Annotated in this window: 63 protein-coding genes, 1 pseudogene and 1 riboswitch (2 of these 65 running past the window's edge); of the genes and pseudogenes, 29 read left to right on the forward strand and 35 right to left on the reverse strand. The window is 68.6% G+C overall.

Going from position 1 to position 53893, the window contains the following annotated elements:
* Window positions 1-133: 133 nt before the first annotated feature.
* From AB0I34_RS35605 to AB0I34_RS35640, 8 genes are read right to left on the reverse strand one after another with little or no spacing between them, the layout of a single operon-like run.
* A complete protein-coding gene (locus tag AB0I34_RS35605) occupies window positions 134-2194 on the reverse strand; it encodes a hypothetical protein (RefSeq protein WP_360453942.1) in 2061 nt (686 codons plus the stop codon).
* On the reverse strand, window positions 2191-3405 hold the full coding sequence (locus AB0I34_RS35610; RefSeq protein ID WP_360453945.1) for an enolase C-terminal domain-like protein: 1215 nt from the start codon (window positions 3403-3405) through the stop codon (window positions 2191-2193). Before AB0I34_RS35610 ends, AB0I34_RS35605 begins: the two co-directional genes overlap by 4 nt.
* Window positions 3402-4226 (reverse strand): SDR family oxidoreductase, encoded by an 825-nt coding sequence (locus AB0I34_RS35615; protein WP_360453948.1) that lies wholly within the window; start codon window positions 4224-4226, stop codon window positions 3402-3404. The genes AB0I34_RS35610 and AB0I34_RS35615 overlap by 4 nt, the downstream gene beginning before the upstream one ends.
* Before the next feature lie 10 nt (window positions 4227-4236).
* Window positions 4237-5046, reverse strand: coding sequence for a carbohydrate ABC transporter permease (locus AB0I34_RS35620; protein WP_360453951.1), 810 nt, complete (start codon window positions 5044-5046; stop codon window positions 4237-4239).
* Window positions 5033-5962 carry a sugar ABC transporter permease gene (locus tag AB0I34_RS35625; protein WP_360453954.1) on the reverse strand — a complete coding sequence of 310 codons (930 nt, stop codon included), beginning with the start codon at window positions 5960-5962 and terminating at the stop codon, window positions 5033-5035. Before AB0I34_RS35625 ends, AB0I34_RS35620 begins: the two co-directional genes overlap by 14 nt.
* Entirely contained in the window at window positions 5959-7242 is a 1284-nt protein-coding gene (locus tag AB0I34_RS35630) for an extracellular solute-binding protein (RefSeq protein ID WP_360453957.1), read from the reverse strand. The genes AB0I34_RS35625 and AB0I34_RS35630 overlap by 4 nt, the downstream gene beginning before the upstream one ends.
* A gap of 21 nt (window positions 7243-7263) precedes the next feature.
* Window positions 7264-7989 (reverse strand): FCD domain-containing protein, encoded by a 726-nt coding sequence (locus AB0I34_RS35635; protein WP_360453960.1) that lies wholly within the window; start codon window positions 7987-7989, stop codon window positions 7264-7266.
* Window positions 7986-9026, reverse strand: a complete 1041-nt coding sequence (locus AB0I34_RS35640) for a DUF4185 domain-containing protein (RefSeq protein ID WP_360453963.1) — start codon at window positions 9024-9026, stop codon at window positions 7986-7988. The genes AB0I34_RS35635 and AB0I34_RS35640 overlap by 4 nt, the downstream gene beginning before the upstream one ends.
* 205 nt (window positions 9027-9231) lie before the next feature.
* Between AB0I34_RS35640 and AB0I34_RS35645 the strand changes: the two genes are divergently transcribed.
* Window positions 9232-9618 carry a phage holin family protein gene (locus AB0I34_RS35645; protein WP_360453966.1) on the forward strand — a complete coding sequence of 129 codons (387 nt, stop codon included), beginning with the start codon at window positions 9232-9234 and terminating at the stop codon, window positions 9616-9618.
* A 1-nt stretch (window position 9619) separates the two neighbouring features.
* Window positions 9620-10057: a low molecular weight protein-tyrosine-phosphatase gene (locus AB0I34_RS35650; protein WP_360453969.1), complete on the forward strand. Its 438-nt coding sequence runs from the start codon at window positions 9620-9622 to the stop codon at window positions 10055-10057.
* 1 nt (window position 10058) lies between these two features.
* On the opposite strand, the gene AB0I34_RS35655 is transcribed toward AB0I34_RS35650, so the two are convergent.
* Window positions 10059-11270, reverse strand: coding sequence for a pyrophosphate--fructose-6-phosphate 1-phosphotransferase (locus AB0I34_RS35655; protein WP_360453972.1), 1212 nt, complete (start codon window positions 11268-11270; stop codon window positions 10059-10061).
* Window positions 11271-11346: 76 nt separating this feature from the next.
* Window positions 11347-11811 (reverse strand): Lrp/AsnC family transcriptional regulator, encoded by a 465-nt coding sequence (locus AB0I34_RS35660; protein WP_360453975.1) that lies wholly within the window; start codon window positions 11809-11811, stop codon window positions 11347-11349.
* Window positions 11812-11900: 89 nt separating this feature from the next.
* Here AB0I34_RS35660 and AB0I34_RS35665 point away from each other — a divergent pair, with 89 nt between their 5' ends.
* Window positions 11901-12809, forward strand: coding sequence for an EamA family transporter (locus AB0I34_RS35665; RefSeq protein WP_360453978.1), 909 nt, complete (start codon window positions 11901-11903; stop codon window positions 12807-12809).
* The gene (locus tag AB0I34_RS35670) at window positions 12806-13783 is read left to right on the forward strand and encodes an LLM class F420-dependent oxidoreductase (RefSeq protein ID WP_360453981.1); all 978 of its coding nucleotides are present in this window, start codon (window positions 12806-12808) and stop codon (window positions 13781-13783) included. Before AB0I34_RS35665 ends, AB0I34_RS35670 begins: the two co-directional genes overlap by 4 nt.
* Here the strand turns inward: AB0I34_RS35670 and AB0I34_RS35675 are convergent.
* Complete coding sequence (locus AB0I34_RS35675; protein ID WP_360453984.1) at window positions 13776-14777, reverse strand: acetamidase/formamidase family protein; 1002 nt, start codon at window positions 14775-14777, stop codon at window positions 13776-13778. The two genes, AB0I34_RS35670 and AB0I34_RS35675, sit on opposite strands and share 8 nt — an antisense overlap.
* 138 nt (window positions 14778-14915) lie before the next feature.
* On the opposite strand from AB0I34_RS35675, the gene AB0I34_RS35680 reads away from it, so the two are divergent.
* The 5 genes from AB0I34_RS35680 to AB0I34_RS35700 all read left to right on the forward strand — a co-directional run bounded on the left by AB0I34_RS35680 (window position 14916) and on the right by AB0I34_RS35700 (window position 20080).
* The gene (locus AB0I34_RS35680) at window positions 14916-15608 is read left to right on the forward strand and encodes a response regulator transcription factor (RefSeq protein ID WP_360453987.1); all 693 of its coding nucleotides are present in this window, start codon (window positions 14916-14918) and stop codon (window positions 15606-15608) included.
* On the forward strand, window positions 15605-17260 hold the full coding sequence (locus tag AB0I34_RS35685) for a HAMP domain-containing sensor histidine kinase (RefSeq protein WP_360453990.1): 1656 nt from the start codon (window positions 15605-15607) through the stop codon (window positions 17258-17260). Before AB0I34_RS35680 ends, AB0I34_RS35685 begins: the two co-directional genes overlap by 4 nt.
* Before the next feature lie 101 nt (window positions 17261-17361).
* Window positions 17362-18750: a trypsin-like peptidase domain-containing protein gene (locus AB0I34_RS35690; protein WP_360453993.1), complete on the forward strand. Its 1389-nt coding sequence runs from the start codon at window positions 17362-17364 to the stop codon at window positions 18748-18750.
* 113 nt (window positions 18751-18863) lie between these two features.
* A complete protein-coding gene (locus AB0I34_RS35695) occupies window positions 18864-19370 on the forward strand; it encodes a DinB family protein (RefSeq protein WP_360453996.1) in 507 nt (168 codons plus the stop codon).
* Window positions 19371-19375: 5 nt separating this feature from the next.
* Window positions 19376-20080 carry a pirin family protein gene (locus AB0I34_RS35700; protein ID WP_360453999.1) on the forward strand — a complete coding sequence of 235 codons (705 nt, stop codon included), beginning with the start codon at window positions 19376-19378 and terminating at the stop codon, window positions 20078-20080.
* A 68-nt stretch (window positions 20081-20148) separates the two neighbouring features.
* On the opposite strand, the gene AB0I34_RS35705 is transcribed toward AB0I34_RS35700, so the two are convergent.
* Window positions 20149-20478, reverse strand: coding sequence for an L-rhamnose mutarotase (locus tag AB0I34_RS35705; RefSeq protein WP_360454002.1), 330 nt, complete (start codon window positions 20476-20478; stop codon window positions 20149-20151).
* Between the two features lie 274 nt (window positions 20479-20752).
* Between AB0I34_RS35705 and AB0I34_RS35710 the strand changes: the two genes are divergently transcribed.
* From AB0I34_RS35710 to AB0I34_RS35720, 3 genes are all read left to right on the forward strand, one after another.
* Window positions 20753-22660 carry a penicillin-binding transpeptidase domain-containing protein gene (locus tag AB0I34_RS35710; RefSeq protein ID WP_360454005.1) on the forward strand — a complete coding sequence of 636 codons (1908 nt, stop codon included), beginning with the start codon at window positions 20753-20755 and terminating at the stop codon, window positions 22658-22660.
* Window positions 22661-22965: 305 nt separating this feature from the next.
* Window positions 22966-23370, forward strand: a complete 405-nt coding sequence (locus AB0I34_RS35715; RefSeq protein WP_360454008.1) for a nuclear transport factor 2 family protein — start codon at window positions 22966-22968, stop codon at window positions 23368-23370.
* A gap of 75 nt (window positions 23371-23445) precedes the next feature.
* Window positions 23446-23787 (forward strand): zf-TFIIB domain-containing protein, encoded by a 342-nt coding sequence (locus AB0I34_RS35720; protein ID WP_360454011.1) that lies wholly within the window; start codon window positions 23446-23448, stop codon window positions 23785-23787.
* Between the two features lie 2 nt (window positions 23788-23789).
* Here AB0I34_RS35720 and AB0I34_RS35725 read toward each other — a convergent pair whose 3' ends face one another.
* Window positions 23790-24203, reverse strand: a complete 414-nt coding sequence (locus AB0I34_RS35725) for a PaaI family thioesterase (protein ID WP_360454014.1) — start codon at window positions 24201-24203, stop codon at window positions 23790-23792.
* 24 nt (window positions 24204-24227) lie between these two features.
* Window positions 24228-25139: an AraC family transcriptional regulator gene (locus tag AB0I34_RS35730; RefSeq protein ID WP_360454017.1), complete on the reverse strand. Its 912-nt coding sequence runs from the start codon at window positions 25137-25139 to the stop codon at window positions 24228-24230.
* 62 nt (window positions 25140-25201) lie between these two features.
* Here AB0I34_RS35730 and AB0I34_RS35735 point away from each other — a divergent pair, with 62 nt between their 5' ends.
* Window positions 25202-25978: a phytanoyl-CoA dioxygenase family protein gene (locus AB0I34_RS35735; protein WP_360454020.1), complete on the forward strand. Its 777-nt coding sequence runs from the start codon at window positions 25202-25204 to the stop codon at window positions 25976-25978.
* Between the two features lie 200 nt (window positions 25979-26178).
* Here the strand turns inward: AB0I34_RS35735 and AB0I34_RS35740 are convergent, their stop codons facing one another.
* Window positions 26179-26493, reverse strand: coding sequence for a WhiB family transcriptional regulator (locus tag AB0I34_RS35740; RefSeq protein ID WP_360454023.1), 315 nt, complete (start codon window positions 26491-26493; stop codon window positions 26179-26181).
* A 158-nt stretch (window positions 26494-26651) separates the two neighbouring features.
* Here AB0I34_RS35740 and AB0I34_RS35745 point away from each other — a divergent pair, with 158 nt between their 5' ends.
* Both AB0I34_RS35745 and AB0I34_RS35750 read left to right on the forward strand, forming a co-directional pair.
* On the forward strand, window positions 26652-27086 hold the full coding sequence (locus AB0I34_RS35745; protein ID WP_360454025.1) for a GNAT family N-acetyltransferase: 435 nt from the start codon (window positions 26652-26654) through the stop codon (window positions 27084-27086).
* Window positions 27087-27098: 12 nt separating this feature from the next.
* A complete protein-coding gene (locus AB0I34_RS35750) occupies window positions 27099-28208 on the forward strand; it encodes a DNA polymerase IV (RefSeq protein ID WP_360454028.1) in 1110 nt (369 codons plus the stop codon).
* Here the strand turns inward: AB0I34_RS35750 and AB0I34_RS35755 are convergent.
* Entirely contained in the window at window positions 28193-29035 is an 843-nt protein-coding gene (locus AB0I34_RS35755; RefSeq protein WP_360454030.1) for an amidohydrolase family protein, read from the reverse strand. The two genes, AB0I34_RS35750 and AB0I34_RS35755, sit on opposite strands and share 16 nt — an antisense overlap.
* A complete protein-coding gene (locus tag AB0I34_RS35760) occupies window positions 29032-30165 on the reverse strand; it encodes a mandelate racemase/muconate lactonizing enzyme family protein (protein ID WP_360454032.1) in 1134 nt (377 codons plus the stop codon). Before AB0I34_RS35760 ends, AB0I34_RS35755 begins: the two co-directional genes overlap by 4 nt.
* Before the next feature lie 145 nt (window positions 30166-30310).
* Between AB0I34_RS35760 and AB0I34_RS35765 the strand changes: the two genes are divergently transcribed.
* The 4 genes from AB0I34_RS35765 to AB0I34_RS35780 are packed head-to-tail and all read left to right on the forward strand — an operon-like array spanning window position 30311 to window position 32898.
* Window positions 30311-31006: a GntR family transcriptional regulator gene (locus AB0I34_RS35765; protein WP_360454034.1), complete on the forward strand. Its 696-nt coding sequence runs from the start codon at window positions 30311-30313 to the stop codon at window positions 31004-31006.
* 19 nt (window positions 31007-31025) lie between these two features.
* Window positions 31026-31877: a fumarylacetoacetate hydrolase family protein gene (locus AB0I34_RS35770; RefSeq protein ID WP_360454037.1), complete on the forward strand. Its 852-nt coding sequence runs from the start codon at window positions 31026-31028 to the stop codon at window positions 31875-31877.
* A gap of 37 nt (window positions 31878-31914) precedes the next feature.
* Window positions 31915-32511 (forward strand): class I SAM-dependent methyltransferase, encoded by a 597-nt coding sequence (locus AB0I34_RS35775; protein ID WP_360454040.1) that lies wholly within the window; start codon window positions 31915-31917, stop codon window positions 32509-32511.
* A 9-nt stretch (window positions 32512-32520) separates the two neighbouring features.
* Window positions 32521-32898 carry a VOC family protein gene (locus AB0I34_RS35780; RefSeq protein WP_360454043.1) on the forward strand — a complete coding sequence of 126 codons (378 nt, stop codon included), beginning with the start codon at window positions 32521-32523 and terminating at the stop codon, window positions 32896-32898.
* Window positions 32899-32901: 3 nt separating this feature from the next.
* Here the strand turns inward: AB0I34_RS35780 and AB0I34_RS35785 are convergent, their stop codons facing one another.
* Genes AB0I34_RS35785 through AB0I34_RS35800 form a run of 4 tightly spaced genes read right to left on the reverse strand, consistent with a single transcriptional unit; the run spans window position 32902 to window position 34664 of the window.
* On the reverse strand, window positions 32902-33105 hold the full coding sequence (locus AB0I34_RS35785) for a hypothetical protein (protein WP_360454046.1): 204 nt from the start codon (window positions 33103-33105) through the stop codon (window positions 32902-32904).
* 56 nt (window positions 33106-33161) lie between these two features.
* Window positions 33162-33710 carry a histidine phosphatase family protein gene (locus tag AB0I34_RS35790; RefSeq protein WP_360454238.1) on the reverse strand — a complete coding sequence of 183 codons (549 nt, stop codon included), beginning with the start codon at window positions 33708-33710 and terminating at the stop codon, window positions 33162-33164.
* A gap of 2 nt (window positions 33711-33712) precedes the next feature.
* Window positions 33713-34462 (reverse strand): CbtA family protein, encoded by a 750-nt coding sequence (locus AB0I34_RS35795; RefSeq protein WP_360454049.1) that lies wholly within the window; start codon window positions 34460-34462, stop codon window positions 33713-33715.
* 4 nt (window positions 34463-34466) lie between these two features.
* Entirely contained in the window at window positions 34467-34664 is a 198-nt protein-coding gene (locus AB0I34_RS35800) for a CbtB-domain containing protein (RefSeq protein WP_360454052.1), read from the reverse strand.
* Window positions 34665-34716: 52 nt separating this feature from the next.
* Window positions 34717-34782, reverse strand: a riboswitch (cobalamin riboswitch).
* Between the two features lie 108 nt (window positions 34783-34890).
* Here AB0I34_RS35800 and AB0I34_RS35805 point away from each other — a divergent pair.
* Entirely contained in the window at window positions 34891-35532 is a 642-nt protein-coding gene (locus AB0I34_RS35805; RefSeq protein WP_360454055.1) for a LysE family translocator, read from the forward strand.
* Here AB0I34_RS35805 and AB0I34_RS35810 read toward each other — a convergent pair.
* Genes AB0I34_RS35810 through AB0I34_RS35820 form a run of 3 tightly spaced genes read right to left on the reverse strand, consistent with a single transcriptional unit; the run spans window position 35522 to window position 38238 of the window.
* Window positions 35522-36901: an MFS transporter gene (locus AB0I34_RS35810; protein WP_360454058.1), complete on the reverse strand. Its 1380-nt coding sequence runs from the start codon at window positions 36899-36901 to the stop codon at window positions 35522-35524. The two genes, AB0I34_RS35805 and AB0I34_RS35810, sit on opposite strands and share 11 nt — an antisense overlap.
* A 45-nt stretch (window positions 36902-36946) precedes the next feature.
* Window positions 36947-37315, reverse strand: coding sequence for a DUF1304 domain-containing protein (locus AB0I34_RS35815; RefSeq protein WP_360454061.1), 369 nt, complete (start codon window positions 37313-37315; stop codon window positions 36947-36949).
* A 20-nt stretch (window positions 37316-37335) separates the two neighbouring features.
* Complete coding sequence (locus AB0I34_RS35820) at window positions 37336-38238, reverse strand: hypothetical protein (protein ID WP_360454064.1); 903 nt, start codon at window positions 38236-38238, stop codon at window positions 37336-37338.
* Between the two features lie 62 nt (window positions 38239-38300).
* On the opposite strand from AB0I34_RS35820, the gene AB0I34_RS35825 reads away from it, so the two are divergent.
* On the forward strand, window positions 38301-38864 hold the full coding sequence (locus tag AB0I34_RS35825) for a CGNR zinc finger domain-containing protein (protein WP_360454067.1): 564 nt from the start codon (window positions 38301-38303) through the stop codon (window positions 38862-38864).
* Between the two features lie 121 nt (window positions 38865-38985).
* Here the strand turns inward: AB0I34_RS35825 and AB0I34_RS35830 are convergent, their stop codons facing one another.
* Window positions 38986-40446 (reverse strand): DEAD/DEAH box helicase, encoded by a 1461-nt coding sequence (locus AB0I34_RS35830; protein ID WP_360454071.1) that lies wholly within the window; start codon window positions 40444-40446, stop codon window positions 38986-38988.
* A gap of 395 nt (window positions 40447-40841) precedes the next feature.
* Between AB0I34_RS35830 and AB0I34_RS35835 the strand changes: the two genes are divergently transcribed.
* Entirely contained in the window at window positions 40842-41348 is a 507-nt protein-coding gene (locus tag AB0I34_RS35835) for a DinB family protein (protein ID WP_360454074.1), read from the forward strand.
* Here the strand turns inward: AB0I34_RS35835 and AB0I34_RS35840 are convergent, their stop codons facing one another.
* From AB0I34_RS35840 to AB0I34_RS35850, 3 genes are read right to left on the reverse strand one after another with little or no spacing between them, the layout of a single operon-like run.
* Window positions 41349-42017, reverse strand: coding sequence for a TetR family transcriptional regulator (locus tag AB0I34_RS35840; RefSeq protein ID WP_360454076.1), 669 nt, complete (start codon window positions 42015-42017; stop codon window positions 41349-41351).
* Window positions 41989-42411, reverse strand: a complete 423-nt coding sequence (locus AB0I34_RS35845; RefSeq protein ID WP_360454078.1) for a DCC1-like thiol-disulfide oxidoreductase family protein — start codon at window positions 42409-42411, stop codon at window positions 41989-41991. Before AB0I34_RS35845 ends, AB0I34_RS35840 begins: the two co-directional genes overlap by 29 nt.
* A gap of 2 nt (window positions 42412-42413) precedes the next feature.
* Entirely contained in the window at window positions 42414-42839 is a 426-nt protein-coding gene (locus tag AB0I34_RS35850; protein ID WP_360454081.1) for a hypothetical protein, read from the reverse strand.
* A gap of 147 nt (window positions 42840-42986) precedes the next feature.
* Here AB0I34_RS35850 and AB0I34_RS35855 point away from each other — a divergent pair, with 147 nt between their 5' ends.
* Together AB0I34_RS35855 and AB0I34_RS35860 are read left to right on the forward strand one after the other, a co-directional pair.
* Complete coding sequence (locus AB0I34_RS35855; RefSeq protein WP_360454083.1) at window positions 42987-43343, forward strand: nuclear transport factor 2 family protein; 357 nt, start codon at window positions 42987-42989, stop codon at window positions 43341-43343.
* Window positions 43344-43487: 144 nt separating this feature from the next.
* Window positions 43488-44954 (forward strand): ankyrin repeat domain-containing protein, encoded by a 1467-nt coding sequence (locus AB0I34_RS35860; protein WP_360454086.1) that lies wholly within the window; start codon window positions 43488-43490, stop codon window positions 44952-44954.
* Here AB0I34_RS35860 and AB0I34_RS35865 read toward each other — a convergent pair.
* Window positions 44920-46032, reverse strand: coding sequence for an ionic transporter y4hA (locus tag AB0I34_RS35865; protein ID WP_360454089.1), 1113 nt, complete (start codon window positions 46030-46032; stop codon window positions 44920-44922). The two genes, AB0I34_RS35860 and AB0I34_RS35865, sit on opposite strands and share 35 nt — an antisense overlap.
* Window positions 46033-46104: 72 nt before the next feature.
* Here AB0I34_RS35865 and AB0I34_RS35870 point away from each other — a divergent pair, with 72 nt between their 5' ends.
* On the forward strand, window positions 46105-46608 hold the full coding sequence (locus AB0I34_RS35870) for a GNAT family N-acetyltransferase (protein WP_360454092.1): 504 nt from the start codon (window positions 46105-46107) through the stop codon (window positions 46606-46608).
* A gap of 47 nt (window positions 46609-46655) precedes the next feature.
* Here the strand turns inward: AB0I34_RS35870 and AB0I34_RS35875 are convergent, their stop codons facing one another.
* Window positions 46656-47543 (reverse strand): LysR family transcriptional regulator ArgP, encoded by an 888-nt coding sequence (locus AB0I34_RS35875; RefSeq protein ID WP_360454095.1) that lies wholly within the window; start codon window positions 47541-47543, stop codon window positions 46656-46658.
* A gap of 73 nt (window positions 47544-47616) precedes the next feature.
* Between AB0I34_RS35875 and AB0I34_RS35880 the strand changes: the two genes are divergently transcribed.
* Together AB0I34_RS35880 and AB0I34_RS35885 are read left to right on the forward strand one after the other, a co-directional pair.
* On the forward strand, window positions 47617-48213 hold the full coding sequence (locus AB0I34_RS35880; RefSeq protein WP_360454098.1) for a LysE/ArgO family amino acid transporter: 597 nt from the start codon (window positions 47617-47619) through the stop codon (window positions 48211-48213).
* A 116-nt stretch (window positions 48214-48329) separates the two neighbouring features.
* Window positions 48330-49130 carry an MBL fold metallo-hydrolase gene (locus AB0I34_RS35885; RefSeq protein WP_360454101.1) on the forward strand — a complete coding sequence of 267 codons (801 nt, stop codon included), beginning with the start codon at window positions 48330-48332 and terminating at the stop codon, window positions 49128-49130.
* On the opposite strand, the gene AB0I34_RS35890 is transcribed toward AB0I34_RS35885, so the two are convergent.
* Complete coding sequence (locus AB0I34_RS35890) at window positions 49127-50038, reverse strand: SDR family oxidoreductase (protein ID WP_360454104.1); 912 nt, start codon at window positions 50036-50038, stop codon at window positions 49127-49129. The two genes, AB0I34_RS35885 and AB0I34_RS35890, sit on opposite strands and share 4 nt — an antisense overlap.
* A 50-nt stretch (window positions 50039-50088) precedes the next feature.
* On the opposite strand from AB0I34_RS35890, the gene AB0I34_RS35895 reads away from it, so the two are divergent.
* Window positions 50089-50778 (forward strand): TetR/AcrR family transcriptional regulator C-terminal domain-containing protein, encoded by a 690-nt coding sequence (locus AB0I34_RS35895; protein WP_360454107.1) that lies wholly within the window; start codon window positions 50089-50091, stop codon window positions 50776-50778.
* Here AB0I34_RS35895 and AB0I34_RS35900 read toward each other — a convergent pair.
* The 3 genes and pseudogenes from AB0I34_RS35900 to AB0I34_RS35910 all read right to left on the reverse strand — a co-directional run.
* A complete protein-coding gene (locus AB0I34_RS35900) occupies window positions 50703-51629 on the reverse strand; it encodes a DMT family transporter (protein ID WP_360454110.1) in 927 nt (308 codons plus the stop codon). The genes AB0I34_RS35895 and AB0I34_RS35900 overlap by 76 nt on opposite strands.
* A gap of 10 nt (window positions 51630-51639) precedes the next feature.
* The gene (locus AB0I34_RS35905) at window positions 51640-52020 is read right to left on the reverse strand and encodes a hypothetical protein (RefSeq protein ID WP_360454244.1); all 381 of its coding nucleotides are present in this window, start codon (window positions 52018-52020) and stop codon (window positions 51640-51642) included.
* Between the two features lie 127 nt (window positions 52021-52147).
* Window positions 52148-52777: pseudogene (locus AB0I34_RS35910) on the reverse strand (MFS transporter); the annotation flags it as partial.
* 240 nt (window positions 52778-53017) lie between these two features.
* On the opposite strand from AB0I34_RS35910, the gene AB0I34_RS35915 reads away from it, so the two are divergent.
* Window positions 53018-53893 carry the 5' portion of a hypothetical protein gene (locus AB0I34_RS35915; protein ID WP_360454112.1) on the forward strand. 6 nt of this gene lie beyond the right edge of the window, so 876 of the gene's 882 nt are visible here — the first part of the coding sequence; it begins with the start codon at window positions 53018-53020; its stop codon lies beyond the right edge, outside the window.
* Window positions 53883-53893 carry the 3' end of a GNAT family N-acetyltransferase gene (locus tag AB0I34_RS35920; RefSeq protein WP_360454115.1) on the reverse strand. The gene runs 391 nt beyond the window's last position, so 11 of the gene's 402 nt are visible here — the last part of the coding sequence; its start codon lies beyond the right edge, outside the window; it ends in the stop codon at window positions 53883-53885. The genes AB0I34_RS35915 and AB0I34_RS35920 overlap by 17 nt on opposite strands.

Consider the following 53893-nt stretch of genomic DNA (forward strand, 5'->3'; position numbering starts at 1 on the left):
GGCCAGCCGCACGCGGTTGGCCAACCCACAGGCTCGTGGGTCAACCCACCAGCCAGGTTGGGGAGGGAGGGTGGCGGGGCAGACGGTGGGGCGGGGAAGGGGCGGGGAAGGGCAGGGTAGGGGTGAGGGTGGGTCAGGCTGGTGGGGTGGGGGTTGCGCCGGTGGCGGTGACTTCGTAGGTGGTGGAGCCGACGCGGAGGCCGGTGAGGCGGGCGTTGGGGTCCAGGGCGGCGACCTGTGGGTTCGCGGTGACCGTGCCGTCGAGGCCGACCTCGACACCGAAGACACCCTCCAGGACCAGGCTGACCCAGGCGCCGGACGACGAGCACGACCAGTCGATCAGGTACGGGAACTGTGGCGGCGACTTGCGCGCACCACCGGCCATGGCAGGGACCGCCTCCTCGACGAAGTGCGCCTGACCGGTCGGCCCCTGGTTGGCCGACTTCGCCAGGCCGGGCAGCCAGTCCAGTACGACGTCCGCCCGCCCCAGCTGGAACAACGCACGACCGGCATCAGCCGGCCAGGCGGGATAGGCACCGTTCCACTGGTGATCCGGCCGCACGCTGAAGGCCGCGTCGGCGTCGTACGGCGAGAGTGCGCGCATCCACGTCGGGGTCTGCAGCTCTCGCTGGAAGAAGTCGACCATCTCGGTCCGCTGGCTCTCCGAGAGGTCGGCGGCGATCGTCGTACCGATGATGTTGAAGTCGTAGCAGTGCCGCACCGGGATCATCGCGCCGTCGGGCTGCCGTGCGTGCCAGAAGCCGCTGCCCTCGATGTACAGCTCGTTGACATGACCGACCTGCTCGTCGGCCTCCTTGCGCAGCAACGCCGCCCGGTCCTCGTCACCGGAGCGCGAAGCCACCTCGGCCGCGACCCGCAGACACCACACGTTGGCGGCGTTGAAACTCGCGACCTCGTGCACGTAGCTGCTGACGCACTCCATCAGGTTGTCGATGCCGCCGTAGTCCGCCAGTGCGTGCTTGCCGCGCAACCCGCGCCAGGCGGTCGCCCAGTCGTGCAGATGCTCGCCGACCGGCTTGTGCGCCACTTCCCGGCCCACCTCGGTGTCCAGGAACCCGGTGTCCCCGGTGAAGCGGACGTAGTCCCGCACCAGCCGCGTCATGGCGAAGTCGTTGACCGAGTACCAGTACCCGACCGGCCCGCCGGTGAGCCACTCGGTGCCGAAGTGCGCGTGGGTGTCGAGATCGATCCAGTGCTCGATGTGCTTGCGCATCGGCGCCGGGTCGAGCAGCGCATGGGTCAGCGACGAGAGGCTGTAGTCCCAGATGAAGGTCGTGGTCTGCCAGTACCGCGGCATCAACGTGTCGTACGTCCGTCCGAGCACACTGGCCGGGTTGTCCCGCCGGAACCAGATCACCCCGAGCACGCCCCACCAGTACAGCTTCCGCAACGCCTCGTTCGACGTCTCCAGAATCGGCAGCGACCCACTGAAGCCATCACTCGTTGGGTCGAACGCATCCGCCAACGCCTTGTCCCACAGGCGTTCCGCGTCCTCGATCACCGCCGGCACGTCGGCCACACACGCGTCGAAATGCGCGGAAGCCTCGGCCAGGTCGCCCGCCAGCACATGGACGTACGCCAACCGGCCACTACCCGACGAGTCCAGCGTGATCGTTGCTTCGAGCATCGACCGGTCCACGGCACCCGGTACGTCGAGGCCCTGCACACTCACCGCGGACCCGGACTCCCCTGTTCCGACGACACGCTCGCCGTCGGCACGCAATGTGTTCGGCTCCGACGGCGGCTCCGGCTTCAGCCAGCCGCGCGGCGAACGAGTCGCCGTACTGTCCAGTGCGAGGCCCAGACGCACCGAGCGCCCTGGTGTCCCGGAAACCTCCAGCTGTACGACGACCGCCGGGCGACCGGGCGCACACGCGGTGGTCGACCGCAGGTGGAGCCCATCGACCGTCGTCGACCGCACCACGCAGTCCGGCCGCCACACCACCTCGACAGTGCCGCCGTACGACCGGGCCAGCCGGCCGTCGACGTACAGCTGACCGGTGATGCAGTCGCCGTGCGAGTACGGCGGGAAGTTCACGCTGCGGACCGCGAACACGTCCAGATCGACCTGTGCGGTGCCCAGGAAGTTCGTCAGCCCGGGCGGGTTGAACATGTCGTCGTACGTATGCGTCAGAACGTCGCTCGCCAGATCGGCGGAACGAGGAATGGTCATGAGGGGTCTGCCCAATCGGTGTTCGGGAGGAGCGGGTACCAGTCCGGGCGCGCCGGATCCCGGTCGTACGGATACGGGCCGAGCTCGCGGAACAGTTCGGCGTACTCGGCCAGCTTGTCGCGGTCCAGCTCCACGCCGAGCCCGGGAGCCTCCGGTACGGCGATCGTCCCGCCGTCGTACGGAAGCTTGCCTCCGACAATGATGTCGTCGCGCAGGTGGTGGTAGTGCGCGTCCGCGGCGAAGGCCAGGTTCGGGACCACGGCGCCCAGGTGCAGCATCGTCGCCAGCTGGATGCCGAGCTCGCCGGAGGAGTGCACGGCAACCCCGAGCTGGAAGGTCTCGCAGACGCCGGCCGCCTTGATGCACGGCCGGATGCCGCCCCAGAACGTGGTGTCCAGCAGGATGACGTCGACGGCCGGGTCGAGCACGTTCGCGGCGAGCTGCTCGAAGTTCACGACCACGGTGTTGGTGGCGAGCGGGATCGGAGTGTTCTCGCGGACCCGCCGCATGCCGTTCAGGCCCCAGGTCGGGTCCTCGAGGTAGTCGTTGTCGAGGTCCTCGATGCCGCGGGCGAACCGGATCGCCTCTTCGACGCTGAACGCACCGTTCGGGTCGAACCGGACCCGGTGCCCGGGGAACGCCTCGGCCAGCGCGCGGAAACACTCCCGCTCGTAGTCCGGCGGGAACACGCCGCCCTTCAGCTTGTGCACGCGGAAGCCGTGGTCGTCGACGAGCGACCGCGCGTGGGCCACCAGCTGCTCGGCGGTCCGGATCTCACCGGTGCCGTCGTCGGCCGGGTGCCGGAAGAACAGGTAACTGGCGAACTCCACCCGATCGCGGACCTTGCCGCCGAGCAGTTCGTGCACGGGTACGCCGAGCTCCCGGCCCTGCAGGTCGAGGCAGGCGAACTCGATCGCGGCGAGCAGCTGGGTCCGGTTGTTGTAGAGGCTCGCGGTCGGGTTGGCGAGCATCCAGCGCAACGCCTCGGTGCGGGCCGGGTCATGGCCGACCAGGTAGGGCTTGAGTCCGGTGACGGCGGCCTCGGCGCTCTGGCCGCCGCCGCCCATCTCACCCAGGCCGATCAGGCCGTTGTCGGCTTCGACCTCGACGACGGTCCGGACGAACCGCCCCCAGTGCGCGCCGTTGCTGTGCCGCAGCGGCGCCTCGAGCGGCATCGTGACGGTGGTGGCGCGGATGTCGACGATCTTCACTTGGCGTCCTCCGGCAGTACGACGGCCAGTCCGGCGGTCAGCCCGCCGTCCACCTTCACGTCCGCGCCGGTGACGAACGCGGCGCCCGGCGAGGCCAGGAAATGGATGACCTCGGCAACTTCTCCGGGTGTCGCCACCCGGCCGAGCGGATGCGAGCGACCCCACTCGGCGACCACCTCGTCGGTCGATCGCCCGCCACCGAACTGTGCCGCGGACGTCCGCAGCATCGGGGTGTCCACCGAGCCGGGGCAGACCGCGTTCACCCGGATCCCGTCCGCGGCGTGGTCGACCGCCATCGCCCGCACCAGGCTGAGCAACGCGCCCTTCCCCATCGAGTACGCCGCCACACTCGTCTGCGCGGCGTAGGCCTGCACCGAGGAAACCACCACAACACTCCCGCCGCGTGGAAGCTTCGGCACGAACGCCTGACAAGCAAAGAACACTCCGCCGACATTCACTGCCATCACCTCGTCGAAGACAGCGGGCGGCGTATCCACGACAGTCCCATACCGCTGGATCCCAGCGGCACACACCAACACTTCCACGCTGTCGAACTGCTCCGCGGCTGCTGCCAAGGCACCCCGGTCACCAACGTCGACCGCGATCCCCCGAACACCCAGTTCGTCCTGGAGGGAAGCGAGGGCATCCGCATCCCGATCCAGGGCAACCACCTGATCACCGGCGGCAACAAACCGCTCCACAGCACCACGTCCGATCCCGGCGGCCCCGCCGGTCACGACGACTGTGCGGCGACCCCCCACCCCGCCGGAGGCGGCGCTTTGCACTTCGCCACCGAGGGTGGCGCCAGGATCCTGCGACATATGTGTCCTTTCAGAACTGGCCGAGGGCGAGGCCCCGGGAGAAGAAGCGTTGGGCGGCGAGGAAGAGGATGACGGTGGGCAGGGAGACCAGGAGTCCGCCGGCCAGGACGGTGGGCAGGGCGGCGCCGCCGTACGTGCTCTGCAGGCCGGTGAGGGCGGGCATGATCGGACGGACCGATTCCGACTGACTCAAGGTCAGGCCGAGCAACAGGTCGTTCCAGACGAACGTCGCCTGCAGGATGAAGATCGCGGCCAGCGCCGAACCCGCCATCGGCAGGTAGATGCTGCGGAAGATGCGGAACAGTCCGCCGCCGTCGACCACCGCGGCCTCGAACACGCTCCGCGCGATCCCGGTGAAGAAGTTCCGCATCACGAACGCCGAGAACGGCACGGTGATCGCGGTGTAGACGATGATCATCCCGACCCGGGTGTCGTACAGGCCGGAGTCGGCGTACCCGGAGAACAGCGGCATCAGGATCATCTGCAGCGGGAAGATCGTGCCGCCGAAGATGAACACGAACCACAGGAATCCGCGCTTCAGCTTCAGTACGACGATCGCGTATCCGGCGGCCGCACCGATCAGGACCGCGAGCACCGGCGCGATCACGCTGTACATCGTCGTCGCCACCAGCGTGTCGCCCAGTGCCGCCTTGTTCCACGCGTCCGCGAAGTTCGTGAACAGCGAGAACCCGGCCGGCTTCCACACGGTCGCGGCGTCGTACCCGTCGACGGGCTTGGCCGCGTTCACGATCAGCAGGTACACCGGCGCGAGCCAGATCAGCCCGAGGACGACGAGGAACGGAGTCTTAACCCTGCTCACGCGAATCTCCCAACTGGTAGCGGAGATAGAGGATCGACGCGGCAAAGGTGACCAGGCTCAGGAACAACGCGATCGCGGCGCCCTGGCCGTAGTCGTTCAGCACGAACGTCTCCTTGTACATGGACAGCGCGAGCGTCTCCGACGACGTACCGGGACCGCCCTGCGTCATCACCCACACCACGTCGAACGTCTTCAGGCTGGCGACGATCGACAGGCCGATGACGACCGTGGTGATCGGCCGCAGCTGCGGCCACAACTGGTGCAGGAACAGCCGGAAGCCCTCCGCACCGTCCAGCCGGGCGGCCTCCAGCGGCTCGGCCGGGATCGACTGCAGCCCGACCACGAACAGCAGTGCGTTCACACCGGCCGCCTGCCAGGTGACGGCCACGATCATCATCAGCGTGTTGCCCGGACCGGCCTGCAGCCAGCCGGTGTGCGCACCGGGGAGGCCGAAGAACCCCAGCATCTGCCCGAGCGCACCGTCCGGCTGCAGTACGAAGCCCCAGATGACACCCACCGCCACACCGGAGATCGCGTACGGCAGCAGGAACGGCAACCGCAGCCACGTGCCCCACTTGTGCCCATAGGTCAGTACGGCGATCAGCAACCCGAGCACCACCGGCAGAGTCACCATGCCGACGACCCACAGCAGCGTGTTGACCAGCGCACCCACCAGGTCCGGGTCGCTGAACATCGCCTTGTAGTTCGCGAGCCCGGACCAGATCGGTGAGGCCAGGCCGTCGTAGTCGGTGAAGCTGACGTAGGTCGTCCAGAGGAACGGCAGGTACAGCAGCAGTGCGACCACGGCCACGGCCGGCAGGCCGAACAGTGGCGCGGCCCGGGCACCCGTCCGCGCCGACTGTTGTCCAGTCGCGCGGCGCTTGACGGGTGCCGGCCGCTCGATCGTCGAGGTCACTTCTGTTTGGCCCAGTACGCGTCCGCCTCGGCCTGGATCTTCTGCAGGCCCGGCATCGGATCGCCCGGCTTGGTCACGAACGCGCCGAACACCTCGAGCGCCTTGTTCGCCACCGGCACCGGTGTCGCCTCGAACCAGCGGTTGATCAGCCGGTAGCCGTCACCGCCGACGTCCTTGTTCAGCGCCGCCAGCCCCGGGTCCTTGACCTCGGCCTTCGGGTTGAAGGACAGGTCGCCGCGGGCGTTCGCCCAGGCGGTCTGCGCCTGCGGCGTGACCCACCAGTCGGTCCACTTCTTCACCGTCGAGGCATGGTCACTCGCGGCGGCCGAGCAGACCGGACCGGTCTCGAAGATCATCGAGGTCTTGGGCAGTGAGGGATTCACGTTCGGGATGAGGAAGAAGTCGTAGTCCGTGCCGGCCTTCATCTTCAGCGTGTTCAGGTTGCCGCTGAACCAGGTGCCGAAGTTGATCATTCCCACGGCGCCGCTCTTCAGCTGCGCCTGCGGCTCGGTCTTCGAGCCCGGGTCGCTGAAGTCGCCGGCCTCGATCATCTTCTTCCACTCGTTCATCACCTCGACCACACCCGGGTCGGTGTACTTCGCCTTGCCCGTGGCCAGGGCGTCGTACAGGTCCGGGTCCTTGCCGGCCAGCAGCGTCTCGAACCAGACGAAGCTGAACAGGATGTTGGTCTGGTAGAACGGCCTCACCCCGACGGCCTTGACCTTGTCGGCCACCGTCATCAGTTCCTGCCACGTCTTCGGGGTCTCGGTGATCCCGGCCTTCTTGAAGACGGCCTTGTTGTAGTACATCACCCAGTAGCCCGCCAGCAGCGGGAGACAGTACTGCTTGTTGTCGAAGGTGAAGTACTGCTTCAGCTGCTCCGGGATGTTGCCGTCAGCAACCGCCTTGGACCACTGGTCGGTGGTCTCGGCGACGAGCTTCTGGTCCACCAGATCCTGAAGCTCCTTGCCGGTGTGCCAGCTGAACAGGTCCGCCTTCTCCTTGGTCCGGAACGAGGACCGGATGAACGCGGTGTAGGTGTTGGAGTCGGAGTAGCCGACCGGCTCCATGCCCACGCCGACGTCCTTCTTGCTGGCCGCGCCGACCTGGACGAAGGCGTCCTTCCAGCCGCCTTTGTCGTTGTAGAACTTCAGCGAGTCGACCGGCTTGTCCTCGCCCTTGGCGGCGCTCGAGCCGCCATTGCCCCCGCAGGCGGACAGCACGAGCGCGCCGGCCACCGCCAGGGCGGTCAGTGCTTTCCGATTGGTGATGCGTCGCATTGTGGTGCGTCCTCTCAGCTCTCAGGGGGTGCTGGGGTCTTGGGGCGGGTTGACACGTTCGTTGATGACGGCAAGAACTCCGTCGAGGTGCTCGCGGGTCAGCCGCTCGGCCAGCTCGGAGTCGCCGGCCAGGACAGCCGCGTGGATGGCCCGGTGCTCGTCCAGATCGGTCTGCCGGTCGCCGTGGATGTGCAGGATCTCCAACTGCTCGCGGACGTTGACGACCGTCACGGACTCGACCACCTCGGCCAGCGTCGCGTTCCCGGTCGCTTGCGCGAGCGAGCGGTGGAAGTCCATGTTGACCTCGGCCAACTGGGCGTGGTCGCCGGTCTCGATCAGCTCGGCCGCAGCGGCCAGGTCCCCCTCCATCTGCTGCAGTGCGGCCTCAGTGCGGACCCGCGCGGCCACTGCGGCGACCGGTGGCTCGATCAGCGCCCGTGCCTGCAGCAACTCGACCAAGCGGTCTGCTGACGGCGTCGGGGCCAGCGGGTTGGCCAGAACCAGTCGGCCGACATGCGGACCGACGTACACGCCTGATCCGTGCCGGAGCTCGACGGCGCCGGTGGCCTCCAGCCTGCGGAGCGCCTCCCGCACTGTCGGTACGGCGACCTTGAAGCGGTCGGCCAGCGATCGCACCGACTCGAACTGGTCACCGGACGACAGCTTGCGGTCGGCGATCAGCGCCAGCATCGACGCGGCCAGGTCGTCGAGAAGGCTCCGGCGTACGACGCCACCCGATGAGCTCACTGTGCTCCCGCCGGGGTCAGCGTCACTCCGACGAACCGGGGCCGGTAGATGCTCACGTCGGCGTACAGGTCGGTGTTGGCGTCGAGACTGTTGACGTTGTAGCTGACCAGGAGCGTGTCGCCGCGGCGCAGGTCCGGGTGGTCGTGGGAGTTGTACGTGATGATGTTGGCGTTCCCGTAGCTCCCGGTGGTTCCGGTCTCCGGGGTCTGGTAGAGCTCGACCGGCTTCACGAACGGACCGGTCGGCGAGCAGGAGAAGTACCCGAGGACGCGCTTGCTGAACAGCTCGGTGGTGTCGTGAGTGACCAGCACGTAGCCGTCGTGCCAGCGCGTCACGCTGTGCTCGTTGGCAACGCCCTCCAGCACTCGGGCCGAGGCGGTCTCGTCCGCCGACCAGCCGGAGCCGGTCCAGTACTCCCATGGCTCCGCGGTCAGGTCATCGCCACGGACCCGCGCGACATGCTGGTACTTCGAGCTGCCCAGGTCCTCGACACCGTAGATGTAGGTGTAGCCGCGGTCGCTCAGCAGCCAGGCGGACCACTGCACGTTGGCGGCCGACGGGAGCGGGGTGAGCGAGCGTAGCTTGAGCGTCTTGCTGTCGAACCGCGCGAGGTAGTTGCTGGCCCAGTGCCAGTCCCACTGACCCGGACCGGTCTTCTCGAACCGCAGTGCGGTGACGTCGAGGTACCGGCCGGCGTGGCTGGTCGCTGCCGCGCCGACCCAGTACCAGCCGTTGGCGGGCGGTGGCAGGAGCGCCGTCGGGTTGGCCGGCGTACCGCCGGTGACGGTCTTCAGCGTCTTGCCTTGCTGGACCACGAACGAGTTGTTGATGAACGGCGTCGTGGTCGGACGGCTGCCATCCGGGTTGACAGGGCCGAGGAACGTGTCCGAGAAGACCCAGGCGGTGCGGCCTCCGGGCAGCTGGACCGAGTAGGTGCTGTCCGCACCGGTCCAGCCCGTGCCGGTGTTGCTGTAGGCGTTCAGCAGCGACTCGGGCGCGGCGTGCGGCTGCGCGGTCGCCGACCAGTTGGTTCGCACCGCGCTGCAATCCGGTGTCCCGGAGGCAACCGCGGGCGAAGTGATTGCTCCAGCGGTCAACGACACCACTCCGACCGCAGCTACCCACCGACGTCGAAACATGAAAATGATCAGATCACTTGGTCATTAGCCTGTCAAGACTCAGGGTTGGATCAGGGCGCGTACGGGGGCTTGACGCTACCGGTGGGGTGGGAGGATCGACCGCATGAAGAACTTGGTCATCAGGCTGCTCGCCAACGCGGTCGCGCTGGCGATCGCCAGCTGGATCGTCGCCGGGATCACTTTGCAGGGTGCGACCACGGGCCGGCGGATCCTCACGCTGCTCATTGTCGCCGCGATCTTCGGTGTGGTGAACGCGATCGTGAAGCCCGTGGTGAAGCTGCTGTCGCTCCCGTTCATCATTCTGACGCTGGGGCTGCTCACCTTCGTCATCAACGCGGTGATGCTGCTGCTCACCTCGTGGATCACCGGGAAGCTGGACGTGCAGTTCCACGTCGACGGTTTCTGGAACGCGCTGCTCGGCGCGTTCATCATCACCGTCGTCGGGGTGATCCTCAACGCCGTCCTCCCGGACAAGGCGGAGATCAAGTGACGTGAGGGTCGAGATCGTTTGTACCGGGAATATCTGCCGGTCGCCGATCGGGGAGGTTGTGCTGCGGGCGAAGCTCGCGGAGGCGGGGATCGACGACGTGCAGGTCACCAGCTCGGGCACGGGCGGGTGGCATGTCGGCGACCCGATGGACCCGCGGGCCGCGGCGGCCTTGCGCCGGCGCGGGTACGACGGCAGTGCGCATCGGGCCCGGGAGTTCCGGGCCGGGTGGTTCGCGGAGCGCGATCTCGTCCTCGCGATGGACTCGGGACACCTGTCCGCGCTGACCCGGCGAGGTCGTGCGACCGTCCCGATCCAGTTGTTCGCGGACGTCGACGTACCCGATCCGTACTACGGCGACGACGACGGGTTCGACGACGTCCTCGCGCAGATCGAGAAGGCGGCCGACGCCTGGGTCGACCGCCTCCGGTCCAGGGCCTGACCTACGGCTGGTCGATCTCCCGCTTGACGGCAACGAACCAGTCGACGCCCGGTTCGAACTTCTTGCCGCCGGCGATCCGCGGGAACTCGATCGCACGCAGTACGTCGCCGCGCTCCTCGTCGTGGCCGACCACACCGCTCTCGCCGCGCAGCGCCGCGTCGACGGCGTAGTCGGTGCACTCCTTGATCAGGGCCAGGTCGCGGTCGTTGGACGCGGCCGAACGGCTGAAGTAGCCGCTCTTCTGCACCATCGTCTTCTCGGCGCCGATCCGCTCGGCGAACTGCTTGGCGAACCAGGCACCCGGGTTGATCGTGTCCAGCTTGACGTGACCGAACGGGTCCCGGCCGACCTCCTCGCCGCGGGCCTCCAGCTCGGCCACGATCGACTCCACGCCGGCGCCCTCGGACAGGAAGATGTTGACGCAGTCGTGCTCGTCCATCACCTTGCCGAGCCGCTCCGCCTCGGCGTCCAGGTCGATCGTCTCCTCCGGCACGTACACCGCGTGCACGTCCCAGCCCGCCGCGTCCAGGCCGATGCCCGGGTTCCACTCCTGCTGCTTCCACCAGTCGCGGTACTCCCGGGCCGTTGCCGCGGTCAACCAGCCGCAGTTACGGCCCATCACCTCGTGGACGATCAGCATCCGGGGATTCGAGCTGTGCTCGCCGATGATGTTGCGGGCGAACAGCGCACCCTGCTCGGCCGCGGTCCACGCACCCAGGCTCTGCCGGATCGGGATCACGTCGTTGTCGATCGTCTTCGGCAGGCCGACCACGGTCAGGTCGTAGTCGTGCTCGTGCAGGTACGCCGCCAGGTCCGCCGCGGTGGTGTTGGTGTCGTCACCACCGATCGTGTGCAGTACGTCGACGCCGTCGGTGACGAGCCGCTCGGCCGCGACCTGGAGCGCGTTCTGGCCCTCGGCGATCAGGCTGCGCTTGACCAGGTCGGCGGTGTTGGTCAGCTTGACCCGGCTGTTCCCGATCGGGCTGCCGCCGAACTTGTGCAGCAGGGACGCCTTCTCGCGTACCTCCGGCGTCACCTCGACGTACCGGCCGCTGAGCAGGCCGTGGTACCCGTTCAGGTAGGCGATGATCTCGACGTCGGGCGCCACCTCGGTGTAGCGCTCGATCAGCCCGCCGACGGCGGACGACAGGCAGGGCGCGAGCCCGCCGGCGGTGAGCAGGGCAACTCTGCGGACAGACTTGTCGGCAGCCATGGTCCAGGTCCTTCCAGAGGTCGCTGAAGTCGCCAACAGCCTAGTGAGGCAGACCACTCTCAGCGGTGGTTGGGGTTCACTCCAGCGGCACCGAGCGGGGCGGCACCGGGGTGGAGACGACGAAGGAGCTGGTCGTCTGGCCGTGGACGAGGAACTTGTCGAGCACGTCCTCGAGACTGGCGATGGCGGCGACCTGGACGCGCATCAGGAAACAGTCCTCACCGGAGATCCGGTGGCACTCGACGACTTCCGGCGTTCGCGCGGCCAGCTCGATGACCCTCGGGATCTGACCGGGACCGGGACGCAGGCGCACCCAGGCCGCGACCGGCAGCCCGAGCGCGGCCGGGTCGACCTCGAGCCGGTAGCCGCGGATCACGCCGGATTCCTCCAGCCGGGTGACCCGCTCGCGCACGGTCGGCGCCGAGACTCCGAGCCGGCGCGCCAGTTCGGTGGTGCGCAGCCGCGGATCGGCTGTCAGCTCGGTCAGCAGCCGAACATTCAGGGCGTCGAGCAGCGGCTTGTCAGTGTGAAGGGATTGCACGCCTTCTACGTTCGTTCCGGCAACCATGAGTTGGCTCCTTGGCTCGTTTCGCCATGGGAAACAGCGGATGCGATTTCTAGGGTAATCACGTGGCAACCATCGTGGAAGCACCGCCCCAGAAGGGGCTGGCGACCGGGGCAGCGGCCGTGACAGTCGTGCTCTGGGCCTCGTCGTTCGTCGCCATCCGGCATGTCGGCACCGAGTTCTCCGCCGGTGCCTTGGCCCTGATCCGCCTGGGCCTCGGCAGCGTCCTCCTCGGTGCGTTCCTGTTCCTCCGTCCCCGGCGGGAAGTCCCCGAACGCCGTTGGCCGGGCAAGCGCGACTGGCCGCAGTTGCTGGCCTGCGGCCTGCTCTGGTTCGGCGTCTACAACCTCGCGCTGAACGAGGCCGAACGTCGCCTCGACGCCGGCACCGCGGCCATGCTCGTCCACATCGCGCCGCTGCTGATCGCCTTGCTCGCCGGTCTCACCCTCGGCGAAGGCTTCCCCCGCCAGGTCATCATCGGCAGCCTGGTCGCGTTCGGCGGCATCGTGCTGATCGGTGCGTCGACCTCCACCGGCCGAGCGGAAACCTGGGGCGTCGTCCTCTGCGTCACCGCCGCCGCGTCGTACGCCATCGGCGTGGTGACGCAGAAGCCGCTGCTGAGCCGGCTCCCCGCGGCAGAGGTGACCTGGCTCGCCTGCACGATCGGCGCGGTCGTCTGCCTCCCGTTTGCTCCCACCCTGATCGACGAGCTTGGTTCCGCGAGCGCCGGGACGATCTGGTGGGCGGTGTACCTGGCTGTCTTCCCAACCGCGCTCGGCTTCACCACCTGGGCGTTCGCTCTCCGGCGGACCAGCGCAGGCAAGATGGGCGCCACGGTGTACGCCGTACCGGTCGTCGCCATCGCCCTTGGCTGGCTGTTCCTCGGTGAGACTCCCGCTCTGCTCGCACTGGCCGGCGGTGCCTTGTGCCTCGCTGGAGTCGCGATCTCACGTCGTACCCGGAGGATCCGATGAAGTTCGGCGTCTTCGTACCGCAGGGCTGGCGGATGGACCTGGTCGAGATCAAGGACCCGGTCGAGCAGTGGGAGGCCATGACGGCTGTAGCCCGCGCCGCCGACGCAGGGCCCTGGGATTCGATCTGGTTGTTCGACCACTTCCACACGGTCCCCGAGCCGGTCCGCGAGACCGTCTTCGAGGCCTGGACGGCGACGGCGGCTCTCGCCCGCGACACCGAGCGGGTGAACATCGGCCAGATGGTCGGCTGCAACGGCTACCGCAACCCCGCGCTCTACGCGAAGATCGCGGCCACCGTCGACGTCGCCAGCCACGGCCGCCTGTACGCCGGGATCGGCGCCGGGTGGTCGGAGCACGAGTGGAAGGCCTACGGGTACCCGTGGACCGGACTCAAGGACCGGATGAGTTCGTTCACCGAAGCGGTCGAGCTGATCCGCCGGCTGTGGCACGAGGAGGACGTCGTCTTCCAGGGCAAGTACCACTCGGTCGACCGGCCGTACGTCGAGCCACGCCGGCAACCGCCGCTCTGGATCGGTGGCGGCGGTGAGAAGGTCACCCTCCGGCTGGTCGCCAAGTACGCGGACGCCTGCAACTTCGGCAGCGGCAAGCCCGAGCTGGTCAAGCAGAAGCTGGCCGTACTGCGCGCGCACTGTGACGAGCTCGGCCGGGACTACGGCGAGATCGTGAAATCGACCAGCATCAACGTGTTCCCGATCGAGTCCGGCGCCGATCCGGCGGCCGCGACGGCGAAGGCCCGTGGCCGCTACAGCGTCCAGGAGTTCACCGAGATCGGCGCCGGTGGTGGTCCGCCGGACCTTCGCGCCGGAATCGTCACGACCAAGGAGCTCAGCGCGCACATCGAGCAGTTGGCCGAGGCCGGCGTCGAGTACGTCATCGTCTACATCCCGGGCGTCGCGTACGACCACGAGCCGCTGCAACGGTTCGCGGAGGAGGTCGTACCGGCGTTCAGCTGAGGGTGGCCGCCAGCTCGCGCAGGTGCTGGTGGATCCCGGTGTAGACGTCCGCGGCCGGCAGCAGGCGCTTCGGGACCTTGGTGACCACGCTGTAGTTCACGTCGACCACGTTGGCCAGCGGGACCTCGCTGATCTGGCTGAGCAACTGGTAGGCGTCCAGCTTGTCCAGCCCGTACAGCGAACCGAGCCAGTGCACCATGTCGACCTGGCCGGCTCGCCACGCGTCCTCGAGCGGCCGGCTCGACCCGACCACGGCCAGGTACTCGTCATTCTCGATCCGCGGCCAGACCGGTCCCGGCGTCTTCACCAGATCCACGATCAGTACGACGTTCATCGCGCCCTCGACCGCAGTCCCGCAAGACTCGCCCTCGCCTTGGCGGTAGTGCCCGTCGCCGACCGAGAAGAGTGCACCTTCGACGTTCACGTTGAGGTAGCAGGTCGCACCGGCCCGCATCTCCGGCGTGTCCATGTTGCCGCCGAACATGTCCGGGACCAGCGAGGAGCGCGCCTCACCCGCGGCGGGCGCGACACCGACCGTGCCCAGCATCGGCTCCAGCGGCAGCGCGAGCTCCAGGTCGCTGCCCTGCGCCTGGAACCCGACGGTCTGCTTGTCCGAGTCGACCTCGTAGATCCAGGTCCGCTCCGGCAGCGGGTCCTGCAAGGTCGCCGTCCGGTCGGTGCTGGTCAGGCCGCCGAAGTACGGGATGGTCGCGGACACACCCCAGGTCCGGGCGGGCGTCAGGTCGACGAAGTGCAGCGCCAGGGTGTCCCCCGGCTCGGCGCCCTCGACGTAGAACGGGCCGGTCTGCGGGTTCACGAACGGCATCTTCAGCGAGGCGCTGGCGAGGTCCGTCGTGCTGCGCAGCGTGCCGCAGTACGCGTCCTCGGTCCACAACCGCAGGGCGGTGCCCGGCTTGATCCGGCGTACCGGCGGAACCCCGCCGAAGGTCCAGGCGAACTGCTCGGGCTCGGGGCTGAAGTCGAGGATGTCCACGAGTCAGCAACCTACGGCGTACGGCGGGATTGGGCGAGCGATCAGCGGGTTCTCAGGCGATTCTCACAGAGACGGCCTAATCTCGAAACGCGGACGGTCATTCCGGGCTGTCCGGACTCAGGCCGAGCGGGGAGCACGATGCGCGTACTGGTGGTGGACGACGACCGGGCCGTCCGGGACTCGCTGCGCCGTTCCCTGGAGTTCAACGACTTCGAGGTGGTGACGGCCTCCGACGGCGCCGAGGCGCTGGCCGTGATCGGCAACGTCGAACCCGACGTCGTGGTGATGGACGTGATGATGCCACGCCTCGACGGCCTGGAGACCACGAAGGCCCTGCGGGCCGCGGGCAACAACATCCCGATCCTGGTGCTGACCGCCCGGGACGCGGTCGCGGACCGGGTCGACGGCCTGGACGCCGGCGGCGACGACTACCTGACGAAGCCGTTCGCACTCGAGGAGTTGCTGGCCCGGCTGCGTGCCCTGCTCCGTCGCAGCACCACGCCCGGCGAGGGCGGCCAGCGCGGCGAGGTCCTGCAGTACGCCGACCTCGTGGTCGACGTGGACGCGCACGAGGTGCACCGCGGCGACGTACCGATCCCCCTCACCCGAACCGAGTTCTCCCTGCTCGAGTTGCTCATCCGCAACCCCCGCCGGGTGCTCGAGCGCGCAGTGATCCTGGACGCGGTCTGGGGTTACGACTTCCCGACCACCGCCAACTCCCTCGAGGTCTACATCGGCTATCTGCGCCGTAAGACCGAGGTCAACAACCTGCCCCGGCTGATCCACACCGTCCGCGGCATCGGCTATGTGCTGAGAGACACCCCACCGTGAGCAAGCAACACCCCGACGACTTCCCCTCGTACGCCGGCCGGCCGCCGGGCGCCGCTCAGTCCGGCGCTGCGCCGCGTTCACCGCGACCGCAGCCGTCCGGACCACTACCACAGCCCGCTCAGCCCGGTCAGCCTGTTGCCAACGGCAACGGCAACGGGAACCGGATGGTCGCGACCGCGGCCCGGACCCAGGACTGGTGGCAGGAGAAGGTCCACACCCTCAGCCTGCACGCCCGCGTCACCCTGCTGGCCGCGGTGGCGGTCGGTCTGGCCGTCGCGATCGTGAGTGTCGCGGCGTACATGACCGTGCGCCAGCAGATGTACCAGAACCTCGACGACAGCCTGACCAACCGGGTCGCCCAGGCCGCGCAGAAGGGCGTCCTGACCAACCTCGAGAATCTGCAGAACGTCTCCTCCGACGCGCTCGGCCTCAGCGACATCCGGGTCGGGATGATCGGAGCGGACGGCCAGACGTTCGGGGCGGCGAACAGCCCGGTTCCGCCGATGGGCCCGGACGAGGTCGCGGTCGCCCAGGCGCAGGGGAACGAGGCGAGTCTGCGGACCGTCGGCGTCCGCAACGGCGGCTCGCACTTCCGCGTGGTCGCCGTACCCGCGCACTACTGTCCGTTGGGCGCCAAGTGCCAGATCAATCCCGAGCTCTACCAGCCGGCCGCGCTGGTGGTGGCCCAGTCGCTGGCGCCGATCGACCGGACGCTGCACAACCTCGGCGTGGTGCTGTGGGCGTTCGGCCTGATCGGCGTGATCGGTGCAGCGCTCGCCGGCAACGCGATCGCGCGGTCCGGGCTCCGGCCACTCGCCCGGCTGACCGGTGCGGCGGAACACGTGGCGCAGACCGAGGATCTGAAGCCGATCCCGGTGTCCGGGTCGGACGAGATCTCCCGCTTGGCCCGGGCCTTCAACGCAATGCTCGCGGCGCTGGCCCGATCACAGGATCGGCAGCGGCGGCTCGTCGGCGACGCCGGTCACGAACTGCGGACGCCGCTCACCAGCATCCGGACCAACCTCGACCTGCTGGCCCAGGCGGATCAGCGCGGCGGCCTCCGGGCCGAAGACCGGCAGCAACTGCTGGACGACGTACGCGCACAGATGGACGAGCTGACCACGTTGATCGGCGACCTCACGGAGCTGGCCCGCGACACACCGCAGGTCCGCAACGCCGAGCTGATCGAGCTGTCCAACGTGGTCGAGGACGCCGTCATCAAGGTACGGCGCCGTGCGCCGGGGCTGGAGTGGGACGTCCAGCTCACACCGTTCCCGGTGTGGGGTGACGAACGGCTGCTCGGACGCGCAGTGACCAACCTGCTCGACAACGCGGCGAAGTACAGCCTCCCCGAGGACGGCACCCAGCGCAGCGACGGGCAACCGTCCGGCCTCGTCACGGTCCGGCTGTTGGACGGCGTACTGACTGTGACGGACTCCGGCTCGGGGATCGCCGAGGCGGACCTGCCGCACGTGTTCGAGCGGTTCTACCGGTCCAGTGAGGCGCGCAGCCGGCCTGGTTCGGGGCTGGGGCTGGCGATCGTGAAGCACGCGGCCGAGCAGCACGGCGGGATGATCTACGCCCGCAACGTCCCGGGCGCCGGTGCGCAGTTCACGCTGTGGCTGCCGCACGCGGCCACGCAGACTCGCTGACAGCGCCTTGACTGATCCTTCAGGGGATCTTCATGGAGTTCTTCGGCTGCTTTGACGGGATCTTCAGGGCCTTCTCAGGTCCAGCCCGCACAGTACTTCTCATGACCGAGAACCAGCCGCACCAGCCGCAGCAGCCGCAGAACCAGCCCGGCCAGAACCCGCAGCAGCAGGGGCCGGACCGGACGCAGCAGTTGCCGCTGTCTGGTTACGGACAGCACCAGCAGCAGCAGTACGCGCCGCTCGGTGGTCAGCAGCGACCGGGTCAGCACCCTTCAGGTGGGAGTGCCTACCCGCAGTTCGGAGCGCCGGGGACGCATCAGGGGACGCCTCCCGGCTCGAACTGGCCGCCTTTCGGCCCGCAGCCGACACACCAGCCGGAGCCTGCCAAGCCGAAGCGGCGTGGCCTGGCGGCGGTGGCGCTGACCGCGCTTCTGGTCGGTGCCGCGGGCGGCGTAGGTGGTGCGGCTGTGTACTCGGCGACCAATGACTCCAGCGCGACTCCGTCGGTGACGGCGCCGCTGAACGGCAACCAGGCGGCTCCTGCCGCCGCACCGGACGGTTCGGTGCAGAGCGCCGCCGCGAAGGTGCTGCCGAGCGTGGTGAAGATCGCCGTCGCGTCCCAGCAGGGCGCGGCGACCGGGTCCGGCATCGTGATCAGCAAGGACGGCCTGATCGTCACCAACAACCACGTGGTCGCCGGCGGCGGCGCCGGCGCGCAGATCACCGTGATGCTGAACGACGGGCGGACCGTACCGGCCACGATCAAGGGCACCGACCCGCTGACCGACCTGGCCGTGATCCACGCCGACGCGACCGACCTCACCCCGGCAACTCTGGGGCAGAGCGGCAAACTCGGCGTCGGGCAGGGCGTGGTGGCGATCGGTTCGCCGTTCGGCCTCGAGGCGACCGTGACGAGCGGGATCGTCTCGGCGCTGAACCGCCCGGTCACCTCCGGCGACGAGCAGCAGGACAGTACGACGGTCTTCCCAGCAATCCAGACGGACGCCGCGATCAATCCCGGAAACTCCGGCGGCGCCCTCATCGACCTCGCCGGCCAGGTGGTCGGAATCAACAGCGCGATCAAAACCGCCGGTGGATCGGGACAATCCGAAGGCGGCAACATCGGCCTGGGCTTCGCTATCCCGATCGACCAGGCCAAGCCGATCATCGACGAGCTGGTGGCCAAGGGCAAGGCCACGCATGCACGGCTCGGAGTGACGGTCGGCGACGCGCAGTCTTCCGACGGGCTCTCTTCAGGGGCACGCCTCGGCGAGGCAACGTCCGGCGGTGCGGCGGACAAGGCCGGTCTGCAAGCGGGTGATGTGGTCACCGCTGTGGACGGTAAGGCGATCTCGTCAGGGGACGCGCTGGTCGCCGCGGTCCGCTCGCACCGCCCGGGCGATGAGGTGAAGATCAACTTCACCCGCAACGGAAAGGCCCAGTCGGTGACCGCCACCCTCGGGTCCGACAACGGCAACCCGACCGGCTGACACCACGGCATTCCTCCCTGGTTGGGACTGCGGCCGCCCACCGAGCGGCCGCAGTCCCTTTTTCTGTGAGTAAATGCGGTGCGGTGGCCGGGGGTGCGCGTTAGCGTCCGGCCATGACTCTTTCGCGGGTACGGCCGCCCCTTGTTGCTGATGAGCGCACACAATTGATCGGGTGGCTGGATCTGCAGCGGGCCCTGGTGCGGTGGAAACTGGACGGGCTGGCGGAGGCGGACGAGCACCGGGTGGTGTTTCCGGAGTCGCCGTTGATGACGCCGGCGGGGCTGGTGTCGCATATGCGATGGACCGAGCACTGCTGGTTCAACGTCATCTTTCTGGGTGAGCCGGAGGCAGGCAACCCGCAGTTCCAGAAGGAGCCGGAAAGCGCCGACATGCGGGTGGACGGCGTACCGCTGGCTCAGTTGCTGGACGAGTTCGAGGCGCAGTGCGCGCAATCGAACGAGATCGTGGCGGCGCACTCGCTCGACGAGGTCGGGAAGGATTCGGAGTACCAGCCCACGCTCCGGTGGATGCTGCTCCACATGCTCGAGGAGACGGCCCGCCACGTCGGCCATCTCGACACCATGCGCGAGCTGCTCGACGGCCAGAAGGGGTATTACTAGAGCTTGTGAGTGTGGAGATCCGGCGGGCCGATGATCGCTTCCAGACCGCGAGTGAGTGGCTGGACTCGCGGCACTCGTTCTCGTTCGGGCCGCACTACGACCCGGCGAACGTCGGGTTCGGGTTCCTGCTCGCACACAACGACGAGACGGTTGCCCCCGGCACCGGTTTCGACACGCACCCGCACCAGGACCTCGAGATCGTCACCTGGGTACTGCGCGGTGCTCTGGCGCACCAGGATTCGCAGGGACACAGCGGGGTGGTCTACCCGGGTCTGGCGCAGCGGATGAGCGCCGGGTCAGGCATCCGGCACTCCGAACGCAACGACGGCGCCGAGCCGGTCCACTACGTGCAGATGTGGGTCCGGCCGGACGAGCTCGACCTGCCGCCGTCGTACCAGCAGAGCGAGATCGATCTGACGACCGGCGAACTGGTCCCGATCGCCTCCGGTCTACCGAAACACGCTGCCAGCGCCGCGATCCGCATCAACCAGCGCTCCGCCGGAATGTCCGTCGCCCGGCTGGCTCCGGGTGCCACGGTTGCCCTGCCGGACGCGCCGTACGTCCATCTCTTCGTCGCTCAAGGGACGGCGAGCCTGGAAGGCGCCGGTGACCTGGGTACGTCGGACGCCGCGCGGCTGACCGCCTCCGACGGACCCCGTATCACCGCCGGCCCAGCCGGCGCAGAGCTCCTACTCTGGGAGATGCACTAGCCCGCGGCCACCGCCACCACCCTGCCCCGGAGTCCGTCGTACGGCGACACCGGCGCCGGGGCGGCCCGCTAGGTGGTCTGCTCGCTCATTGTCCAGACGTGGCGTAGGGACTGGCCGGCGACGCCTTCTGGGTTCTGGGCGAAGCCTGCGACGAACTGGCTCATGTGTTGCTGCCAGCGCTGGTCGACCGGGTCGTCGCGCAGTTGTGCGGTGGCGGCCTCGAAGTCGTCGCACTCGACCAGATGGAACAGATCGCTGCCGCTGCGCCAGATGGACCAGTCGGCGATCCCGGCGGCGTGCATCACGGTGATCAGTTCCGGCCAGACGCGAGCGTGCTCGAGCTCGTAGGCCTCTTCGGTGCCGGGAATCAGCCGGCTGTGCAGAGCAAGGCGGGTCACAAAGGAGCAGAATACGCCGGTGGTGACCCTGCGTTCACGGCGTTCCACGATCGCGGTAGACCTCCGGCGCGGTGATTCACGCTGCGTCTCGGTCCTGATTCGTCCTGGCGATCCACGGCCGGTCCGGCGCGGACGAACGGCGTACCGGGGCCAACTGAAGGGGGGCTACCTGCGTCGTACTTGCAGGGGTTGAGTACTTTCGCCCTCGTGGCTGTGAGCCACACGCCGAAGACTGTTCCAGGTGTCCATCCGTCGTCGTGCGAGAGTTGGAAACGTGAAGCGAACCGCCGCCATCGTCTGCTTGAGTAGTCTGCTGATCACCGCTGGTTGTTCCGACAGCAAATCAGGAGCAGGTGGGAAGCCGGACCCGAACGACGAGAAGCAGGCGTCCGCCGAGGTGGTGAAGCAGTTCGCCGACGCCTGGGTGCAGGCGTGGGCGCCGGACGGGAAGCCGGACGCGGCAGCCGCGTTCACCGACAACCCGACGGTCTTCGGCAAGCGGCTCGACGACGTGGACAGCGCGCTGATCGCGAACACGGTGAAGGTGACGCCGCAGGGCGACCCGAAGTGCACCGACGGCACCAACTGCACGCAGGACCTGGCGGTCGAGGCCGAGCTGCGCGGCATCGGCACGATGAAGTGGACCAGTACGGCGATCGCGATCAAGACCGGCGACGCGTGGAAGATCAAGGCCTCCGGCGACACGATCTACCCGGGACTCGGCGACGCGAACTACCTCAAGCGCGTCCGGGCGCTGCCCGCGCGCGCCTCGATCCTGGACCGCAAGGGCGCCGCGTTGACGGCGAACCGTCCGGTCGTCATCGTCGGCGTGACGTCGGGCACTGTGGCGACCCCGGCGACGTACGCCGCCTTCACGAAGAACCTCGATGTGGACGGCGCGAAGCTGGCCGCGCGGGCGAAGGCGGCGCCGACCGGGCAGTTCGTCGAGGCGATCACGATCCGCTCCGAGGAGTGGAACCGGCTGCGGCCGATCATGGGCAAGCTGCCCGGCGTACTGACGATGGGCGGGACGCAGTCGCTGGCGGCGACAGCGACGTTCGCACGGTCGATCATCGGCACCATGCGGACCGCGACCGAGGACACGTTGAAGAACGCCGGCCCGAGCGCGTCGGCCAGTGACCAGGTGGGGACGACGGGCCTGCAGTACGCGTTCCAGCAGCAGCTCGCCGGCACGCCGGGTGGCACGGTCACGCTGCGGGACGGCGAGACCAAGCTGACGATCAAGACGGTCTTCAGCCAGCAGGGAACGGTCGGCAAGCCGGTGAAGACCTCGCTGGACACGAAGATGCAGCAGGCGGCCGAGGCCGCGCTGGCGACGAGCAAGCTGCCGGCGTCGCTGGTCGCCGTCCAGGCCTCCACCGGTCAGATCCTGGCGGCGGCGAATGGGCCGACGCCGGCCAGCTACAACCGCGCTTTCCAGGGCCAGTACGCCCCCGGGTCGACGTTCAAGATCGTCACGTCGGCGGCGTTGCTGGGCAGCGGCGAGACCGCGGCGACCACGCTGCCGTGCACGAACACGATCAACGTGTTCGGCAAGTCGTTCAAGAACTACGACGGGCTGGCGGCGTACGGCGCGGGCACGATGCAGAAGGCGTTCAACGAGTCGTGCAACACGGCGTTCATCTCGCAGCACGCGCGGCTGCCGAAGGACGGCATGACGAAGGCCGCGGCGATGTTCGGCATCGGACGCGAACTCGACCTGTCGATCTCGGCGTACGGCGGTTCGGTGCCGGCGCCGAAGGACGACACCGCCGAAGCGGCCTCGATGATCGGTCAGGGCACGGTCACCGCGAGCCCGCTGGCGGTCGCGCTGATCGGTGCGGCGGTCGACCACGGGACCGCGATGAAGCCGGTCCTGGTACCGGGCAAGGACGCCGCCGGGGCAGCCGCCTCTCCGTTGCCTGCGGCAACCGTTGCGGCGCTGCGAACCTTCATGCGGACCACGGTCACCAACGGCACCGCGCATCTGCTGGCGGGTAACGGTGCGGTGGCCGCGAAGACCGGTACCGCTGAGGTCGTCCAGAAGGGCAAGGTCGTCACCAACGGCTGGATGGTCGGCTACCGCGGCGACGTAGCCTTCGCCGTCATCGTCGAAGGCGGCGCCTCCGGCGGCAAAGCAGCCGGCCCCATAGTCCAAAACTTCCTCAGCCACACGAAGTGAGCTGTCACCACCCGGCTCTTCTGACCGAGGTGTGGGTGGTTTGGGACAGCTGATGGCGTGCGGGTTTGGGGAGCGAGGACAGATCGACAGGTAGTGCACCCGCGATACACCGCACACAGAAGGCACGCACGCTCAACTGCACTACCCGCCGACCGGATACCTCCTGTCCAACTGCACACCACCAGACATGAGACCCGGATAACCTCCGCCCGCCCCACTCGGCGCTTGTACGCTCAAGTCAAAGGAAGGGCACGCGGCGCACGCACCGCAGCAGGAGTGTCGGTGGGGCGGAATAGCGTCTGGGCATGGACGAGACGCAGCGGACTCGGGATGTCGTGGGGCGGTACTTCGCGACGATGGTGGGGCGGGAGTGGGACGCGTTCGGGGAACTGCTGAGTGCGGACGTGGTTTACGAGATGCCGCAGACTCGGGAACGGATTGTGGGGCGGGCGAAGTACCTGCAGTTCAACCGGGAGTATCCGGGCGACTGGACCGCCACCGTGACGCGATTGATCGTGGACGGGACCAGTGCGGCCGGATCGATGAAGTTCACCGTGGGTGACGAGGAGATGGTCGGGCTGGTGTACCTCGAGCTCGACGACGGGCTGATCACCCGGATCACGGATTTCTGGCCCGAGTCGTACGACCCGCCTGCCGGGCGGGAACACCTTGTGGAGCGGGTTGTATCGGGGACCGATCGAATCTCCTGAGAGTTGTACTCCGAAGACCCTGAGAGTTCGCTGAAAGCCCGGCGTTCCGGCGATTTCGTCACTTAGGGTTGCTGGATGGAGAGCCTGACCTGTCCCAAGTGCCGAGGCGCGATGCGCACCTACGAACGCAGCGGCGTCACCGTCGACCAGTGCGGCGAGTGTCGCGGGATCTTCCTCGACCGGGGTGAACTGGAGCGGCTGGTGGATGCCGAGCTCGAGTACAACAGCCCGCAGCCGCGCCATGAGGAGAAGCGGCACGACGACCGCCGGTACGACAACGATCGCCGCTACGACAACGACCGGCGGTACGACGACGACCGCCGCTACGACAAGGATCGCAAGTACGACCCGCGTTACGGCAACCAGCAGTACCCGCGCAAGAAGAAGAAGTCCTTCCTGGAAGAACTCTTCGACTGAAGTCAGCGGCGGAGGGCGATGACGGTCCCTTGGGCGATCGCGCACAGGGTGACGTCGCCCGACTCGTCGACGGTCGACAGCCGGCAGGTACAGGTGGCCTGCCGGCTGCCGGCGTGCGCGACCGTCGCCTCGGCTCGCAGTACGGCGCCTTGGGCCGGACGGAGGTAGCTGATCGTGAACCCACCGGTCAGCACCTCCGGGCCCAGCGCGGTACCGCCGGCGAAGGTGATCGCGTTGTCGGCCGCGTAACCGAGGACTCCCCCGTGCAGGAAGCCGTTCTGCTGCCGTAGTTCGTCCCGGATGTCCAGCTCGAGGGTCGCGGCGCCGTCGCCGAAGGCGGTCAGCCGCGCGCCGAGCAGCACGCTGAACGGTTGCGCAGCGAGCACCTTCTCGGCCAGTTCGAACGTCAGCTCCATGCCGACAGGCTAACCAGCCGGTGGCTACCCACCGCCACCAAACCTCGTGCCAGTGAACTTCGCTGCCGCCCGCAGCAGTTCCTCGCGGCTGCGGTACTGACTGGGCGAAACCCCGAGATACCGCCGGAACACCGAGGCGAAGTACTGACTCGACGAGAACCCGAGCCGGTGCGCGATCTCCGTGATGCTGTCGGGGCTCGCCGCCAGCAACCGTTCGGACCGTGCGACCTTGGCGCGCAGTACGTAGTCCTTGGGACTAGTGCCGAAAGACTCGGTGAAGAGCTCGTTGAAGCGGGTCCCGGACATCCCGGACACCTCGACGAGCTGAGCGGCCGTCACCGGCTCCTCGAAGTGGTCCTCGAACCACCGCAGCGCCCGCTGCAGACCCGGATGCTCCGCGGTATCGCCGTCGCCCTCGGACAGACCACGGACCAATTCGATCACCGCGGCTGTGCACAGGGACTCGCGCCAGACGCCGGTCAGCCAATCCTCGGCACTCGACGAGGAAAGCACCCGAGACAACAGGTCGATACTCAGCGACGAAGCCGGCCAGACATCACGCTCGATCCGGCAAAGCTCGTCGATCATCCGCGAGAGCGGCTGCCCGACCTCACCACGGCTCCGCAGGATGAGCCACAGCAGGTCGCCACGCGGTTGGGTGCCTGTCCCCGTCCGGTACCCGGCCCCCGGACGGATCCGCAGCACCTGGCCGGGACCGGCGCTGACGATCGAGCCGTCGATCACGAAGTCGATGCCGTTCCGCAGTGGCAGCGCCAGTACCAGCAACGTGTCGTGTCGCTGCTCCGGCAGCGGCTCGTGCGCGACCAGGTAGTGATAGCGGCCGAGACTGACGAACGGACCGAGGCCGCGCAGGTCCACGATCTCGCGTTCACTGGTCGACTCGACGTCGGGGACATCCGACGGCCTGTCAGCCATCGCGATTCTCCGCTGGTGATTTCCGAACGCGATCGCCGGCGTACGCCCGGAGGATGGTGTCCATGACCGACTCGACAGTCTCAGCTGGATCTGACATCGCGCAGCTCTTCGACCGCGACGGGTACGTCGTCCTGGACGGGTTGCTCAGCGCCGCCGACGTGGACCTCTACCGGGCGATCTACGACCGGTTCCTGTCCGGCGAGATCGTTGCCGGCGACAAACGATCCGACCTCGGTGCGGGGGCCCGATCGACTGGTGCCACCGAGAACATCACGCAGATCATGTGGCCCTCCGACGTGTACCCGGAGCTCACGTCGCTGCCGCTGCACGATCGCGCGCTGGCCATCGCCCGCGAGTTGATCGGCGCCGACGCCGTACTGGACTTCGACATGCTGATCGCCAAGGCACCGCAGACGGCGACGCCGACACCCTGGCACCAGGACGCCGGCTACTGGGTCGACCTTCCCGACGAGCGCGCCGCCTCGATCTGGGTGTCGCTCGACGACGCAACCGTCGACAACGGCTGCATGTGGTACGTCCAGGGCTCTCATCGCGGACCAGTCCGGCCGCATCGGTCCGCGGGCGCCGGCGGCGCGATCGAGTGCGACTGCTCGGAGGATGAGCCGGGCGCGACGCCCGTGCCGGTCCCGCCAGGGTCCGCGGTTGCGCACGGAGGACGCACCTTGCACTACTCGCGCGGCAACATCACCGACACTCAGCGCCGCGCGTACATCCTCAACTTCCGGCCTGCCGCGATGATCGCGCGGGAGCGCGAGCTCGGCATGGACCACGGCCGGACCGAGAACGTCCGGGAGGTCCGCAACACCCAGGCGGGCTGAAGCGCGACCCCCGGCAGCTACACCTGTCATGATGAAACTCTCCTGGCCGTCGCGAATGTCCGTAATACCAGCTGCGGACACCCGACCATCATGTCGTCAGTGAGAGGCAGTCAAGACCTGGGCCAGGAATTCAGTTCTGGTCGTAAGGGTGGACAGACTGAAGGAGTAGTTACGGACAACACCAGGACCGCGGCTGAGGCCTAGTGGCGGCGGCCGTGGAGGGCCGGCTCGCGCTCTTCTTCGGTCGTGCCGCCCCAGACGCCGTACGCTTCACCGACGATCAGGGCGTGTTCGCGGCACTCACGCCGTACCGGGCAGGTCCTGCAGAGCGCCTTGGCGAGCACCTCGCGGGCGTGTTTGCGCAGGCCGCGTTCGGACTCTGCGGCGAAGAACAGCTCCGGGTCGACCTCGGCGCAGGCGGCTTGGTCCTGCCAGGCCCAGTTCTCGAGCAGCGGGGACGGTAGGCCCTCCGGGGCCCTGGCCACCGCTCCGGCGGGCGGTTTGCGCCGTCTCATGACGGGCTCCTCGGCTGCGCTGTCATGGTGTGACACCTCGGCATCGGTCGGTCAGCCGCGGCTGGATCCACAACCGCGGGCATTCAATCTGGTACCCGTCCGCAAACCCTCGGGGCTATCGTCAGCACGTGACCACGCCTCCGGTGACCCTTCGCCCGATGACCGAGACCGAGTTCCAGCAGTGGAAGGAGCGCAACGCCGAGTCGTTCGCCGCCGGCATCGGACCGGCCCGTGGCCTGGACCCCGCAGAGGCGCTCGAGTTCGCGCATCGCGAGACGGACAAGCTCCTCCCCGACGGTCGCGCCAGCGAGAACACCCTGATCTGGATGGCCTGTGACGGTGACCAGGCGATCGGCAGCCTGTGGATCAGCACCAAGCCGAGGATCCCGTTCATCTACGGCATCGAGGTGGATCCCGGCTACCGCGGCAAGGGCTACGGCCGGGCGATCATGCTGGCCGGCGAGGAGGAGTGCCGGCGGCTCGGGCACACCCAGCTCGACCTGAACGTGTTCGGCAACAACACCACAGCGATCAGCCTCTACAACTCGCTCGGCTACACCGTCACCTCGCAGCAGATGCGCAAGGAACTCTGACGTGGGGCCGCGATGACCTGGTGGGTCCTGCATGTGGACATGGATCAGTTCATCGCCGCTGTGGAGATCCGGCGGCGGCCCGAGCTGCGCGGTCTGCCGGTGGTCGTCGGCGGGTCCGGGGATCCGACCCAACCACGGCAGGTCGTCGCCACCGCGTCGTACGAGGCTCGTGAGTACGGCGTGCATTCGGGGATGCCGGTGCGGGCGGCGTACAAGAAGTGCCCGCAGGCTGTGTACCTGCCGTCAGATCCGGCCGCCTACGAGGCGGCGTCGACCGAGGTGATGGACACGCTGCGGTCGTTCCCGGTCGTGGTCGAGGTGTGGGGCTGGGACGAATGCTTCGTCGGCGCGGAGACCGACGACCCCGAGCAGCTCGCGGCCGACCTCCGGTCCGCCGTCGCGGAACGGACCACGCTGACCTGCTCGGTCGGCATCGGCGACAACAAGACCCGCGCCAAGCTGGCGACCACGTTCGCGAAGCAGGCGCGGTCGCATGCGACACCCTTCGAGGACGCCAGTACGGCGGATGGCGCGGTGCAGCACCGTGAGGTCGACGGCGTCTACCGGCTGACCGGCGCGAACTGGCGTGAGGTGATGGACCACCGGGCCGTGCGTGAACTGTGGGGTATCGGCAGCCGGATGGAACGGAACCTCAACGAGCTCGGCATCGTCACCGTTGCCGACCTGGCCGCCGCGGACGTCGACGTACTGCGGAAGCGGTTCGGCCCGAACATGGGCGCCTGGTACGCCGCCCTGGGCCGCGGACTCGGGGACACCCAGGTGACCGACGTACCACGCGAACCGGTGTCGCGCAGTCGCGAGGAGACGTTCGCGGAGGATCTGGTCGAACGCGCCGAGGTGGAGGAGCAGTTGCGCCGGATCGCGGTCGAGGTGACGCGGGACGTGGTCTCCGAGGGTCGCAGCATCCAGCGGATCTGGGTCAAGGTCCGCTTCATCAGCTTCTACACCCCGATCAAGAGCCGGAAGCTTCCGGAGATCACCCAGGATCCTGAGGTCATCGCCGCCACGGCCCTCGCCCTGCTGGAGAAGTTCGAACTCCGCCGCCCCATCCGCCTCCTCGGCGTCCGCCTCGAATTCGCCAAACCTCAGGACAGCTTGTAGGTGCGGGTAGCCGTGGTACTGAAGACCGCTTCGCGCTCCGCGGGGCTCAGCCTGGCCGTCAGAGTCTCCGCTGTGTCGACCACCTGGGCGTACGTCGCGGCCAGCAGGCAGACGGGCCAGTCGGAGCCGAACATCACACGGTCGGGGCCGAAGGCATCTAGTACGACGTCGGCGTACGTCTGGAGGTCAGCCGGCTTCCAATCGGTCCACGATGCCTCTGTGACCATCCCGGAGAGCTTGCAGGTGACGTTCGGCAGCGCTGCCAGCTCACGCAGCTGACTTGCCCACGGCTCCAGGGGCTCACCGATCACGGGCTTGGAGATGTGGTCGACGACGAAGGTCAACTGGGGGCACGCGCGAGCGGTCGCGATGGCGGCCGGGAGGTGTGGAGTCTTGGTCAGGAGGTCGTAGACCAGACCGGCCTCGGCGACTGCGGCGAGGCCGTGCTGGACGTCGGGCCGGAGAAGCCAGTCGAGATCAGGCTCGTCGTGGACCTGGTGGCGGATTCCCTTCAAATACGGGCCATCCGGCCGGGCCAACAGCCCGGACAACGCCGTCGCCACGTCATCGGCCGTGAGATCGACCCAACCGACCACGCCCGCGACGAGCTCGTTGCCCGCAGCAACCTCCAGGAACTCGACCGTCTCCTCCACCAACCCGACGGTCTGCACCAGAACTGTCGCCGTGACATCCGCGGCCGCGGCCAACGGCGCCAGATCCTCGACGGCGAAGTTGCGCCGGATCGGGTCCAGCTCCGGGCCGGCCATCCAGCTCTGCTCACGGACGGTCAGATCCCAGACGTGGTGATGGGCATCGACTCTGCTCATGCCACTCTCCGATCGTCGATCGCGTCCCGGTCCCAGTCGATACCCAACCCGGGCGCGTCGGGCGCGACCGCGTGTCCGTCCACCACAGCCATCTCGGACCGCGTGATCGCCCGCAACTGCGGGATGTGCTCGACGTACCGGCCGTTCGGTACGGCGGCCGTCAGACTCACGTGCAGTTCCATCAGGAAGTGTGGGCAGATCTCGAGGTTGAACGCCTCGGCCAGGTGCGCGACCTTGAGCCACGGCGTGATGCCGCCGATGCGGGCCACGTCGGCCTGAACGATCCCGGCGCCACCGGCGGCGACGTACTCGCGGAACTGCGAGATCGAGTACAGCGACTCGCCCACCGCGATCGGGATCGACGTCGACTCCGCGAGCCGGACGTGGCCGGTCACGTCGTCGGCCGGCAGCGGCTCCTCGAACCACGACAGGTCGACGGCCTCGAACGCGGCGGCCCGCCGCTTGGCTTCGGCGTACGTCATCGACTGGTTCGCGTCGACCATGATGTCCAGCGCGGGACCGACCGCGTCCCGGACCGCCCGGAGCCGTTCGAGATCCTCGTGCACCCGGGACTTGCCGACCTTGAGCTTGACGCCCGGCCAGCCCGCCTGCTGAGACGCCAGCGCGCCAGCGACGAGCTCATCGGTTGTCAGGTGCAACCAACCGCCCTCGGTGTCGTACAGCGGGACCTGCTGCTGGAACCCGCCGGCCAGCCGCCACAACGGCTCACCGGCGCGCAGGCACCGCAGATCCCACAGCGCGGTGTCCACCGAGGCCAGGGCCAGCGAGGTGATCGCTCCGACCGTCGTCGCGTGGGTGGACCAGAACAGGTCCGACCACAACCCCTCGACGTTGCGCGCGTCGGCACCCACCAGTCGCGGCAGCAGGTGATCTCGCAGCAGCGCCAGCACGGCGGTGCCGCCCGTGCCGATCGTGTAGGAGTACCCGAGTCCCACCGCCCCGTCCGAGGTCTCCAGTTCGACGAAGACCGTCTCCTGCTTCAGGAAGGACTGCACGGCGTCGGTCCGGACCGTCTCGACCTCCAGGTCCACCAGGAACGCCTCGGCCCGGGTTACCGTCGTACCGGCCGGCAGCCCGACTGGTGCGATCCGGCGGGACAGAGTGGTCATGGGCGGCTCCAGATCCTATAGGATATTGCCAACCTGATGCTGCCGCCTCACACTGGACGCGTCAAGACTTGTCCAGGTAACGATGCGGGTCGGGCAGAATTGGCCTCGATCCACGATCGGGGCTCGGGCTTCGGAAGGAGCGACGGTGACGGATGCGCATGTGGGTCTGGCGGGGCAGCTTTCGCGCCTGCCCCAGCGACAGGTGTTGAGCGACGACGTCTACGAGACGGTCAAGGGCTTGATCATGGACAGCGTGGTGGAGCCGGGTACCCGGCTGAACATCGACGCGCTCACCCGCGAACTGGGCATCTCCCAGACCCCGATCCGGGAGTCGCTGGCGCGGCTGGAGTCCGACGGACTGGTGATCAAGGAGCCGCTGCGCGGTTACCGGGTGTCGTCCCGGCTGACCCGGGACGAGTTCGACGACCTGTTCGAGTACCGCCTGCACATCGAGCCGTGGGCTGCCGGGCGCGCCGCCCAGCGGGCCGGCACCGAGGACCTGGCCCGGCTGAAGGCCGAGATGCTGAGCTACACCGACGTACCGGACCGCCCGGCGTACGAGAGCTACCGGGCGATGGCGGCGCACGACCAGCGCTTCCACGACCTGGTGCTGGAGCTGTCCGGCAACGAGACCGCCCGGCTGTCCTTTGCGCGGACACACTGCCACCTGCACCTGTTCCGGCTGTACTACGGTGGCGGCATCGCGACAAAGGCGTTGCGGGAGCACAAGACTGTCGTGACCGCCGTCCGCAAGGGCGACCCGGAGGAGGCGGCCGCGGCGATGCGGGCGCATATCGAGGCCTCCCGGGCCCGGTTGCGGCCGATCTTCGACCAGGAATGACTCACCCAGGGAGATCTTTGTGGAACTGCTGCGCCTCGGCGCGGTCGGTGAGGAGCGCCCGTACGTGCGCGCCGCCGACGGCACCGTTCACGACCTGAGCTCCGTCACCGCCGAGATCGACGGCGCTTTCCTCGCCGCCGACGGCATCGCCCGGGCCCGCACCGCGCTCGAGGCAGGCGACCTGCCGGCTGTCGACGTCGGAGGGCTGCGGATCGGCGCCCCGATCGCCAGGCCTGGCGCGGTCGTCTGCATCGGCCAGAACTACGCCGCCCATGCGGCCGAGTCCGGCGCCGAGCCGCCGAAGCAGCCGATCGTCTTCTTCAAGACCCCGAACACGGTCGTCGGCCCGTACGACGACGTCCTCGTCCCGCGCGGATCGACCAAGACCGACTGGGAGGTCGAGCTCGCCGTCGTCATCGGCAAGCAGGCCCGGTACGTCGACTCCGACGCGGAGGCGCTGGCGTGCATCGCCGGGTACACGGTGTCCAACGACGTGTCCGAGCGGGCCTTCCAGCTCGAGCAGTCCGGCGGCCAGTGGTCCAAGGGCAAGTGCTGCGAGACGTTCAACCCGCTCGGCCCGGCGCTGGTCCCGGCCGACGAGATCGGCGACCCGCAGAACCTCGACCTGAAGTCGTGGGTCAACGGTGAGCCGCGGCAGGCCTCCAACACCCGGGACATGATCTTCAGCGTCGCGGCACTGATCCGCGACCTGTCGCAGTACATGACGCTCGACCCGGGCGACATCGTCAACACCGGCACCCCGGAGGGCGTCGCGCTGTCCGGCAGGTTCCCGTACCTGGCGCCCGGCGACACGATGGAGCTGGAGGTCCAAGGCCTCGGCCGGCAGAAGCAGACCCTCGGAAAGGCCTGATCCGAAACTGTCCCCGGCCGGCTCTAGTGTCGGCCGGGTGACCGATCATCTCGCCGACATCCGGACGTCGTACGACACTGTCGCCGTCTCGTACGCCGAGCTCGTGCAGGAAGGCCCGCCGTTCGAGGCGCCGACTCTCGACCTCTTCGCGAAGCTCGCCGAAGGCGCGCCGGTGCTGGACGTGGGGTGCGGACCGGGCCGGGTCGTCGGCCTGCTCGCTGACCGTGGTGTGCCGGTGATCGGAATCGACTTGTCCCCCGGGATGATCGACGTCGCCCGGCGGGACCATCCCGGTCTGGACTACCGGGTCGGTTCGATGACCGCGCTGGACCTGCCCGATGGCGAGCTCGGCGGAGTGGTGTCGTGGTGGTCTGTCATCCACCTGCCTCGCGACGTGGTCCCGCGGGCCTTCGCCGAGTTCCACCGCGTCCTGCGGTCCGGCGGGGTCCTGCTGGTCGGCTTCCACCTCGGTGAGGAGTCGACGCACAAGACCTCCGGGTACGGCGGCCACCCGATGAACATCTACGTCCATCGGTGGCTGCCTGAGGGACTCACCGCGATCGCGGTCGCGGCCGGCTTCACGCCGTACCTGGAACCCGAAATTCCTGAGGACTGCCTGCTCTTCCGGAAGTAGCCTCTGCGCATGACTTCGCACGTTCGCACGGTGACCTTCGACGCCCACGACCCCTACGAGCTGGCCGGCTTCTGGCTGCAGGTGCTGAGAGCGCCGCGCCCCGACGACGACGCGCCGGACGACCCGTACGCCGCCGTCGTCACGGACTCGATGACGCTGCTCTTCGGCCAGAACGACGACGAGAAGGTGGTCAAGAACCGCGTCCACCTCTGCCTCGAGCCGGACGGCCCGCGCGACGCGGAGGTCGAGTGGCTGCTCACCATCGGCGCCACCGTCGCCAACGACCATCGCGAACCCGACGGCACCGGCTTTGTCGTCATGCACGACCCTGAAGGCAACGAGTTCTGCGTACTCCGCAGCGCCGCCGAACGAGCCGCCACCAGCTGACCGTCAGGCCGCGGGGTCGGGCGAGGTCGGGTCGCCGGTTTCGACTGTGATCGTGCAGACCGACTCCGGACCGCGGTCGTCCGACAACGCTTCCTGGCGGACCGGGCCGACGTCGTGCGTCACCGTCGGTGTCTGGCCAGGGACGACGATCGCCGCGACCGCGAGCAATTCCGAGCGGAGGAAGTTGCGGGCTTCGGTGAGCGTCATATCCCGGTCTTACACCTTGGCGGTCACGCTGGCGACGCCAGACAGCGATTCGTACGTCAGGAGAAGGCTAAAGACCAGGAACCCTCGTGCAGCGAGAGCCGGACCCGGGCAAGCGGCCGGACGTCCACGTGCCGGAGCGACTCGGCCGGCGCGTCCAGGACGTACAGCACGGCCGCCCGCACGACCGCTGGATGGACGACGGCCACGACGGTACGCCGCTCACCGGACAGCTCACCGAGATCGCCGAGCCAGTCGGCGACGCGGGTGAGTACGTCGTTCTCCGACTCGCCGCCCGGCGTGGCGGTGTGCGGGCGCTCCAGCCATGCCGTGACCCGCTCCGGATCGGCCCCGAGCAGCTCCTCGAGTCCGCGCCCGGACCAGTCGCCGTACTCGCGGTCCCGCAGCGCCGGCTCGACGACGGGCGTCAGGCCGAGCGCCTCCGCGGTCCGTACGGCGGCCACCTCGGGACCGGCGAAGACCGCGTCGGCCTCGACCGTCAGCTCACGCGCGGCGTCGACACCGGACGGATCCGGCTCGTGGTCACCACCGAGCACAAGTCCACGCAACCCAGGGGTCAGGGCATGGGCGACCAGCGTCAACGACACGCTCAAGCGGCTACCACCTTCTGTCGGGACAGCCGGTGGTCCACCGCGGCGGCGTACCCGAATCCGAGCAGGAGCCACAGCGTCGCCTGCGTACCGAGTGAGGCGAACCGGAACTGCCACAGCAGCGTAGCGGGGAACGACCCCGGAACCTCGTTGATCGACGGCAGGATCTGGTACGCGATCACGATCGTGACGAGGAAGGCGGCCACGCCGCCGGCCAGCCGGGCGACGTCGCCGTACCGAGCGGCCCAACGCGATGCCGCGACACCGGCCCAGACCGCGAGCAGTCCGATCACGAGCGTCAGCAGGTAGGTCACCGTACGGCGGGTGATCGTGTCGGGATCGCCGACCGCGGGTGGATTCGGTGGATATTTGAGGAACGGAACCAGCACGATCCCGACGAAGCCGGCAGCGGCCAGGCCGAGAGCGGCGTACGGATCACGTTCGGTCCGCAGCCTGCGCCGCAGCAGCGTGAAGGCGACGGCGAAGATCCCGCCGAGCGCGATGCCGTACAGGGTGGTCGCGAGGAACAGCCCGGCCTTCTGGCCGTCGCGGCTGACGAGCGGTTCCTCTTCGGCGGCGGCTTCAGCACCGTCGCCATGGTCGTGGGTATGCGCGGCACCGGCCTCTTCGATCGCGATCGCGGCATCGACGTGCGGTTCGCCCGTCACGTACGCGAACGTTCCGGCCAGCAGGCCGGCGAAGAGTCCGATGATCAGTCCGCGCACCAGGAGCGATCCGAAGGTGCGCATGGGGCTAATGGCAGGGCACGCCGAGCAGATGGCGACCGTCGTGCATCAACTCGTGCAGGTACATGCCCGAGTGCGACACCGCACCCTGGTCGAACATGACCAGGTAGCCGAGCAGCAGTAGTACGCCGAAGCTGAGCAGAGCGGCGGCGAGGAGCCGGGGTGAATAGGCCGGTACGGCGACCGAGCGGGCAGGAGCTGCCATCTGAACCTCCTGGGGAAGTGCGCGTCCCCTTCGAAAGGCTGCTGGTGCCCGAGCGTCCTGACTCACGAGCTGAGCTCGCTCACAGTGGCGCGGCCGTGCCGGACTCTCACCGGCTTCCCTCATGGCACCGCAGGTTGTCCCCCGAACCGTAGCGGTGGGGATGGAGAGGGGTCAACGCGTGGGACAGCCGGGTGACGTTCCCCACCCCCGGACCTACTCTGGGCAGATGCCGTCCGCTCATCACCTGGTCGCCTTCGCGATCACCGCGTTCATCATCATCGTCGTCCCCGGTCCGAGCGTGCTGTTCATCGTTGGGCGGGCCCTCGCGGTCGGCCGCCGGGAAGCGGTGCTGACCATGGTCGGCAACACCATCGGGGCCGCCGTGATGCTGGTCGCGGTCGCCCTCGGACTCGGCACGCTGATCGCGGCCAGCGCGATCGCTCTGACCGTGGTGAAGCTCGTGGGCGCGGCGTACCTGATATATCTCGGGGTGCACGCCTTCCGCACCCGCAAGTCGCTGGTCGAGGCGATGACCAGCGGGATCAAGCCGGGCAACAGCCGGCGGACCATGCGCCAGGGCTTCCTGGTCGGAGTCACCAACGCCAAGACCGCGGTCTTCTTCGCCGCCGCGTTGCCGCAGTTCGTCGACAAGGGCGCGGCCAGCCCGGCCTGGCTCCAGATCCTCGTCCTCGGCCTGGTCTTCATCCTGATCGCGCTCTGCTCGGACAGCGTCTGGGCCGTGGTGGCCGGCACCGCGCGCGAGTGGTTCGCCCGCTCGCCGCGCCGGCTCGAACTGGTCGGCGGCACCGGCGGCCTGATGATCATCGGCCTCGGCGCCAGCATCGCCGTGACCGGCTCTAAGGAGTAGCGGTACGCCGGCCGGCCTGGACACCGAGCAGCGCGAGCACGGCCGGCAGACCGAACGCAACCAGGTACGCCGTCAGCGCGGAATGCGGCTCGAGTGCCGCGAAGAGCGAACCGCCGATCGCCAGGATCGTTGCCGTGGCCAACGAGTCGCTCAGCTGCGCGGCCGAGCTGTTGGCGCCCTGCTCCTCGCATTCGGAGTAGTCCAGCACGAGTACGGACAGCGTCGGGAAGACCGTGCCCATGCCGAGTCCGGTGAGGCTCCAGCCGAGGATGCCGACGACGACCGGCACGTTGTCGTTCAGGGTCAGCGTGGCGGTCACGATGCCGAGCAGGATCGCGACCATGCCGGCCTGCAGGAAGACCGAGTGCGAGAACGGCTGGTGCGGGCGGCCGCGGTACCACGAGGCGGCGGTCCAGCTGAGTGCGCTGACGGTCAGCACCAGACCGGCGACGGCCGGGGACAGGCCACGCTCACGGGTGAGCATCAGCGGCAGGAACACCTCGGCACCGAAGCCGGACGCCGCGACCAGCCCGCGCAGCGCGACCACCGACGGCAGACCGCGTCCGAAGGTGAAGGTTCCACGCGGCAGCAGCTTCGGCGCGAAGGCGACCACGCCGCCGAGCCCGACAGCGAGCAACGCGAGCTGGAGTACGCCGTGCTGCTGGCCGCCGTAGTGGAGCAGACCAACCCCGACCGCCGCGGCGACCGCCCACAGCGCTCGCTTGTCCCACAGCCGTCCCGGGAGGGGTTCGTGTGTGCTGCCTCTGAGCCCGGGCCGCATCACCAGCGCTGCCGGGATCGCGAGGGCCGGCACGGCGAGGAACACGATGCGCCAGCTGGCGTTCTCGACGATCAGGCCGGCGATCGCGGGACCGACCAGCGAGGGAACGACCCAGCCGGTCGCGAAGGCGGCGAAGATGCGCGGCCGCAGCCGGGCCGGGTACAGCTGCCCGACGACGACGTACAGCGCGACCGTGAGCAGACCTGAGCCGAAGCCCTGGATGATCCGGCCCACGACCAGGATCTCCATGCTCGGAGCCAGGCCTGCGATGATCAGACCGGCCAGGAACCAGGCGGTCCCGTGCCAGAGTGGCCGGGTCGGGCCTTTGAGGTCACTCCAGGTGCCCGAGACGACCATCGCGATCACGCCGGAGGCGAGCGGTCCGCCGAAGGCGAGTGCGTACAGACTGAGTCCGTCGAGCGCTTGCGCGACGGTCGGCATCGCGGTCGTGACGGCGAGCGACTCGAACGCGACCAGGGTGATCAACGCGACCATCCCGACCGTCAGCGCGCGGTACTGCGGCGCGAGAACGCCGCCGGACGGGGCCGGGGTGCCCTGGTCGAGGGTGGGCTCGGCAGCAATGGTCATGCCAAGCACCCTCAGACATCAAGGGCACTTGAAGTCAACCCCGAGTCAGAGAACGGCTGCGAGCACCAGGGCGAGGATCGGTGGAACCGCCTGGGTGGCCGCGGCCCGCGCCATCCGGCGGTCCGAGGCGATCAGGACGATTCCGGCACCGGCCATGCACGCGCAGCTGAACAGCGCGATGGCGTGGCCCTCGTCCCCACCCCAGATCAGGCCGCCGATCGCGCCGATCGCCAGGAACAGGTTGTAGAAACCCTGGTTGAAGGCCCACGGCCGCGCGGCCGCCGCCTCCGTCTCGTCCTTGATCAGGAAGCGGTGGTACGTGCTCGGTTTGCGGAACAGCAGGCTCTCCATGGCGAACACCGCGAGATGGAAGACCCCAGCCAATACCGCGAACACCTGCGCGACAACGCTCATGCCGGAAACGTACCGGGTTCTCAGCCGCTCCAGTCGAAGGCGCGAGCAGGGTTGGTGGTGAAGACCGCGTCCGCCACCTCGGCACCCAGCCGCCGCGCGATCCGCGGCCGGAGATGGGTCAGCAGGTAGGGCATGCCGGGGCCTTCACCGGTCGCGCCTCGCGCACGGGCCGTCGTCGTGTCGCCGCCGAGCAGCAGCCGGTCGGCGTACCCGGCGTCGGCGAGCGCGGCCAGGCAGTCGATCAGCCACGGGTCGGTCGCGTGATTCGCCCGCGACGGCCCGTCGAACGCCAGCCACGCACCCCGCTCGGCCAGCTCGAGATGCCCACGATGATCAGGGAAGCGGTTCAGGTGCCCGAGGATCACACTGGCGGGCGGTACGGCGAGTTCGTCCACCAGCAGATCGAGTACGGCGTCCGCTGCGGTCCCGAGTTCGTGATGAACGGCGATCGGTGCGCCGGTCGCGTGGTGCGCCTCGGCGGCGGCCCGCATCACCCAGCGGGCATGGGAATCCAGCACATGGTAGCCACCGGCAACCTTGATCAACCCGGCGCGGACCGGACTGTTGCCTATGCCAACGGCTAGCTCGGCGTGGAAGATCTCGGCCAGCTTCGGACGGACCTGGTCGACGAAGCCTTCCGGGTAGAGCTCGGCGCGGTGCAGGCCGGTGGCGGCGATCAGCGAAACGCCTGCGGTGGTCGAGATTCCGGGCAATGCGTCGACTCGACGCCCCAGACCGTGCGGGGTCCACTGCACGATCGCTTGACCCCCGGCCGCGGCGAAGGCTCGCGTCTCGGCCAAGGCCGCGTCCACGTCGTCCAGCTCTTGCCCGGCGAGGAACGGCGTACTGAAGAACAGGTGGTCGTGCGAGTCGGTCACGCCGAGCTGGTCCGGTCCGATGTCACCGGTGACGGTGCGGATCACTGCGCCTCCTTGTAACGGTTGAAGCGTTACTAACGTAACGGTCGAGGCGTTACGATGTCCAGGTGATTGATCGGATGGAGTTCCGGCTGGATCTCGGCGCGACGTGGCTGAACCTGCTCGCCACGCGCGGAACGCACTTCGGGGAGAACCCGGTGGAGCGGGTGCCGACGGTCGAGCGGTTCACGGAATGGCTCGACCTGATGGAACTGCGGCCGGTGCGGAAGGTGACGTCGGCGGACCTCGAGCAGGCCTGGGAACTACGGGAGATCCTGCGACCGATCGCGCTCGCGACGGTGGACGGCGTACCCCCTGATGCGGCGGCGGTGGAGGCGCTGGCGACGTTTCTCGAGGGCGACTCGCCGCTGCTGACGGTGACTGATCGGCTCGAACGCTCCCGTCCACGGACGACGGCGGACGCGCTGTCCCGGATCGCCCGTCAGGCCGTCGATCACCTGACCGGTCCCGAGCGCGCCTTCCTCTCCGCCTGTCCCGAACACGACTGTCGCGGCGTGTTCACCGACCCCACCGGCCGCCGCCGCTGGTGTCCCAACCCCACCTGCGCCACCAGAGGCCGGGTCCGAGCCCACCGGGCCCGCAAACACGCGGAAAACCGCCGGCCAAGCTGACTGAGAGTCAGCCCGACCGACGGTTGCCTACAGCAACTTCAAGAGCTCCGGCAGGACGCGTGGCCTCCGGCAGACGACGATCCCTCCCCGGCCGACGCCGCGGCGACAGCCGGGAATGCGATCAGCGGCTCCGGCGGGAGGCGCGGGTGCCGGCGGAGAACGCGGCCGCTCCGCCCGACCGCGAGGTCGAGCCGGCCGCGGGAGCCGGGCGCTTGGCAGACCCCGAGGAGGCTGCGCCGCCCGGGCGGCCTGCGCCGGGCGCCTGAGCACCTCGGCCACCACGCCGGCGGCGACCACCACCACGACCCCCAGCACCACGACCGCCCGCACCGCGGCTGGCGGAGCCGGACTCCGCCGAACCTCGGCCATTCGACGAACGGCCTGGAGCGGCCGCCCCCGCGGCTGCGAGCTGCGGAGCGACGAACGTGCGCTCGCCCGGAGCCAGCTCGGAGAGCAGCGGGTCGCCGGTGGTGAGCTTGGTGATGGTCGGCGCGATACCGGCCTTGCGGGTGAGGTCGCGCACGTCGCGAACCTGGGCGTCGGTCATCAGCGTGACGACCGTACCCTCGGCGCCGGCGCGGGCAGTCCGGCCGGAGCGGTGCAGGTACGCCTTGTGCTCGATCGGCGGATCCGCGTGGATCACCAGCGCAACGTCGTCGACGTGGATTCCACGGGCCGCGATGTCGGTGGCGACGAGTGTCTTCGCCGTACCCTCCGAGAAGGCTTCGAGGTTCCGGGTGCGGGCGCCCTGGGACAGGTTGCCGTGCAGTTCGACCGCCGGCACGCCCTGCGCGATCAGCTTCTTGGTCAGCGACTTCGCGCCGTACTTCGTCCTGGTGAAGACCAGCGACCGTCCCGGTGCGGCGGTCAGGTCGACGAGCACGGGCAGCCGGGTGTCGGGCTGGACGTGCAGCACGTGGTGGGTCATCTTCGAGACCGGCGACTGCGCCGAGTCCACGCTGTGCGTGACCGGGTCGGTCATGAACCGCTGCACGAGGACATCGACGCCCGCGTCCAGCGTGGCCGAGAACAGCAGCCGCTGCGCTCCTGCCGGGGTCGCCTCGAGGATCCGCCGTACCGCGGGCAGGAAGCCGAGGTCCGCCATGTGGTCGGCCTCGTCGAGCACGGTGATCTCGACCGCGTCGAGCTTCACGTGCCCGGCCTGGAGATGGTCCTCGAGCCGTCCCGGGCAGGCGACGACGATGTCGGCACCCTTGCGCAGTCCGGTGATCTGCGGACCATGGCCGACACCACCGAAGATGGTCATCGTGCGCAGGTCGAGCGCGTCGGTCAGTGGCGTGATGGACGCCTGGATCTGGGTGGCCAGTTCGCGCGTCGGCGCCAGGATGAGCGCGCGCGGGTGATTCGGACGCCGCTTGGTCCGGCCGGCGGCCAACCGGGCCAGCACGGGCAGCACGAAGGCGTAGGTCTTGCCGGATCCGGTCCGGCCGCGGCCGAGAACGTCCTTGCCGGCCAGAGCATCCGGCAGCGTCGCCGCCTGGATCGGGAAGGGCTTGGTCACCCCGGTCGCCGCGAGCGCGGCCACCAGGGACGGCGGTACGCCGAGGTCCGCGAACGTCAAGTTGTCCGGGACAACTACTTCCGCGACCTGTTCGTAAGCCTCCCGTGTGACGGCCTTGTTGCTCTGAGCAACCTTCGGCCGGGGGGCGCCGTCGGAACGGCGACGCCGGCGGGGACGGGAGGTGGAGGGTGTTTGGGCAGATGGCGTTGATGTCGGGCGGCGGGCCGCCATGTAGTACTCCAGAAAGTCGGGGGGTCGTCCTGCCCGGCGCGGCCGTTCATCGGCCGCGGCGCGTGGTGGTCGACTGCTAGCGCTCTGTCACAGGCGCTCCGGCCCGAGGCAGAACTGGGCGGGCCGTCACAGACAGTCTACGTCACCCAGGGTCCGCGCCGCGCCGGTTTGTTCACAGGACGCTCGTCACACGGCCAGAGACGTGCCCTATGTTGTGCACCGTGATGACTGAGAACCGGGTGGATCCGCCGACCGCCGGCGGCGAACGTGAGCTGCTGCAGGGATTCCTGGATTTCCACCGCGGCACGCTGCTGTGGAAGGTGTCCGGACTGACCGGGGCGCAGTTGGTCCAGCGCAGTGTGGACCCGTCCAGCCTTTCGCTGATCGGGCTGGTCCGGCACCTGAGCGAGGTCGAGAAGTACTGGTTCCACCGGGCGCTCGCCCAGCTCCCGGCGCCGCCGTTGCACTGGACCGCGGAGCATCCGGACGGCGACTTCGACCTGACCGACCCGGCTCGGGCCGAGCACGATCTCGCGGAGTTCCGGGAGATCGTCAGGGTGTCCGGCGAGATCGCCGCGGGCCACACCCTGGACGACACGTTCCTGCGCCCCGGCCACGAGGGTGAGTACTCCGTCCGCTACCTCTACATTCACATGATCGAGGAGTACGCCCGCCACAACGGCCACGCCGACCTCCTCCGCGAACGGATCGACGGCCTGACCGGCGAATAGTCAGGACTTGATCGACCGGATCAGCCCGACCAGATCGTTGGTCACGCCCCGGACGCCCGGGATGCGGGTCAGCCGGAGCAGCCGGTCGACCAGCGGGACGGACCGATCGATCAGTGCCTTGGTACGACGAAGATCCTTGCTGTCGTCGTGCACCCAGAACAGCACGATCCCCATCTGCATCAGCCACAGCAGCTCGGGCAGCTCCGCCTTCAGGTCGGCCGGCAGCTTGAGGTCCGAGCCCTCCACGACCCGGCGGAACAGTTCGACACTCGCCTCCCGCGCGGGCCGCGACTGGTCGCTGAACGGCGACAGCGGGCTCTTCGGTTCCGCCGCTGTCTTGAAGAACGTGCCGGCGAACTCGTGGTACGGCGCGGACACCTCGAGCCAGGCCCGCAGTACGCCGGTCAGCCGCGGGACGAATGCCTTCTCCGTCGCAAGGACCGACTCGACCGCCTCCACGTGCTGCACCTGCAGGTGGTCGTAGTACGCCTGCATCAGGTGCTCTTTGGAGCCGTAGTAGTAGTAAGCGTTGCCCACCGAGACGCCCGCCTCGGTGGCGATCGCCCGCATCGTCGTCTTGCCGTACCCCTGCTCGCGGAACAGCCGCAGCGCGGTGGACAGGATCAGCTCCCGGGTCTGCTCACCCTTGGTGGTCGCACTTTCCGTCACATCCGTCAGCGTAGTCACCCCCATCGCGCACACTCCCCCAACTCCGCAGCCCAGCCGCCGCCTGGACGATCGCCCGCGCCACCGGCCGCATCGCCGGACTGGCCAGCCGTACGGCGGTGTGCCGGTGCTCCCAGGTGGACCACAGGCACACGATCCACGCGCGGTCGCCGACGTACACGGACCCGTCGTCGGCGACCACCGTCACCTCGCGCAGCGTGGCTGCGTGGTCCAGCGCAGGGTAGAGCGCCCGCGCGTTCGCCGACCCCGCCGCGACGAACCGCAGGCGCACCACCCCTCCCCTCCCGTTGGACGCCGGCCGCTGGGCCGCCAGCCACTCCTTGAACCGGCGGCACAGACCGCACTGGGCGTCGTACAGGACGGTCAGCTCGTGCATGGTCAGTAGCCGTAGTGGACCGGTGTCTTGGCCGGCGCTTCGGCCGGGAGTACGTCGTTCGGCGGAACCGGCGGGTTGGTCATGGCCTCGAGCTGGCTGCGGCGGCGGATCATGTTGAAGATCCAGACGTTCATCAGGTGCAGCACACCGAGCACGAGCATCACGATGCCGAGCTTCACACTCAGCTGCTCGAACACGCCGCGAGCGTCGACGACCACCTTGTCGGCGCGCAGGAACAGCGTCACGAACCCCAGGTTGACCAGGTAGAACCCGGCCACCAGCAGCCTGTTGACCGCGTCGGCGAAGTCCTCGTTGCCGTGGAACACGTCGATCAGGAAGATCCGGCCGTTGTGGCTCAGCGTCCGGGCCACCCAGATCGTCAACGGCACCGAGACCAGCAGATAGATCAGGTACGTCGTCACGGTCATGCTCACCACGTCCTCACAAACTGAACACGTTCAAATTTGGTCACATGGCGAGCGTACGACCGACTTTTGAACATGTTCAAGTAGGCGACGACGTGAGCTGGGTCTCGCGCTGAGGCAGGATGGCCGCATGACGAGGATCGTCTGACCATGCGGGAGAAGGATCTCGACCGGTGGGTCGCCAAATACCGGAAGGCCTGGGAGTCGAACGACCCGGGCCACATCGCGGCGCTCTGGACCGAGGACGCCCTCTGGCACCGCCGCCCGGACGACGAGCCGGTGGTGGGCCGGGAGGCGATCGTCGCGGCCTGGCTCGAGGTGGCGGACGCACCGGGTGAGACGAGGTTCGAGTACGAGGTCCTCGGGTTCGGCGACGGTGTCGGGTTCGTCCGCGGCTGGACGACGTACCAGACCCAGCCGCCGAGCGAGTTCAGCAACCTGTGGGTGATCCGCCTCGCCCGCGACCGCGCCCACGAGTTCACCGAGTGGTGGATGGAGAAGCCGTGATGGGTTACGGTCTGGGTAGGCACTCAGGGTGCCACCGGTCCGCGGGAAGGGCTCAGCCCACCTGATCACGGAGTTGTGTGGTTGTTGTTCACCTCCTTTCTCGCCTGACGACGCGGACAGCAGGCTCGTAGAGAGGAGGTCGCGATGCCGACCCGGAATCTCCCGAACGACCCGCACCTGGACCACCTGCGCAAGCAGGCCAAGACGCTGCTCAAGCAGGTCCGCGCCGGGGACGACGAGGCCGTCGCCCTGGCCGACGAGTTCCATCCCGTCCAGTCGCTGGCCGACGCGCAACTGGTGATCGCCCGCAGCTACGGGTTCCCCAGCTGGCCGCGGATCGTCCGGCATCTGGAGCTGGTCGACCAGTACAGCCGCTCCCCGCACCGCCAGTCGATCGGTGGCCCACTCGACACCCCGGAGCAACGCGCCGAGGAGTTCCTGCGACTCGCGACGCTGCACTACGGACAGGACGATCCGGCCCGGCAGCGGTCCGCGGAGCAGTTGCTCGAGCAGTTCCCAGAGGTTGCTCGGAGCAACATCTACACGATGGCGGTGGCCGGCGAGCTGGACGCCGTACGCGAGGTTCTCGCGGCGGATCCCTGGCAGGCAAGGGAGGAAGGCGGTCCGTACCGCTGGCCACCGTTGCTCTACGTCACCTACGGGCGGCTCGACGTACCGCATCAGGTGGAGATCGCGCGGCTGCTCCTCGAGCATGGCGCCGACCCGAACGCAGGCTATCTGTGGCAAGGCATGCCGTCACCGTTCACAGCCTTGACCGGGGCGTTCGGTCGTGGTGAAGGCGATCAGCCACCGCACCGCAACCGGGTCGAGCTCGCGCGGTTGCTGCTGGACGCCGGAGCCGATCCGAACGACAGCCAGACCATGTACAACTGCGGTCCCGGTTGCCCTCCGCCGTACGACGACGTCCACCTGGAGCTCCTGCTGGAGTACGGGCTGGGCAAAGGCGACGGCGGCCCGTGGCATGAGCGGATGACGACCGCGCACCCGACACCGCAGCAGCTCCTGGAGGACGAGCTCGTCTTCGCGGCGTCGACAGGCCTGCTGCACCGGGCCGAGCTGGTGCTTGCTCAAGGCATCGATCCGGAGGGACGTGGTACCGGGCATCCGGGCTTCGGTGGGCATCGCGCCTACGAGTTCGCCGCCGTCCAGGGGCACACCGAGATCGCGGAGCTGCTGCGTGCTCGCGGTGCGGCGCCGCTGGACGACGTCCACGAGGTCTTCGCCGCCGTCATGCGGGGTGAGACCCCGGCCGTCAGCCCCGAACTGATCTCGCGAGCCATCGCGCGCAATCCGTACCTTCCCCTCCGGGCCGCCGAGATCGGCCGGACCGAAGCTCTGGAGCCATTGAAGAACCTGGGCTTCGACCTCAACGTGATGGCGGGGTCCGCGCCGATTCACCAAGCCGCGATCAACGGCCACCTCGATACCGTCAAGAAGCTCGTCGAGCTGGGCGCCGACCCCGAACTGCGTGATCCCTCGTACGACGGGCCTGCGCTGGGCTGGGCAGAACACAGCTGGGCCGAGGACGACCGCAAGCAGGCTGTGATCGACTACCTCAAGGGCTTACGGCAAGGAACAGGAACGCGCTGAACACCATCAGGTGGACGGCGCCCTGAAGCAGGGTCGCCCGGCCGGTGGCGAGGGTGAGAATGCTGGTCACGACGGTCAGCGCGAACAGCACCATCTCCATGCCACCGAGGCCGAGCACCAACGGGCCGTCCAGCCAGATGGAGGCGACCGCGATCGCCGGGATGGTCAGGCCGATGCTGGCGAGCGCTGAGCCCAGAGCCAGGTTGACGCTGGTCTGGAGGCGGTTCCGCAGTGCGGCGCGCACTGCGGCAACCGTCTCCGGCAGCAGCACCAGCAGCGCGATGACGACACCGACCACGGCCACGGGTGCACCGGCCGACTCCACCGCGGACTCGAGCCTCGGCGAGACCGTCTTGGCGAGACCGACGACCGAGATCAGGCAGACGAACAAGAGTCCAAGGCTGAGGAGCGCGACCTTCGCGCTCGGCGCGGCCGCGTGCACCTCCTCGCTCTCCAGATCCTCGGCTTCGGCCTCCGCGTCGGGGACGGGGAGGAAGTAGTCGCGGTGCCGGATCGTCTGGACGAAGACGAAAACGCCGTACATCACGAGTGACGCCACACCTGCGAACGCGAGCTGAGCCGTGCTGAACTGCGGCCCCGGCGCGCTGGTCGTGAACGTCGGCAGCACCAGGCTCAGCGTCACCAGCGCGGTCATCACCGCGAGCACACCGGTCGACGCACGGACGCGGAACTCCTGCACGTGATGCCGCAACGAGCCGACAACGAGTGACAGTCCGAGGATGCCGTTGCAGGTGATCATCACCGCGGCGAACACGGTGTCCCGCGCCAGCGACGCGGCCTTGTCGCCGCCGGACGCCATCAGCGTCACGATCAGTGCGACCTCGATGACCGTCACCGCGAGCGCGAGGATCAGCGTGCCGAACGGTTCGCCGACGCGGTGTGCGACCACTTCGGCATGGTGGACGGCCGCGATCACCGCCGCGCCCAGACCGGCGCAGACCAGGATCAGCAGGATGACACCCAGGTCACGACCCCAGGACAGGACCAGGACGACGAGAGCGAGCGGGGGCACGGCCAGACTCCAGCGCGGCAACCCTTGGACCACGGTGTTTGTCATCCCCGAGAAGTCTATGGCGTACGGCGATATCCGGTTGGCATCCGCCGCCTGACAGGTGATGCTTCTCGCACCATGACAGTGCAGATCAGGACCGCGACCGACGCCGACTGGCCGGCCATCTGGCCGTTCTTCCACGAGATCGTCACCGCGCGGGAGACGTACGCCTACGACCCGGAGCTGACCGAGGAGCAGGCCCGCCCGCTCTGGATGTCACCGTCGAGCGCCGCGCGCAGCCGCACCACGGTCGCGGTCGATGCCGACGGCACCGTGCTGGGCACCGCCAACATGTACCCGAACCGCCCGGGTCCGGGATCGCACGTCGCCAGCGCGAGCTTCATGGTCGACGCGGCTGCCCGGGGCAAGGGCGTCGGCCACCTGCTCGGTCAGGACATGATCGACTGGGCCGCTCGGGAAGGGTTCCGGTCGATCCAGTTCAACGCGGTGGTGGAGACCAACGAGTCCGCCGTACACCTGTGGCAAGCGCTCGGCTTCACCATCATCGGGACGGTGCCGGAAGCGTTCGACCACCCCAAGCACGGGTACGTCGGCCTGCACGTGATGCACCGCCCGCTGTAACTCAGCCGTCCAGTCGCTCCGCGACGAGCCGGGTAACGCGATCGAGCTCACGACGTACGGAGACCTGCTGCCGCGGCGCGCAGTACCGCGGCGGTGAGGGCGTCCAGGATGGGCGACTCCAGCTTCCAGTGCTGCCAGTACAACGGCACGTCGATGTACTTGCCGGGGGCAACATCCACCAGGCGGCCGGCGGCCAGCTCGGGCTCCGCGATCTCGTCCTCGATCATGCCCCAGCCGAGGCCGATCCGGACGGCTTGGTGGAAGGCGCCGGGAGCCGGGACGGCGTGCGCCGGCGGGTCCATCCGGCGCCGGGTCACCTTCCGGATCAGCCGGTGCTGCAGTACGTCCTTGGCGTTGAAGATCACCATCGGTGCCTCGGCGAGCGCATCCGCCAGCGGCTTGCCGGCCAGCCATCGCTCGGCGTACTCGGGAGTCGCGACGGGTAGGTACCGCATCTTGCCCAGCGGTACGACGCGGCAGCCTTGGACCGGCCGTGGATCGGCCGTCACCGCGGCCAGAACCGTGCCGTTGCGGAGGAATTCGGCCGAGTGCTCCTCGTCCTCCTGGTGGACCAGGAACCTGGCGTCGAGGCTCTGGGACAGGTCGAGCATCGCAGGCAGGAACCAGTTGTTCAGCGAGTCCGCGTTCACCGCGATCGGCAGCCGGAGCGCCTCGACGGTGCCGCGGACCGCGACGATCGCCTCCAGTTCGAGCAGCGAGACCTGCCGCGCGAGCCGGAGCAGCGCCTCGCCGGCCGCGGTCGGACGCGTCGGCTTGCCGCGCATCACCACCACCTGACCGAGGCGGCTCTCCAAGGCCTTGATGCGCTGACTGACCGCGGACGGCGTCACCCGCAGACGCCGCGCCGCCGCGTCGAAACTGCCCTCGTCGACGACGGCGGCGAACGTCTCGAGCTGTGCGGAGTCGAACTGCATGATGAAGCAATCCTAATGCTGCTTCAGAATCTTTAGCTGGTTTGTTCAGCCATCCGCTGCCTACCGTCGAGGTATGCCCCTCCTCGCCGGCTTCGCCACGTCCTTGTCCCTGATCGTCGCGATCGGCGCCCAGAACGCCTTCGTGCTGCGCCAGGGCCTGCGCCGTGAGCACGTCCTGCCGGTGGTCCTCACCTGCGCGTTGTCCGACGCGCTCCTGATCTCCGGCGGCATCGCCGGCCTCGGCGCCCTTCTCACGCGCAGCCAACTAGCCCTCGATGCGGCACAGTACGGCGGCGCCGCCTTCCTCTACCTGTACGCCGCCTTCGCCCTGAAGCGAGCCTTCAACCCCGGGTCCATCAGCCCCGCCGACCACGGCCCCACCGCACTCCGCAGCGTCGTACTGACCTGCCTCGCCTTCACCTACCTCAACCCCCACGTCTACCTCGACACCGTCGTGCTCCTCGGCTCCCTCGCCAACCAGCGCGGCACCGACGGCCGCTGGTTCTACGGTCTCGGCGCGGTCGCCGCCAGTTTCACGTGGTTCTTCTCTCTCGGCTTCTTCTCCCGCACCCTCACCCCCGTCTTCACCCGCCCTCGAGCCTGGCAGTACCTCGACACCGCCATCGCCCTCCTGATGGCAACCCTTGCCACCTGGCTCCTCCTGCCCTGAGAACGCAACCGTTCCCAGCGCGCGTCGCGAACGACGGCCGAGGAGACGACGGTCAACGCGTATCTGTTCCGCTGACCCCCTCGCTGCGGTACCTCTGCGGGGAGGAGGGATCGAGCGTGGACGTGACCGTCTTGTGCGATGCGGTAGCGGTGTTTCCCGAGAGTGTGCCGGATGCGTTGCCTGGCTGGGGGAAGGAGCACGCCGCCTGGACTGCGGACGTGATGCCGGGCAACGTGTCGAACGGCGGGTGGCTCCTGCACTTCCACAGCTACTTGGTGACTGGCGACACCGGAGTGGTACTGGTGGATGCCGGAGTCGGGCCGGCTGGTGGCGAGGCGGCGGAGTGGTTGGGGGTGGCTGGGCGGTTGCCGGGGCTGCTGGAGTCGGCCGGGGTGGCTGTGGATGACGTTGATGCGGTGGTGTTGACGCATGTGCATCTGGACCACGTCGGGTGGAGTGCGGAGGGGTCGGCGCCGCGGTTCCCACGGGCGGAGTACGTCGTACAGCGGGCTGAGCTGGAGCACGTGCGCGGCGGGGCGACGTATGAGCGGATGATCCGGCCGGTGGTGGAGGCGGGGCAGTTGCGTGTGGTTGAAGGGGAGGTCGGGCTGCGCGGGATGCGGTTGGTGCCGACTCCTGGGCATACGCCCGGGCATCAGTCGGTGGTGACCGAACGGGCCGTGCTCGGGGGTGACGTGCTGGTGCATCCGGCGCAGGCGCGGTGGCCCGAGCTCACCTATGTGTACGAGCGTGATCCGGCGCAAGCAGTCACTTCACGCCGGGAGGTGCTCGCGCTGGCGGCCGCGTCGGGGATCCCGATCGCGGCCGCGCATCCGCACGCGGCCCTCGACGGCCACGCAAACCCGCTCGCGACACCGACCGCAGGCGACACCGCCTGTCCGCCGTACACCCTTTAGCGGTAGCCGGTGGTGTCCGCCGGCTTGCCGGGTTCCTGGACCTCGACGATGTAGCGCCACGCGTCCGGGCGACTCCCGTCCAGGTCGGTGAATCCGTAGACCTGCGCGAGTTCGCCGCTGGACGTGGACTTGCCGTTCCAGCGGCGTACGTCGGGGTCCGCCGCCAGTGCGGCCACCGCGCGGCCGACGTACGACGGGCTCTCGGAGATCGCGAAGTGCGGGATCCGCTCGGTCGCCTCGCGCCAGGTCTCCTCGGTGACGCCGAAGCCCTCCAGCATCGCCTCGGATCGAAGCCACCCGGGCGTCAGCAGGACGGCGGTCGCCTCGTGCTTGTCGAGTTCGTGCGCGAGCGCGAACGCCATCCGGCCGACCGCGCCCTTCGCTACGTCGTAGAAGAACGACACGCGGTACGTGTGAGCGTTGTAGTCGTTGGTCCCGTCCGTCATCTCGATGACGAGGCCACCAGGTGACTTGATCAGCAGCGGCAGCGCGTAGTGGCTGGTGATCACGTGCGTGTCGATGCCGAGCCGCAGCAGCCGCAGGCCGTCCTCGAGGTTGCTCTCCCAGACCGTCTTGTCCCACTCGGGTTCGCCGTGCTGACCCCAGATGTCGTTGACCAGGATGTGCAGCGCGCCCTGCTCGCGCTCGATCCGGTCGATCAGGTCGCGCACCTGCTCAGGGACGAGATGGTCGACGGGTACGGCGATGCCGTGGCCGCCGGCCTGGTCGACGAGCTCCGCGGTGTCCTCGATCGTCTCCGGCCGGTTCATCTCGGAGCGACCGGCCCGCGTGGTCCGGCCGGTCACGTACACGGTCGCGCCGGCCGCGCCGAGCTGGACCGCGATCCCCCGCCCGGCCGCGCGGGTCGCCCCGGTCACCAGCGCCACCTTGCCCGCCAACGGCTTCATCCGCCCGCCTCCTTCTTCCATACGTTGTATGATTATGTACCATACGACGTATGGTTAACGCGGGCAAGCGGTCCGGGCGGCCTCGTGCCGGGGAGGAGCGGCTGAGCCGCGGGGCGATCCTGACGGCGGCCTTGCGGATCGTGGACGACGAGGGGATCGACGCGCTGACGATGCGACGACTGGCCGCGACCCTCGAGGTCAACCCGATGTCGCTGTACCACCACCTGCCGAACAAGGCGGCCGTGCTGGCCGGGCTGGCGGAGCTGGTCTTCGCGGGGCTCGAGCAGCCCGATCCCGGTGATTCCGTGCCGTGGGACGAGCAACTGAAGGACGCCGCCCGGGGCTATCGCAACGCTCTCCGCGCGCACCCGAACCTCGCGCTCCAGGTGCTGTCGGACACGTCCGCGGTGTCGGCGGTCGTGGTGGTGGTCGTGGAGCCGTTCTACCGCGCGCTCGACCGGGCCGGGCTGTCACCGCGGCAGATCTTCGAGGCGGCGAACACCCTGGTCGACTTCATCCACGGCTTCTCGCTCGGCGAGGCGTCGGTCCGCACGGAGAACTTCGACCTCGCGCCCGACCTGATCACCCGGGTTGAGCAGTTGCCCGCAGGCAAGGCGCCCGTACTCGCGCGGGTCGTCGGTGAGCTGGGCCCCGAGGGTCTCGCCTACGACTTCGACAGCGGGTTCGAGTCCGGGCTGGCCACGCTGACCGCAGGCATCGGCGCGACCCGTCGCCGGTAGCGCGAGATCGCGACGCCGATCAGACACAGGACACCGCCGAGGTAGGCCAGCGGCGCAGGGCTTTCGTCGAGCAGGAGCCAGCCGAGGAAGATCGTCAGCGGCGGAACCAGGTACGTCGTGGCGCCCATCCGGCCCGCCGTCGTACGAGCCAGCGCGTAGGCCCAGGTGGTGAACGCGATCGCGGTCGGGAACGCGCCGAGGAAGACGATCCACCAGATGGTCGACGGTCGCGCGTCGGCGGTCTCCCGCACCAGCGTCGGCGCGAACGGCAGACAGGCGATCGCACCGATCACGCAGGACAGCCAGGTCACCTCCAGCGCGGGCAACCGAGACAGCAGTGGCTTCTGCGAGACCACCCCGATTGCGTACGCCGCCGCAGCCACCAGACACAGCAGGACACCCCACGTCTCTGCGCTGCCGCTGGACGATGACAGGCCGATCAGGACCACACCTCCAAAGGCCGCGACGCTGCCCATCACCAACTGACGTGGGAATCCTTCGTGCAGCAGGACACCGGCGAGCAGTGCGATCAGCAATGGACCGATGTTCACCAGCATCGCGGTCGTGCCGGCGTCGAGGCGGCGCTCGGCCTCGTTCAGCGCGAGGTTGTAGAGACCGAACCAGAGCAGACCGCAGACCAGCAGCAGCTTCCAATCACCCCTCGCCGGCCAGCGGCGTGGTCGGGTGAAGACGAAGATACCCAGCAGCACGCTGCCGACCAGCAACCTGCCCAGGGACAGGGCGCCCGCCGAGATGTCCTGGCCGACATGGCGGATCGCGACGAACGCCGATGCCCACAACACCACCGTCACCGCCGCCGCGCCCGCGGCCAGCACACCCTGCTTCCTCATGACTGTGACCCTAGGTCTCCGTTGCTTCGGCGGATACCGAATTGACGGGCGCCGGCAGGGCCAGCGGTACGACGAACGCTGTCAGCAGCACCGGCACGGTGAGGGCGGCGACCAGGATCGCCATGCTGAACCAGAGCGAACCGAGCGCGAATCCCGCGAAGACCGCGATCGCGAACACCTCCGAGAAGAAGCCGGACACCGAGGTGATCGTGGCGCGCGCCGGACCGGTGATGGAGTCCTGCAGGCGTGCCTCCGAGACCACGATGACCAGTTGCATGACGCCGTACCCGACCGCGATCGGGATGAAGCCCCAGGCCGACCGGCTCAGCGAACCCCACGCGATCAGCACCGCGGTCACCCCCAGACCGATCGCGAAGGTTGCTGCTGGCAACCTGTACGCCGCTCCCGCCAGCGCGCCGCCGATGGCTTGGGCGGCGACCCGTACCGGCGATCAGCAACGGGATCGCGCCGGTGGACGCACCGGCCTCGCGGGCGAGCAACGGAAAGTACTCGTCGAACGCCATGAAGCCCATGAGCACGGCGACCAGGCCGGCCGCCCGGCGTACCGTCCGTCCGGTCAGCACCTCCGTCACACCCGACCGCAGCATGGCCAGGTACGACGCGAACGCCGCACCCGTCGATTCGGAACCATCGTCGGCGGCAGCTTCGGCCGGCGGCGCCTCCGGAAGGGTCAGTGCGACGACGGCCTGAACCAGACAGCTGAGCACACTGAAGACGCCGGCCAAGGTGTAGCCGCCGAGGGCGAACAGCGGTGTCGCCAGGGCGGTGGCCGCGAGGTTCGCCAGGAAGGATGCCGACCTGGCCCGACCGAGCAGACTCGCGTATCGACCAGCGCGGTCCCGGGCGACCAGTTCGTCATACACGAAGGCTTCGAAGGTGCCGGAGATCAGCGCCGAGGATGTTCCCCACAGCACGAATCCCAGGGCGAAGCCGGCGAACGACGGCAGCGTGATCCAGGCGGCATACCCGAGCGCACTGATCAGCGCACCGAGCACCAGCAACTTGCGCCGCGAGTACGTGTCCGCCCAGGCGCCCGACGGCACCTCGAGCACGAACCCGGTCGTCGACCAGATGACGAACAGCGTCGAGATCTGGGCAGCCGACAGGCCATGATCGGCGAACAGCAACTGGTACAGCGGATACAGCGGGATGAAGTCCTGCAGCGCCTCGAACGCGACAATGCGCGCGGAGAGACTGGTCGGCAGGCGGTCGGGGCGGTCAGTGCGTCAAAGGTGCGGGCTCGTGAATCTCATGTCTTGAAAGATACGGCGAAATCACCGCGCCGGGCAGGTGATTTCCGCGAGCTGTGGACAACCGCCACGCAAAATGAGGAGCGGTCCGGGACACGGGTCCGTCAGAGTAGAGCGATGGGAGATGTCAGCGAACGGTTCTGGGCGAAGCTGCCGGAAGGCAGCCGGGACGCCCTCGTCGACGGGCTGAGCCAGTCCGAACTGCAGTCGGTCCTGCTGGACGTGAACCGCCGGCGAGCCGCCAAGGTGACGCCGGCCCGCCTCCTGCAGCGGTGGCAGCAGGACCGGTTCGTGCGACCGGGGCCCGCCGACCCGCGGCAGCTGGTGAAGACCCAGCAGCGGCTGTGGGAGCGACTGCCGGCCCGGTTCGAGGGCGTCGAGCTGTCCCCGGTCGCTCCGCTCGGCACGTGTTCCGCGATGTCGACCATCAACCAGAACCAGGTGGTCAGCACGATCCGCGGTACCGAGGTCGCCAGCGACCCGACGAACGAGCTCGCGATCGAGGCCGCCGTACGACGTCGTGCCGGGCAGGCCCGGGTGGACCTGGCCGCGTGCCAGCGGGTGCTGCGCGCACAGCCGTTCGAGGGGCCGGGCATGTTCGCGCACTTCCAGCTGTTCGTGCTGGTCTCGAGTGCGCGGGACACCGGTTCGGGCCGGACCGAGGCCGAGCTACTGATCGACCACCTGCGGTTCTGGCACGACGTACTGGGTGACACGGCTGATCTCACCTTCACCATGTTCAGGCCGTCCGCGGTGCGCGAGCGGATCGACGACACGGTCCGTCCGGCGCTGAAGATCAGCCTCACCGAGGACACCGAGCGGACGACGAGCGAGAACTACTACTCCGGTACGGCGCTCGGCATCGGCTGCGACGGAGAGGGCCTCGGTGATGGCGGCTTCACCACCTGGACCGCGGACCTGCTCGGCGACCAGAAGGAACGCTGCCTGACGTCGTGCGTATCCACCGAGCGCCTGACCGCGATCAGCCCCGCA

This window comes from Kribbella sp. NPDC050281 (assembly GCF_040655855.1).
In the GTDB taxonomy this organism is placed as follows: domain Bacteria; phylum Actinomycetota; class Actinomycetes; order Propionibacteriales; family Kribbellaceae; genus Kribbella.

What these genes read in the sequence shown, in the direction of transcription:
- AB0I34_RS35605 (WP_360453942.1), bottom strand. Translation starts at nt 2,194, where the DNA reads ATGACCATTCCTCGTTCCGCCGATCTGGCGAGCGACGTTCTGACGCAT.
- AB0I34_RS35615 (WP_360453948.1), bottom strand. Translation starts at nt 4,226, where the DNA reads ATGTCGCAGGATCCTGGCGCCACCCTCGGTGGCGAAGTGCAAAGCGCC.
- AB0I34_RS35630 (WP_360453957.1), bottom strand. Translation starts at nt 7,242, where the DNA reads ATGCGACGCATCACCAATCGGAAAGCACTGACCGCCCTGGCGGTGGCC.
- AB0I34_RS35645 (WP_360453966.1), top strand. Translation starts at nt 9,232, where the DNA reads ATGAAGAACTTGGTCATCAGGCTGCTCGCCAACGCGGTCGCGCTGGCG.
- AB0I34_RS35655 (WP_360453972.1), bottom strand. Translation starts at nt 11,270, where the DNA reads ATGGCTGCCGACAAGTCTGTCCGCAGAGTTGCCCTGCTCACCGCCGGC.
- AB0I34_RS35670 (WP_360453981.1), top strand. Translation starts at nt 12,806, where the DNA reads ATGAAGTTCGGCGTCTTCGTACCGCAGGGCTGGCGGATGGACCTGGTC.
- AB0I34_RS35680 (WP_360453987.1), top strand. Translation starts at nt 14,916, where the DNA reads ATGCGCGTACTGGTGGTGGACGACGACCGGGCCGTCCGGGACTCGCTG.
- AB0I34_RS35690 (WP_360453993.1), top strand. Translation starts at nt 17,362, where the DNA reads ATGACCGAGAACCAGCCGCACCAGCCGCAGCAGCCGCAGAACCAGCCC.
- AB0I34_RS35695 (WP_360453996.1), top strand. Translation starts at nt 18,864, where the DNA reads ATGACTCTTTCGCGGGTACGGCCGCCCCTTGTTGCTGATGAGCGCACA.
- AB0I34_RS35715 (WP_360454008.1), top strand. Translation starts at nt 22,966, where the DNA reads ATGGACGAGACGCAGCGGACTCGGGATGTCGTGGGGCGGTACTTCGCG.
- AB0I34_RS35720 (WP_360454011.1), top strand. Translation starts at nt 23,446, where the DNA reads ATGGAGAGCCTGACCTGTCCCAAGTGCCGAGGCGCGATGCGCACCTAC.
- AB0I34_RS35725 (WP_360454014.1), bottom strand. Translation starts at nt 24,203, where the DNA reads ATGGAGCTGACGTTCGAACTGGCCGAGAAGGTGCTCGCTGCGCAACCG.
- AB0I34_RS35730 (WP_360454017.1), bottom strand. Translation starts at nt 25,139, where the DNA reads ATGGCTGACAGGCCGTCGGATGTCCCCGACGTCGAGTCGACCAGTGAA.
- AB0I34_RS35735 (WP_360454020.1), top strand. Translation starts at nt 25,202, where the DNA reads ATGACCGACTCGACAGTCTCAGCTGGATCTGACATCGCGCAGCTCTTC.
- AB0I34_RS35740 (WP_360454023.1), bottom strand. Translation starts at nt 26,493, where the DNA reads ATGAGACGGCGCAAACCGCCCGCCGGAGCGGTGGCCAGGGCCCCGGAG.
- AB0I34_RS35745 (WP_360454025.1), top strand. Translation starts at nt 26,652, where the DNA reads ATGACCGAGACCGAGTTCCAGCAGTGGAAGGAGCGCAACGCCGAGTCG.
- AB0I34_RS35750 (WP_360454028.1), top strand. Translation starts at nt 27,099, where the DNA reads ATGACCTGGTGGGTCCTGCATGTGGACATGGATCAGTTCATCGCCGCT.
- AB0I34_RS35755 (WP_360454030.1), bottom strand. Translation starts at nt 29,035, where the DNA reads ATGAGCAGAGTCGATGCCCATCACCACGTCTGGGATCTGACCGTCCGT.
- AB0I34_RS35760 (WP_360454032.1), bottom strand. Translation starts at nt 30,165, where the DNA reads ATGACCACTCTGTCCCGCCGGATCGCACCAGTCGGGCTGCCGGCCGGT.
- AB0I34_RS35780 (WP_360454043.1), top strand. Translation starts at nt 32,521, where the DNA reads ATGACTTCGCACGTTCGCACGGTGACCTTCGACGCCCACGACCCCTAC.
- AB0I34_RS35785 (WP_360454046.1), bottom strand. Translation starts at nt 33,105, where the DNA reads ATGACGCTCACCGAAGCCCGCAACTTCCTCCGCTCGGAATTGCTCGCG.
- AB0I34_RS35795 (WP_360454049.1), bottom strand. Translation starts at nt 34,462, where the DNA reads ATGCGCACCTTCGGATCGCTCCTGGTGCGCGGACTGATCATCGGACTC.
- AB0I34_RS35800 (WP_360454052.1), bottom strand. Translation starts at nt 34,664, where the DNA reads ATGGCAGCTCCTGCCCGCTCGGTCGCCGTACCGGCCTATTCACCCCGG.
- AB0I34_RS35805 (WP_360454055.1), top strand. Translation starts at nt 34,891, where the DNA reads ATGCCGTCCGCTCATCACCTGGTCGCCTTCGCGATCACCGCGTTCATC.
- AB0I34_RS35810 (WP_360454058.1), bottom strand. Translation starts at nt 36,901, where the DNA reads ATGACCATTGCTGCCGAGCCCACCCTCGACCAGGGCACCCCGGCCCCG.
- AB0I34_RS35815 (WP_360454061.1), bottom strand. Translation starts at nt 37,315, where the DNA reads ATGAGCGTTGTCGCGCAGGTGTTCGCGGTATTGGCTGGGGTCTTCCAT.
- AB0I34_RS35835 (WP_360454074.1), top strand. Translation starts at nt 40,842, where the DNA reads ATGACTGAGAACCGGGTGGATCCGCCGACCGCCGGCGGCGAACGTGAG.
- AB0I34_RS35845 (WP_360454078.1), bottom strand. Translation starts at nt 42,411, where the DNA reads ATGCACGAGCTGACCGTCCTGTACGACGCCCAGTGCGGTCTGTGCCGC.
- AB0I34_RS35850 (WP_360454081.1), bottom strand. Translation starts at nt 42,839, where the DNA reads ATGACCGTGACGACGTACCTGATCTATCTGCTGGTCTCGGTGCCGTTG.
- AB0I34_RS35855 (WP_360454083.1), top strand. Translation starts at nt 42,987, where the DNA reads ATGCGGGAGAAGGATCTCGACCGGTGGGTCGCCAAATACCGGAAGGCC.
- AB0I34_RS35860 (WP_360454086.1), top strand. Translation starts at nt 43,488, where the DNA reads ATGCCGACCCGGAATCTCCCGAACGACCCGCACCTGGACCACCTGCGC.
- AB0I34_RS35865 (WP_360454089.1), bottom strand. Translation starts at nt 46,032, where the DNA reads ATGACAAACACCGTGGTCCAAGGGTTGCCGCGCTGGAGTCTGGCCGTG.
- AB0I34_RS35870 (WP_360454092.1), top strand. Translation starts at nt 46,105, where the DNA reads ATGACAGTGCAGATCAGGACCGCGACCGACGCCGACTGGCCGGCCATC.
- AB0I34_RS35875 (WP_360454095.1), bottom strand. Translation starts at nt 47,543, where the DNA reads ATGCAGTTCGACTCCGCACAGCTCGAGACGTTCGCCGCCGTCGTCGAC.
- AB0I34_RS35880 (WP_360454098.1), top strand. Translation starts at nt 47,617, where the DNA reads ATGCCCCTCCTCGCCGGCTTCGCCACGTCCTTGTCCCTGATCGTCGCG.
- AB0I34_RS35890 (WP_360454104.1), bottom strand. Translation starts at nt 50,038, where the DNA reads ATGAAGCCGTTGGCGGGCAAGGTGGCGCTGGTGACCGGGGCGACCCGC.
- AB0I34_RS35895 (WP_360454107.1), top strand. Translation starts at nt 50,089, where the DNA reads ATGGTTAACGCGGGCAAGCGGTCCGGGCGGCCTCGTGCCGGGGAGGAG.
- AB0I34_RS35900 (WP_360454110.1), bottom strand. Translation starts at nt 51,629, where the DNA reads ATGAGGAAGCAGGGTGTGCTGGCCGCGGGCGCGGCGGCGGTGACGGTG.